This is a genomic window from Vibrio sp. 1078-1 (genome assembly GCF_033340475.1).
The window spans coordinates 57,672-115,342 of the sequence record NZ_JAWOWM010000009.1; the positions used below are offsets into that span (position 1 = coordinate 57,672).

Consider the following 57,671-nt stretch of genomic DNA (forward strand, 5'->3'; position numbering starts at 1 on the left):
CGACTTCATGACTGCTCATTGGGCACACCTACCATATGACTTCCTAGGTAAGGTTTCTAACCGTATTATCAACGAAGTTGATGGCATTTCTCGTGTTGTTTACGACATTTCAGGTAAGCCACCAGCGACAATCGAGTGGGAATAATTTTCCTCTAGACAGTTGAGTTTATAAGAACCAGCCTTCGGGCTGGTTTTTTTGTACTTCAAGTTTGTGAAGAGGTGACTCAACTTTTTTGTGAGAGATATATACATGCGGTTAAATTAAATATATATTCACTTTGATTGTTTAATTATTATAACTGGTATTGCTATGGAACAGGCTGACGTTACCTCTCTCATTCCCATCCTTATTACTCTTTTCCTCGCGCTGACCACAAGAAATGTCGTTGTTGGTTTATTCGCGGGTGTGGTGAGTGGTGTCGCTATGCTCGAAGGGACATTTGTCGAAAAAGGGCCACTAGACTCGTTTAGTGCATTGATGAAAAGCTATCTACTGCCGCAATTAACTGACAGCTACAATGCGGGCGTCATTTTGCTCTTGGTCTTTATTGGTGGCTTTGTTGCCTTGATGGAGAAATCTGGCGGTGGTGTGGCGTTTGCTAAAAAGGTTACTCAATGGGTTGCGAGTAAATGCCAAGCTCAACTGTCCGCATGGTTCGGTGGTGTGGTTATTTTCTTCTCAGACCTTGGTACACCACTGATTGTTGGCCCTGTTTTTCGCCCTTTATTTGATAAGTTAAAAGTATCACGCCAAAAATTAGCTTTTATTATCGATTCGACTTCCTCTCCCGTCGCAATCTTGCTCCCTTTTATCGGATGGGGCGTTTACATCATGGGATTGATTCAAAAAGAGTTTACTGCCCTGAATGTCAGTATGAGTGATTGGGATGCTTTCATTGGTGCGATCCCGTATCAGTTTTACGCCTTTCTTGCGATCGCGATTGTGCCGATTGTCTCTTTCTTCAAATTAGATTTCGGACCGATGGCGAAGGCTGAACAACTAGCAGAGCAGGGCTCCGACTTTGGGAAAGTGCAGGAGTCTATGAATGTGTTTACGCATAAAAATGCAAAATCTAGTTTTGTATGGGCACCTTTGCTCGTTATGCTGGTGGTTCTATGTACCATCCTCGTGCCACACGGTTTTCCATTTCAAAAAGTGGCAGGATCAACGTTTAGGGCTGCACTTTCTTCTGCATATTTCTTCGCGGCCTTCACTTTAATTGCGCTGATGGCGTTTTATGGCGTAAGAAAGCTTTCGGATGGTATTCAGGTTTATCTGAAAGGGATGTCAAACATGATGTCAGTGGCGGTGATTCTGGTATTGGCTTGGGCGCTTAGCTCGGTTGGGAAAGAATTAGGTGCAGCTGCATACATTGCTGAACAAGCTCAAGCCGGTTTCCCTTACTGGTTATTGCCAGCGGTTGCGTTTTTACTGGCCGGTATTATCTCGTTCGCTACGGGATCATCTTGGGGGACGTTTGCCATCATGATGCCATTAGTGATCCCAACTGCCGTCGCGATTGATGCACCACTGTTGGTTTGTATTGGTGCGGTATTATCTGGTGGCTTGTTTGGCGATCACTGTTCTCCCATCTCTGAAACTACGATTTTGTCGTCGACAGGAGCGGGGTGTGAACAGTATGAGCACTTCCGTACACAATTACCTTACGCATTACTCAATGGAATGATCGCATTGGGGTGTTTTCTTTTAGCTGGAATCAACGCCTCACCAGTGATTGTGCTTGCCGCAATTATTTCTCAGTGTGTGGTTTATTTTGTGCTGTCTAAACAAAAGTCAACCGCGAAGCTAGAGGTGGTTTCGGCAGAACAATAAAGAGAGAAACATCACAAAGCGGAGGCTCACAGGGTCTCCGCTTTTCTTTTGAGTCAAGGTAACATTTTTCTTGTGACAAAATGTGTGTGAGGACCTATTTATTCATTTTGTCTCGCAGAATCAACGTACTTGGCTCGGTGTTTCGTATATATGATCCACTATGTGTCTAGTTATTCCTCGTATATTGTATTGTTGAAATCCGGAGACTAGACATGTTTGCACTCAAACATCTTCCTCTTGCATTGAGTTGTGTCTTAGCAGCACAAGTGAATGCGAGTATGAATATTCAGCCCGATCCGCAAAATCCGAATGGTTATGTTATTGCTCGTGGTGACGTTCAAGCCGTAGAGCAAAGCAAAACTTCTGATCCTATGTATGCCATTTGGTCACAAGCATTAGAGACACGCCCGAACTCAGTAGTTGAAGCGATTGTTCCAGGGGCGACAACCAACCCAGAAAACGTGAAGCGTGTAGAGCGTGTATTCCCCGAAAGTGAGTGGGACTTCCTGACTCAAATGGCGGCACCTGAATACACTTACACGCGTTTCCTACGTGCAATTGGTAAGTTCCCTGCATTCTGTGGTGAGTACACAGACGGTCGTGATTCGGATGCAATTTGTAAAAAATCGATCGTGACAGCGTTTGCTCACTTTGCACAAGAAACCGGTGGCCATATTTCGATCGATAACGTATCGGATAATCCGCTAGGGTTGGAAGAGTGGCAGCAAGCTTTGGTTCATGTGCGAGAAATGGGATGGTCTGAAGGGCAAGAAGGTTACACAACAGGTTGTGGTCAAAATGACTGGCAAAACAAACGCTGGCCATGTGAACCTGGACAAGGTTACTTTGGACGTGGTGCAAAACAGCTTTCTTACCATTTTAACTATGGCGCGTTCTCTGAAGTGATGTTTGATGGTGATGCATCTGTATTGCTAAAAAATCCAGGCTTGGTTGCGGATTCGTGGCTGAACTTAGCATCGGCTATCTGGTTCTTCCTAACCCCACAAGCACCGAAACCTGCAATGCTACATGTGATTGACCGTACTTGGGTGCCTTCACAGCGTGAGCTTGATGCTGGCATTGGTTACGGCTTTGGTACCACCATCAACGTGATCAATGGTGGTATTGAGTGTGGTGAGCAAAACAAGGATAAAGGTCAACCTGTTAACCGTATTCGCTATTGGGAAGGACTTGCCGCTCATTATCAAATTCCAATTGAAGCCGATGAGACCAATACCTGTTGGCAGCAGACGCCTTACGGCAGCTTAAATCTAAATGGTGCGACAGACGTGCTTTACACCAACTGGGATGGTAACTGGAAATACTACTCAGATCGTCCTGGAGGTCACTCATTTGAATGTGAGCTTGTTGGTTTCCAAACGGCTTACTCTGCGCTAGTTGCGGGTGATTATGAGAAATGTGTAACTAACTTCTACCAATCTCATGCGGGTTGGCCAGAAGTTCGTGTAGTTGACAAGTTAGACCCAGTGGATCCGGTTGAGCCGCCTGTAGGTGGTGTGGCAGCTTGGGATTCTGGCAAAGTATATAACACGGGTGATCAAGTTTCTTACCAAGGTGCTGTTTACGAAGCGAAATGGTGGTCACAAGGTAATGAGCCAACGAAAGGAGACCCGTGGAAGCTGGTTTCAGGCACTCCTACGGAGCCGCCTACAACGGAACCTGAACCACCGGTGACTGAGCCAGAGCCGCCCGTCACAGAACCTGAGCCGCCAGTAACCGAGCCAGAACCACCAGTGACAGGCAATTTTATTCAGTGGGAGCCGGGTGTAACGCAAGTCGCTAACGGCGATAAAGTGACGTACCAAAACAAATGTTTTGTTGCGAAAAATGGCCCAGGAGTGTGGGAAAGCCCAACGCAAAGCAACTGGTTCTGGGACGAGATTTCTTGTCAGTGATCGAGTAAAAAACAACCTAACCATCTATAAAGACTCTGCTTTTTTGCAGGGTCTTTTTTTATATATGTAGTGGTTTATTTATGGAATCTAAGTTTTCAATAACAGCTTTTCTCTTTTGTTCTGCAGCCCATTAAAATTCGCGCGCATTTTTTATCAACATTTTTGAAAAAAGGTATTTGTACATGTCGACAAAACTGGCTAACCCAGCACCGCTAGGTCTAATGGGTTTCGGTATGACCACTATTCTGCTCAATATTCATAATGCAGGATTTTTCCCAATTGACTCTATGATTCTAGCGATGGGCATCTTTTACGGTGGCCTTAGCCAAGTAATCGTTGGCATCATGTGCTTTAAACGCGGTGATACATTCGGCACAACTGCGTTTACTTCTTACGGTCTATTTTGGCTAACATTGGTTGGTCTAATCGTAATGCCTCACATGGGTCTTCCTGCAAGCCCTGCAAGCTTTATGGGTTGGTACCTAGCGCTTTGGGGCATCTTCACTGGTTTCATGTTCATTGGTTCTCTATGTTACCCAACAGCGAAGCAAGTGGTATTTGGTTCTCTAACTATCCTGTTCTTCTTGCTTGCTGCTCGTGATTTCACTGGTAGCGAAGTGATCGGTGCTATCGCTGGTTTCGAGGGTATCTTCTGTGGCGCAAGTGCAATTTACTTCGCAATGGCACAAGTACTGAACAACGAATTTGGTCGTGAAGTGTTACCTGTAGGTAAAGCAAAAATCGCTCGTAAAGTTGAAGCGGTTATCGCCTAAGCTGCTACTCATAATGAAGAAAGGGGGATTAACCATTGGTTAATCCCCCTTTTTTATGTCCTCAATCGGACCACTGCTTTTTCTTATTTATGTGATAACGCTATGTTGATGGTTGCTCAACAGTTTCTGCGCTATTGCTGTCTGCCGTTGGTGCTTTACCCGTTTTACGTCGGTACTTATCTTCCCAGTAATCTGCGCCTTTAATGCCCAGTGCAACAGGGTTAAATGTAAAATCGGTCACACCACGTTTTTGTTGCTCTTCGTAGTCGTTCAGTGCTTTGAGTGCAGGCTTCGACATAAAGAAGATGATCAAAATACCGATGATGTTTAGCCACGCCATCAGTCCTACGCCTACATCACCCATCGCCCATGCTAAGTTGGCGGTTTTCACGGTTCCGTAGAACACGGATGAAATAATGATGACTTTCAGAATAAACATCAGTCCATTTACTTTGAACGTACGACGAATGTAAGCAATGTTCGTTTCTGCAATGTAGTAGTAAGCCAGAATGGTCGTAAACGCGAAGAAGAATAGAGCGATTGCGATGAATGGTTTACCCACGCCAGGTAGTGCGCTTTCGATCGCCATCTGTGTAAACACTGGACCATTTGCACCAATATCCGCTGGTAGGTTTTGAACCAGGAATGTACCTTCAATCGCACCATTTACGTTGTACGCGCCAGTGATAAGAATCATGAACGCGGTTGCTGAACACACAAGTAGTGTATCGATGTAAATAGAGAAAGATTGAACAAGACCTTGCTGAGCAGGGTGATCAACACTCGCTGCTGCTGCTGCGTGAGGACCAGTACCTTGACCTGCTTCGTTGGAGTAGACACCACGTTTTACACCCCAGCCGATTGCTGCACCAACGCCTGCCATTGGTGTGAACGCGTCACCAATGATCATGCCGAAAATGCGTGGAACCTCACCAATGTTTAGAAGGATGATGACAAACGCAGTAATGATGTAAGCTAACGCCATAAATGGCACAACGACTTGGGTAAAGTTCGCGATACGCTTTACGCCACCAAAAATGATGAAAGCCAAAATGACACAAACAACCGTACCAGTGAAAATTTTAGCAAAACTGAAGGTACCAATAGCGGTTTCAATCATGTCACCTGAGCCAAATGCGGCTTCTACTGCGTTACCGATACTGTTCGATTGAACGCCAGGAAGTAGAACACCACAAGCAAAGATGGTCGCGATAGCAAAGATCCAAGCGTACCATTTTTGTCCCATTGCTTTCTCAATATAGTAAGCAGGGCCACCACGGAACTCGCCTTCGTCTTCTTCTTTATAAATTTGTGCAAGTGTTGATTCTGCGTATGCGGTTGCAGCGCCAAAGAAGGCAACGACCCACATCCAGAATACGGCACCTGGGCCACCGAAACCGATAGCAGCAGCAACACCAGCAATGTTACCTGTACCTACACGGCCAGATAGTGAAACGGCAAGTGCCTGAAATGATGATATCCCTTTTGTTGAACTCTTCCCTGAAAGTAATAAGCGCCACATCTCAAAGAAGTGACGAATTTGTACAAAACGCGTCATGATTGAATAGAACAAACCTGCGCCAAGGCACAAATAGATCAGTACCGGGCTCCAAATAATTCCATTCAGAAAATCAACTAATGACTGCATGAGTATTTTCCCTGTTAGTTGTGTTTGTGGTTGTTTTTCACACAATACATTACCCTTTATGTAATGCAATTGTTAACTTTTTTAGCTACAAATCCTTTGTAGCGTGATGATGAACACAGAATGGAGAGTAGTTGTTAAAATTTGGTTCTTGTTGCTTATTTGCTCCTTTTAGGTAGAAGATTTGCCTGATGATTAATTATGCAGCACATTGTCATTTAAATGTACTGCGATTTTGATGAGTTAAAAATGCCAATGGTTATGCATTTTGTGGAGTAAGTGTCTGTCTGTTTTTTGTTCAGTCATGTGCTCAGGCGTAACGACAAAGGTTAAGTTCCGCATTATCCATCACTTTTGCTTTTTCACCTTTCATTACGCTTGCTAGCAATTGACCTGAACCACAAGCCATCGTCCAGCCCAGAGTTCCGTGTCCGGTGTTAGTAAAAAGGTTATCGTATTTAGTCGCGCCGATAATTGGTGTGCCATCAGGCGTCATTGGCCTAAAGCCGCTCCAAAACTCAGCTTGGCTGAAGTCACCACAACGAGGAAAAAGATCACGGATGACCATTTCGATAGTGTTTTTGCGCTTTTGTGGAAGGGAAGCATCAAACCCTGCTAATTCTGCGGTGCCAGCTACGCGAATTCTGTCATCAAATCGAGTCATAGCGACTTTATAGGTTTCATCCATCACAGTAGATCGAGGAGAGAAGTGTTCATCTTCCATCGGGATGGTGAGTGAATAGCCTTTGACAGGGTAGACCGGAATATCAATATCGAGTTGCTTGAGTAGCGCTGTAGAGTAGCTTCCAGAGGCCACCACATATTGGTCTGCTTTAAATTGTCCTCGGTTCGTTTGGACACCTATGATCTTTTTGCCTACTGTAACCCAATTGCTTACTTCAGTATCGAATTCAAATCGGACACCGTGTGCCTTAGCAAGCTCCGTTAGTTGTTGGCAAAATTGATGGCAATCGCCCGTTTCGTCATCAGGTAGATGCAAGCCACCAACCAGTTTGTCTTTCACAAGTGCAAGCCCTGGCTCTTGTTCAATACATTGTTCGACGTCCATTAGCTTAAATCGGGTTCCGCTTTGTTCAAGGAGCTGCATGTCCTTTTCAATGGCTTGCAGCTGTTGATGTGTTCGGAATACTTGCAAGGTCCCAAACTGACGTCCTTGATACTCAATGGCGTGTTCTTGGCGTAACTGTTCTAAGCAAACACGGCTGTGGTTAGCGATCGAAAGCATGCGAGCCTTGTTAACTTGATAGCGAGGTAGGGTGCAGTTCGCGACCATTTTACTCGCCCAGCGGATCATGTCGGCATTCAGAGTGGGTTTGATTTTAAGTGGAGCATGCTCCTCCATTAACCACTTAATGGCTTTAACAGGAACACCAGGCGCAGCCCAAGGCGAAGAATAGCCATATGAAATCTGCCCGGCATTGGCGAAGCTCGTTTCCATGGCACTGCTTGGTTGGCGGTCAATGACGGTAACTTGATAGCCTGCTTGAGATAAATACCAAGCAGAGGTTAAGCCGATAACGCCGCTGCCTAATACGATGACTTCCATTGATGCACTCCACACATTTATCAGAGTGCTCAGTTTCTTTTCTTTACCTTTTGTTAACAATCGATATAAATTACACACTGCGTTTAGAAAAACTATAGGCTCAAGGATGAAAAGTAATCTGATAAGTGGTTTGTGCCTATTTAGCCAAGTCGCGGAGTACAGCAGCTTTACTGGTGCTGCAAGACATTTACACCTCACCACTGGTGCCATAAGCCAACAAATTATTCATTTGGAAGCGTTATTAGGTTTTACTTTATTTGAACGCCACTCTCGCGGTATTCGTTTAACCGTAAAAGGCACTCAGTTACACCAAGCGACGCAGTTTCACTTTTCGGAACTGAGCAAATTGCTTGATGAGCTCAAAGTAGAAAAGCAAACCAATGAAATTCGTTTGAAGTTGACGCCTTCTTTTGCTTTCAAATGGTTAGTCCCAAAGCTCGAAAGCTTCCATCATGATAATCCGGATATCCAAGTACAAATCTTTGCGGAAGGTGCGCTGGTAAATAGTGAGATAAAAGACTATGACGTCGCAATTGACTATGGTCTTCATCCTTATAGAAATGCTAACGCGGAGCTGATTTTGGATGAGCATCTGCTACCGGTGATGAGTCCAAAATACCTTGAGGATCATGGCTGGCTAAAAACGTTGTTTGGTGAGCAAAAAAACTCAATGCCAGTGAAGCAATGGCAAGAGGCGACGCTACTACACGATGCGATGCCATGGGAAAAAGCGACGCGTGACTATGAGTGGCTATATTGGGCGTCAGCGATGGGGTTGGATTTTAAAACCGATATCGGACACTTTTTTAATCGAACGGATATGGCAATGTCTGCAGCCGAAGCTGGCGTTGGGATTGCGATGGCACGAATGGCACTGATTGAGGATGAATTGACGACAGAGCGTTTGGTTTCTCCATTCAAACCGATTTCTGCCAATGCAGGGTATTACTTGATCATGAACACACGTACGAATGCGACAGAAACGTTTCGTCACTGGTTACTTGGACAGTTGAATTAGCGTTTTATCTCTGTGATTCATCCCTACGTTATTTGTTGAAAAGTTGGGCAATATAAGTTTTATAAGCAAGGTAAGTGCTTTGCTTGCCGCTATTTGAGTGATGAAAGACAGGGAAGAACATGAAAGACGAAACGCTATCCATCCATTTTGGTTACGAAACTGACCCTACCACTAAATCTGTCGCGACGCCGATTTATCAAACAGTCGCGTACGAGTTTGATAACGCGCAGCACGGCGCTGATCTGTTTAACTTGGAAGTGCCGGGTAATATCTACACTCGCATCATGAATCCGACTAACGATGTTCTGGAAAAACGCATGGCGGCGTTAGAAGGCGGCATTGCCGGGTTGGTCGTGAGTGCGGGGAGTGCAGCGATTAACTATGCGATTCTGACGTTAGCGCAAGCGGGCGATAACATCGTTTCTACGCCGCAACTTTATGGCGGTACTTACACCTTGTTTGCGCACATGCTGCCAAATCAAGGTATTCAAGTGAAGTTTGCCAAAGATGACAAGCCAGAAAGTTTGGCCGAGTTAATTGATGAAAATACCAAAGCGGTTTACTGCGAGAGCATTGGGAACCCTGCGGGTAATATCATCGATTTAGAACGTGTGGCGGAGCTTGCTCATGCACAAGGCGTACCTGTGATTGTGGATAACACCGTTGCGACGCCAGTGCTTTGCAAACCCATCGAATTTGGTGCGGATATCGTAGTTCACTCTCTCACTAAATACGTTGGTGGACATGGCACCACATTAGGTGGCGTGATTGTGGATTCCGGTAAATTCCCTTGGGCACAGCACAAAGACCGCTTTCCTGTTTTCAACCAACCAGAGCCTTCTTACCACGGCGTGGTGTATACCGAAGCGTTTGGTGAGGCGGCATTTATCGGGCGTGCGCGTACCGTACCACTGCGTAATACCGGAGCAGCATTATCACCGATGAATGCATTTATGCTTATGCAAGGGTTAGAAACGTTACCGCTGCGTATGGAGCGCCATACCGAGAACACACTCAAAGTGGCTGAATTCTTGGAACAGAATGACAAAGTCAGTTGGGTAAGTTATGCCGGATTGCCAAGTTCTGAACACTTCCATCTCGCCGAAAAATACATGAAAGGTAAGCCTTCTGCGATTTTGTCGTTTGGTTTAAAAGATGGTTATGACTCTGGTGTGCGTTTTTATGATGCTTTGAAAATCTTTAAGCGTTTGGTGAACATTGGCGATGCAAAATCATTGGCTTGCCATCCTGCATCGACGACTCATCGTCAATTGAGCGAAGCAGAACAAAAACAAGCTGGTGTGTCTCCAGAGATGATTCGTTTATCGGTGGGTATTGAACATATTGACGATATTCTAGCCGATTTAGAACAGGCACTAAACGCGTAAAACGATTCTGTTTTTAGCTTTGGGTTACCCATAGGCCAGCCTTTAAAAAAGCTGGCCTATTTTTATTTTATTGTTTAAATATCAAGGGTTTTGGTGTTTTTGGTTTGTGGTATTCCAAAAGCTCATAGAGGGTGAGATTTATTCTCTTGTCACGTTTGGGTTTGTTCCTGATGATGTGTGCAAGTATTACACATTGGAAGGGACTCAAATGTCTTACGTATTTCACCGTCATTGCCATGCCACGCTACCAATCATCGATAGAGGTGAAGGTGTTTATCTATTCGATAAGCATGGAAAGCAGTATCTCGATGCTTGTGGTGGTGCTGCGGTATCAAACCTTGGCCACAGTCATCACGCCGTTAAAAAAGCCATGTTGGAACAGATCGAGCGAGTGCCATTTGCTCATACTGGATTTTTTACTAGCGACAACAGTGAGCGCCTAGCAGAATTGATTTGTCAGCACATGCCTGAACAGTTCAACCATGTGTATTTAGTCAGTGGAGGATCAGAAGCGGTGGAGTCGGCACTAAAAATGGCGCGGCAGTATTTCGTGGAATCAGGTAAGCCAGAGAAAAAGCAATTCATCGCGCGTCAGCAAAGTTATCACGGCAATACCTTGGGGGCTCTGGCGGTCGGTGGCAATGAATGGCGACGTGAACCGTTCAAACCCATCTTGCATCCGAGCCATCACATTGCCCCTTGCTATGCTTATCGGTATCAGCAGACTCATGAGTCGGAATTGGATTACTCATTACGAGCGGCGAATGAACTAGAGGCAAAAATTCTTGAGCTGGGGGCTGAGAATGTCATGGCTTTTGTCGCCGAGCCTATTGTGGGAGCCACAGCTGGAGCTGTGCCTGCGACTCAAGGTTACTTCAAACGTATTAGCGAAATATGCGACCAATACGATGTGTTATTGATCTTGGATGAAGTCATGTGTGGCGTTGGGCGAAGTGGCAGTTTTTTTGCGTTTGAGCAAGAAGAGGCAGAGCCTGATCTGGTTTGTATGGCTAAAGGGCTTGGTGCGGGTTATCAACCTATTGGCGCGGTGGTTGCGAATGATCGAGTCTATCAAGCTATTGCTGATGGAAGCGGTTTTTTACAACACGGTCATACTTTTATGGCGCACCCTGTGGCGTGCGCTGCCGCCGTGGCAACCATTGAAACCATCTTCCAAGATGATTTATTAACGGCGGTGAATCGGCAAAGTGCTTTGCTGCGTAATGAGCTTACTTCTGCATTGGCCCATTTACCGTATATTGGCGACATTCGTGGTAAAGGCTTGTTTTTTGGCATTGAGCTGGTGGCGGATCAAGAAAGCAAGGCGCCTATGAGTAAAACCACATTGGCAGACAAACGCATCAAACAGCAAGCAATGGAAAATGGCTTAATGTGCTACCCAATGGGCGGAACGATTGATGGCGTTAATGGGCACCATATCTTGCTTGCACCGCCATTCATTATTCAGTCTCATCATATTGATGAACTAGTCGGTAAACTCTCACTGACGTTAAAAGAGGTGGCGGAGACATGGAAGTAGCAAACCAATATTTGCGAGAACCTATCGCTATTATCGTGGCTCCAAACGGCGCAAGAAAAACCAAGCACGATCACGTCAACTTACCCATGACAACAGACGAACTGGTTGCAGAGGCTATCGCTTGTCAAACAGCAGGGGCTGCCATGATCCATTTGCATGCTAGGGACGCTAACGGACGTCATTCACTAGACATCGACGACAACATGGCAATTTACCATGCCGTGAAAGAAGCGGTGGGAGAAAACATGATGGTACAGCTCACCACAGAGGCGGTGGGCTTGTATTCTCCGCCACAACAGATGGCGTTAGTTAAAGCTGTGAAACCAGAAGCGGCTTCTTTCGCATTGAGGGAGTTAATCCCTGATCGAGCAAGTGAGAAAGAAGGGCATACCTTTTTCCATTGGGTGGCAGAAAACAACATCGTGAGCCAAATTATTCTCTACGATGCAACCGACATTGAACGCTATTTCCAACTGCGTGATACGGGCGTGTTACCTAAAACGCATCAGCATGCATTAGTGGTGTTAGGGCGTTATCACCAAGCTCAGCAGTCTTCACCATGGGATTTACGAGATTTGAATTTGGCGCGTTTTGTCGAGGAAGAAATTCGATGTGCCATTTGTGCCTTTGGCGCGCGAGAGCAAGATTGTTTAGCGAGTGCGATGTTACTTGGATTCGATGTGAGAGTTGGGTTTGAGAATAACCACGTCGATGTGGCAGGCGAATTAGCAATCAGTAACGCGGCTCAGGTGGAAGCTCTACGCGATGTGGCGCATCGCTTTGCGGTTCCTTTACACAGTGCGCAAAGTTTGCGTTCAGCTTTGAAGTAAATCTGCTCGCGGAAAAGAAAAAAAGAAGAAAGGAAAGTAAAAAGGCTCCATCGGAGCCTTTTCGGTATTTGTCGTTAGTTCTCAGTTTGCGCTACAGGTTGACGAGCGGGATGTTTGATAAACACCGCGACAACAGCCGCTATCGCTAATGCAAAACAGTAGTAAGAATTGGCAACTACTTCAAGTGGCGATAGGTTGAATACGGAACCTAGCAGCAGTACTTGAGCACCGTAAGGCAACACGCCTTGCACCACGCATGAGAAAATGTCTAACAAGCTTGCTGAGCGGCGAGGAGAGACATTATTCTCTTCCGCCAGTTGGCGAGCAACGCTGCCCGATACAATGATGGCTACGGTGTTGTTTGCCGTACAGCCATTGACCATTGATACCAAACCTGCAATACCTAGCTCGCTTGCACGACTGTTCGCATGCTTAGAGTGACTAGAGCCAAACGCGTGGATAAGGCTACTAACGAAATTTGTTAGAAAAGCAAGACCACCTTGGCGACGCATCAGTTCACTCAAACCACCAATCAGCATGGATAACAAGAAGATCTCTTGCATGTTACCAAAGCCTTTGTATACGTCTTGGGCTAGATTAGTTAGTCCGTAATTGTCAATCGATGCCAAGCTCACGCCGCCAGCCAAAAGAATGCCAATCGACAGAACCACAAACACATTCACACCAGATACCGCTAGGATCAAAATAGTGATGTACGGCAAGACTTTTAGCCACTCAATATCGCCAGTTGCAGGCACTTGAGTCGCAGTACTGTTGAAAGCGAACACTGCAATCGCGATCAACGCCGCAGGTAAAGCAATACGAATGTTCTCTTTAAACTTGTCTTTCATCTCACAACCTTGAGAGCGTGTCGCCGCGATGGTGGTGTCAGAGATGATAGAAAGGTTATCACCAAACATAGCGCCGCTCAGTACAACGCCTGCGGTTAACGGTAAGCTCATTCCTGCTGATTCAGCAATACCCAACGCTACGGGGGCAACGGCTGCGATGGTACCCATCGAAGTCCCCATTGCTGTTGCGATAAAAGCAGAAATCAGAAAAATGCCCGGTAAAATCATGCTGGTTGGAATAGCGGATAAACCAAGGTTCACTGTTGCATCAACACCGCCAGAGGCTTTTGCTACCGCAGCAAAGGCACCTGCAAGCAGATAGATCATACACATTGCGATGATGTCTGGGTGGCCAACACCACGCATGAAGTGTTCGATTGAGCGGTTAAGTTTCTCTTTACTTAAAAGAAACGCAATGATGATGGCTGGTAATACCGCGATGGGTGCAGGCAGCTGGTAGAAGGCAAATTCCACGCCTTGCAAAGATAAGTAAGTGCCTACGCCAATAAATAGCGCAAGGAATACAATTAATGGGATCAGTGCGACCGCAGACGGTGCAACTGTTTTAGTAGTTTGTTGGGAACCGGACATGTAAACGACAATGTTAATGATAAGAGAGAAGAGCAGACTAATATCACATTTCTACATTGTCAACGTCTAGACGTCTAAATGGCTGTTTAAATTTTACACGTAAAGAAAAAGATAAAAGCTCGTGTTGCGTATCTCACTGATACCACGAGCTTTAGTTATGCGCTAATGAAGAGACTGTCGTTATTGCATTGATTTGGCTTTTTTGCGTTTAACAATACCTAAAACCATCCACGTAAATAAGACAGCAGCAAATGCCCATACCAGATATTTGTATTCGGTGTACAGGTTGCTCAACACGCTTAAATGTTCAAATGCAAAGTGAGTTAACAAGCTGAATACCAATACCCAAACCGTCGCCGCGAGGGCGTTACCGAGCAAAAACTCTCTACGTGGCATTTTCGCGATACCGCATGCAAGAGGCATAAATTGCTTCATTCCTTCAATAAAGCGGCTGACCACCAAGCACGTAGGGCCGTATTTCTGGATAGTCAATTGAAGCGTTTGCATCTTCGGGCCGGAAATGTAGCCTTTTTTATCTAACCACCCCTCAAAGTAATAACCGATTAAGTAGCCACAGGTATTACCAAAAAAGCAGCTCAGCCACGATACCATCATTACCATACTTAGGTTCATGACTTGTTCTGACGAGAGCAAAGATGCCGCGATCATCAGTGATTGACCAGGCATCGGGATACCTATCCCTTCTAGAAATATACTGACAATCAGCGCAACGTAGCCGTATTGCTCAAGCAAAGGCTTCATTGACATGAGAAGTTCGTTAATATGTTCCAAAAGCTTTCCCCTAATAAAAGCGGAACGAAGTTGGAGTGATACTCCGAATGTCCTATTGGGTCAATTCTTGTTTCTCACCATTGAGAAAAACTGACATGCCTCTGATAATTGCGCAGAATCAACCTGCAGCAGGCTTTATTCGCCGCCACGCTCTTTGGTAGCGGCGAATTAGGGAGATCCTTATGACTCTTTGGCTTTGGTGAATGCACCATACAAATCAAGGCGGCGATGACGTAAGTTGGTGACAGAGCCTTCGGTATTAAGCTGTTTCAACTTAGTCAAATCAACATCAGCGAAGATTATCATTTCGGTGTTGGCGCTTGCTTCTGTCAAGGTCGCATCGTGTGGAAAATAGATATCCGACGGTGAAAATACGGCAGATTGTGCGTACTGGATATCGACATTATCAACACGAGGTAAGTTGCCGACACTGCCCCCAATTGCAACGTAGCATTCGTTTTCGATGGCTCGTGATTGGGAACAGATTCGTACTCGTTGGTAGCCATTTTTTGTGTCTGTCCAGAAAGGAACGAACACAATTTGTGCGCCTTGCTCGGCGAGCATTCTTCCCAACTCTGGGAACTCGCTGTCATAACAAATCAGTATGCCGACTTTGCCTGCATCGGTTTCGAACACTTGAACATTGTCACCACCGTCGATCACCCAGTCTTTTTGCTCATGGGGCGTGATGTGGATCTTATATTGAGCGTTTATTTCACCATCTCGTTGCAGCAAGTAGGCCACATTATACAACTTGCCATCCTCGATGACGGGCATACTGCCTGCAATAATGTTGATGTTGTAGGTGACTGCCATCTGCGAGAAGCGGTTTTTGATCTCTTCTGTAAAGCTAGCCAAAAAGCGAATTGCTTCGACGGAATTTTGGTCGTTTTGCAATCCCATCAGCGGCGCGTTAAAGAATTCAGGGAATAGGGCGAAATCGGCTTTGTAGTTCGCAAGAGAAGAGATGAAGAACTCAGCCTGATCGAGCAAGTCCTCTAAGTCATTCATAGCACGCATTTGCCACTGCACAACACCAATACGAATCAGCGTTTTTTCTACATCATGTACGGATTGAATATCCTCTTCGTAGAAGAAGTTATCCCACTCCAGCAGAGTTGCGTAGCCTTTAGAAGCACTATCCTCTGGCAAGTAACCACGCATAATACGTTTGACATCGAAGTCGTTTGCAAGCTGAAAAGACAAAATAGGATCGTGAAGCTCACGGCGTTTTATCTTGTCGATGTATTCAGCCACGCTCAGTTCGTCAGCATATTTGTGGTAATTCGGGATGCGACCACCGGCTAAAATTGCTTTGAAATTCTTACTCCGGCAAAGTTCTTTACGCGCATCATACAGACGGCGACCTAAACGCAGCCCACGGTAGTCCGGGTGAACAAATACATCGAGACCATACATGGCGTCACCGGTCACTTGGTTTTGGATGACGTTGTTCTCGGTGATGATGTCGGTGTACAGGTGAGGAAGTGAAAATCGGTTGTAGTCCACTTTGATTGTTAGCGCTGCGCCGACAATTTTTCCGTTATCCTCAATACAGATTTGTCCATCAGGAAACTGATGAATAAGATCCATGATGGTCAGGCGTGGCCATGAGCCACCAACATCAGGAAAAACAAGGTCCATTAATTCCGCGAGCTCTGGGTAATCGGTCGGCTCAATGGTGCGTAAAGAGAGTCTTGGCGTGTTGCTGTCCATATCGTACTATCCATTTATCCTTTTTAAATAGTATGGATGAGAATGCCATAAATTTGAGCAGACAGATACCGAAGTCTTTGAGTTGTTTTGGTTTACCTAAACGAGTTTAAAGAAACAACATTAACTTAGCTTGCTCTTCAGCCATTCGTGAAATGCCACTACTTTTTTAGCTGAAAGTCGATAATTTGGAATCATCACGTAATAACCATAACCGCTCTGTAAAGTTAGGTTGAGAACATGCTGAATGTCCCCTCTTAAAATCGAATACTGCGCCATAAAATCAGGAAGCAAGGCGAGCCCTTTTCCCATTCTGACAGCTTCGCAAGCTAGGTAAAAATGTTCGACGCCTACAGGTTGATAGGTAACGGGAGATTCTACAGTGTAGACAGTTTTAAATTGCTCCCATAGCTGAGGGCGAGTGATTTGAGGTATAAACGGATAATTACTAACAGCGTGCACACTCTCAATTGCAGGAGCATTTGTGCAACCGACTAATAACAATGTTTCTTCGCACAGTAAGTGGCTGTATTCATAATGTGTGGATAATGGAAGGCAGCGAATATGTAAGTCACTTTCGTTGCTCGAATCTTTGACGTTCCCATCCCCGGTACAGACTCTTACTCGGATGTTAGGATGTTGCTGGTGGAAGTCATCAATATTAGGTATCAACCAAAGGCTGGCAAAAGAAGGGGTTACGTCCACGGTGAGTAATTCTTGCTTTGAATCTGACTGGATTAAGTTGGCAGTTGCATGCTGAATAAGCTCCAAAGCTTCTGTGACTTGCGGCAGATAACGCTTGCCTTCTTCGGTTAACTCAATACCACTCGCCCTTCTTTGTATTAAAGGTAAACCCACCAATTGCTCCAGCGATGCGATTTGTTTGCTTACTGCGCTTTGCGTAATACATAGGGCATCCGCTGCTTTAGAGAAACTGAGGTAATTAGAGACCGCGACAAACGTCCTTAATGCTCGAATAGAAGGGTATTCACTGCCTTTTAACATACTTCAGTTCCATTAAACTCTGCTTAGGCAAAGAGTAGAGTATTCACGGCTTGAAGCAAAGTAAGATGCAACGTATGTGTGATTAGCTTCCTTTCTTATAAAAACTAGCTAAGCGTTTTTTGACTGATTAATCTACAAGAGTATTTTAGATGTTTATTTAATTTCTTTGAAAAATCTACAAATTAACAAGAATCTTTTTCACATCATCGATTAACCTCAATTTAGTATTGTTTATATAAAGTAAACAGACAGATCTTTTTTTCTGTTTTTGTTCGGCGTTCTTTAGAGGATTGTCAGTATTCTATAAAATTAAATATATTTTTCATTAATTTAAAGTTGGCATTGCATTTGCTCTTTACTATTCGAACCTTCAATGGAACTTATATTAGGAGAACGAAATGAAAAGCAATGTTGTTACTTTGATTAGCCTTTTTTCTTTAGCAACGTTTAGTACTTTATCACATGCTGCGGACTCCAACGATCATGGTGTATATGTTGGCGCCAACTACGGTTACTTAAAAGTTGATGGACAAGATGACTTTGATGATGACAGCGATGTTATTCAAGGTTTAGTTGGTTACCGTTTTAATCCTTACTTAGCGTTGGAAGGTGGTTACATTGATTTCGGTAGCTATGGTAATAACCTAGCAAATGCCGAAACGGACGGTTACACCGCAGCACTAAAAGTTACAGCCCCTATTGCTGATCGTGTCGACCTTTACGCAAAAGGCGGTCAAATGTGGTACTCGACGGATTACGACGTTGCGGGCTTCCAAGGCAACAAAGATGATGAAGGTGTATTCGCTGGTGCCGGTGTGGGTTTTAAAGTTACTGATAACTTCTTAGTTAACGCAGAATATATGTGGTACGACGTAGAACTCAATGCGGAGAATGTCGCGAACGGTGCAAACACGGAAACAGACTTTAACCAAGCATCACTAGGTGTGGAATATAGATTTTAATATTGTTAACAACTCTAAGCCCTAATAAAAAGCGAAGCCTAAATAGCTTCGCTTTTTCTGAACTCAATCTAGTTGAGGATAATAGAGCGTTTTTTAGAATAATTGTTCGTGCCTTTTACTGTCACTCTACTATATTTAGAGCATTTCTAACATGACTATCTAACCTTCTTACTAGTCTCGAAAAACAAAGTTTTATCACTCTATAAGTAATACTCGATAGGTCGATCGCTGCGCTACCTGACATTACATTCATGTGACCTAAAATACCGCGAACGTGTTCTGTATACTCGTTTTTTAGTTTTGAGATGTACGCCATAGCTTTAGCTAGTTGATCCCAAGCAGTAAGGCCTACAGTTGCTATTTGTTGTATTATATGACCCAGACCTGAAATTCTTAATAAGGTCAAAATTGAAGAGACTATTTTACTTACCCAACCATCAGTCATCCGAGCATTATATCTATTGTTGAAGTCAAGAAATACGTTGCGTTCTAGGTAAGCTTGAGATTTGGGTTGTAGTGCCGACCACTCATTACTTGTAGCGGTATTGACATAACCCGGAACAGATTTTTTTCCTAGTCCATGAGCGCAGAAGTAGATGCCAGAACTTCCATCTAGCCGATACTCAATACCACCGTGAGTAAATGGCCAAAGAGGAGACATAGGAACTGGAGTTGCATCATGAGTGCATTATTTAATTTCCATACAAGTCAGAGTCTATATAACCAAATAAGTTACATTGACTGTTCACGTAGTAGTCATCGTTTTCTTCATCATCAATTGAAAAAGCAAAGTACTTAAGAGGGTTCTCAGTGTCACAAGAAAGGTTAGCCATGTTATTTTTTACGTAATCCTCTATTTTATAACCATCAAAGCTTCCTTCCCAAATAATAGTACTTTCATCATTACTGAGTTCTGCGACTAAAACAATAGTTACATAGTGCTCAATAAGAGGAGTGCTTATGATGTTTTTATTTTCATAGACTGGAGAAAATTCAAAGCGACCAGTACTGTCTGTGAATGTTGATAAGTCTATTGATTTCCCTGAGGTGCTTAAACCAATACTAAGGCTAACCTTCAGGCTACTAAGTGGTTTTCCTTTCTTTGTTAACACACCATTGATTTTCGGTGTGTATTGATTAACGTGTTCGTCATTCAATTTACTTTCTTCAAAATTCATTACAATGCTCACTAATATGACGGTAATAATTCCAGCAACTTAATTTTTCACAACAATACTTTCATTTTGAAATTTAAAAATCTATATATGTTGTGTTTCTATTCAATATCTAAGGTTAATTTTGTAATTAGAGTTACATTATTTTTTGTAACTACTATTTGTAGTCATTACATCGATAGAGTTGTAATGAAACAAGCGAGTAGGGACTAACAATGAATGCATCAATCAATTCATCGAGGGAGATGAGTATAGGCTTTAGACTTAGATCTAGTTATCTCTTAGAAAGGATAGGTAAGCAGAAAACTTTTAAGTTGCAGGGCTTTTAGTACCATGCTCTCTGCCTTTTTGATTAGTACTTATGAACTTCTTGTTTACTGATTAATACTCAACGAGTTTGTAAACCTACATGGGCCAAAGGTATGCGGTAATCTATGTAGTAAGATTTCAGAAAGCATGAATGTTTGAAAAAAGAGACTATTTTAGTTGATACAAAAAAGGCCACCCGAAGGTGGCCTTTTCCAAACGTTTGGTGGAGCTGGCGGGAGTTGAACCCCTCGCGTTTTTCAAGTCATTGATTCTATTGGTTTAGGTTGTTTGTGTTTTTCAATGAAATTCAATTAGTACCGCATCTTAGTACCATTTTTTCATGGCTTCAAGGTTGGTTTCGGTTCAGCTCCTCGCTTGGGAGTTGAACTGGCATCCAATCATGTTCTAGTTATTTAATTGATCTTTGATGACTTTAACTCTATCTAACTGCGATGTGCTGGGTGAGTACAGCCTCAATTGTTCATAGTTTTTTACCAACCTGTTCTGTTGGCGCCGAGCTTGTCTTTCATTATGCTCTTCTTTGGCTTTTAACCACTTATCGAATTGACTTTGCATCTTCTCAATTAGCTTTTCAATTTCTAGAGCTTCAGTAGCTCTCTGATGTTGGTATTGCCAAGTGGAGAGTCGACGTCCTTTCTCTTTTTCTGTGGGGACATAGGTGCGGTAGTCAACACCAATATGTTTGAGAACTGATTGATTAAAAGCTAGTTTGATAATTTTGGTTGCTTGCTTTTGTTGTAGTTCTTTAAGAACTTTACCGCCAACAACCTTACCAATGATAAGGTGCACATGATCGCCACTACCTTTGTTGTCATCCTGAGCTTGCTGGTGCAATACAGCCCGAATTTGCTGTCTGTATTGTGCAAACTCTGATTTATTCAGTTTGCAAAGCCTTGCGAGTGCTAGACAGCAATCTTTGACAATGGATTGCCACTGCTCAGCGGTGGGCCTGTAGCCTTTTGGTAACGTAAGACAATATTCCATGGCGTAGCTAGAGAGCGGCCGCCCGCCTTTGCGTTTGAGTTGTTGTTCAAGCCTAAATTTTTCGCCTGCTAGAGCAATTCGGTGGGATGTTTCTCCGCAACCAAAGATCGAAATGAGTGCTTCGGTGCATTTGTGGTTGGCGTGTTTGGCGTTTAGCAGGTAACGTTCGCGCATCATTATGCCGTCAGAAGCGAGGCGAACGGGTTGTGTTGTTACAGTCCAGTTTTTAAGCATGAATCTCTATTTTTTATAAACATAGAAATTTATTTTTGTATTTGCAAATAACCTTTGAGTTATTTTTGTTATTTATGGCAGGTTCCAGATAGGACAACGGCTTCGCAATGTTATCCACTGGCAAGAATGGGGAACTCCCCCCTCTTAACTCCCCCCTAAAAAATTCCGGTACAAATTTGTAATAGAGATAAATACTTTTTACTATTTTAATAAACAGTATGGATAATCTTCCTTCGTCCGACTTGATCGGCTATATCATCGAATTGGAGAAATTCGAGTCTACAACTCTTTTAGACCAAGTCATTGAAAGAGCGAAACTAGCAGGTTTCGTGAGTGACAGTAATAGTGTTGAAAACCTGTCTAAACTGAATTGGATCAAGAAGGTTACGCAGCTTGCTGAAAGCTCGTTCAACCTTCAAGCCACAGTTGATGGCGAGCTTGTTGAGCTGAATATGTCGACGTTTAAGCAGCTTAGGCAAGAACGCGAAAAGCGAGTAAATGATATTTTGGAGTTGTTAGCTAGGTATATAATTGATGCAGCTCCGCCTTACAAAGGCTAAGAACTAGCGTTGTTTAAAATATGATCTCTCATTTAAAGTACCTGTAATAGGTGCTTTTTTGTTGTATGTCGCTGCGACTTGGAGAGTGGTGAGGTACAATCAGCACAATTTTTTCATATTCAATGTGCTGATTATAATGACTAACAACAATTTCTCTTCAACAGCAGCGTTTTTATGGTCGGTGGCTGACCTTCTACGTGGTGACTTCAAGCAATCGCAATACGGACGCATCATTCTCCCATTCACACTGCTAAGACGCTTAGAGTGTGTGCTTGAAGCGACAAAACCAGATGTACTGGCAAAATACGAAACAGTAAAAGCAATGCCGATAGAGGCGCAAGATAAACTGCTCACCCACGCAGCGCAGTTAAGCTTTTACAACACCTCAAAAATGGATTTAAACCGCCTTGGTGAAACAGGCGTAGCGAGTAACCTAGAGAGCTACATTCAGTCGTTCAGCCCTAATGCGCGTGAGATTTTCGAGCATTTTGATTTTTTCAACACCATTGACAAACTCGAAGAAGCGGATCTGCTTTACAAAGTTGCAAAACGCTTTGCGACCACCGACCTTCACCCGAATACCATCAGTAACTATGGTATGGGTTTAGTGTTTGAAGAGTTGATCAGACGCTTCGCGGAGTCCAGTAATGAAACCGCTGGGGAACATTTTACCCCAAGAGACATTGTTGAGCTGACCACCTCATTGCTCTTCACCAATGAAGAAGAGCTAACCAGTTCTGGCTTAGTGCGTTCAATTTATGACCCTACCGCTGGGACAGGTGGATTTTTATCGTCTGGTATGGAGTATGTTCATAAGCTGAATGAAAAAGCCTCTTTGTCTGCATTTGGTCAAGAGCTAAACCCTGAGTCCTACGCTATCTGTAAAGCGGATATGCTGATCAAAGGGCAGAAGGTCGATAACATCAAGCTGGGGAATACATTATCGAATGACCAACTCCGCAACGAAAGGTTTGACTATATGCTGTCAAACCCTCCGTTTGGTGTGGATTGGAAAAAGATCCAAAAACAAATCAATGATGAGCACACTCAAAAAGGTTTTGAAGGTCGATTTGGGGCTGGCTTACCACGAGTGTCTGACGGTTCATTGCTGTTTTTGCTGCACCTGATCAGCAAAATGCGTCCTCAAAGCGAAGGCGGTTCACGTATTGGCATTATTTTGAATGGTTCGCCACTCTTTACAGGCGGCGCTGGTAGCGGTGAAAGTGAAATTAGACGCTACATTCTGGAAAATGACCTACTTGAAGCAATTGTGGCTCTTCCTACCGATATGTTCTACAACACAGGCATTGCGACTTATGTGTGGGTTTTATCTTCTCACAAGCCAGCTAACCGCAAAGGTAAGGTTCAACTTATCAACGCTTCAAAAGAGCGAGCTAAAACTGGCGGTCGTGGTCGCAGTGGTGGCGGTGAAGTTGAAGGAAATGATGAAAATGTATTCTATGCAGCAATGCGTAAATCCCTAGGCAGTAAACGTAAAGAACTCACACCTGAGGCGATTGATGCCATCGTTCAAACCTACGGTCAGTTTGCTGAAAACTCGTTTAGTAAAATCTTTGACTACAAAGAATTTGGCTACCGTAGAATTACCGTTGAGCGTCCTCTTCAATTAGCGATTTACCCGAAAGACGAACTACGCCTTGAAGCCCTGCAAGCCGACAAAGCTTGGGCGAAAATGGATGAAACCACACAACAAGCCATCCTTGATGCGCTCGTTTCCTTTGAGCAAGAGAAATACTTGTCTCGTGATAAGTTCCTCAAGCAATTAAAAGCCAAACTGACAGCAGTCAAACTCAGCGCAGTTCAACTAAAACTTATCGTGAAACATATTAGTGAGCACGATGACGAAGCCGAAGTATGTAAAGCAAAAGGCCAGATTGAAGCCAACCCAGACTTACGTGATAACGAAAACGTACCATTAACTGAAACAGTTGCCGATTACTTTGCTCGTGAAGTTCTGCCGCACGTCCCTGAAGCGTGGATTGATGAAAGCAAGACCGACCCTAAAGATGGTGAGGTTGGTATTGTCGGTTATGAAATCCCATTCAACCGCCATTTCTATGTGTATGAACCACCGAGAGCATTAGAAGAGATTGATGCGGATTTAGATGCGGTATCGGCTGAGATTATGCAGTTGCTGCAAGAGGTGCACTCGTGAAATTTGCAAAATACAGCTCATATAAAGATTCAGGATTCAATTGGATTGGAGAGATACCAACAAATTGGGGGATTAAGCGAGTAGGTCATCATATTGACTTTATTACTGGTTTTGCATTCAAAAGTGAGCATTTTTCCTTTGATAGTGGCATCAAACTTGTCAGAGGCGATAATGTCACTGAAGGCATGTTGCGTTGGGGAGACAAAACCCGATATTGGCCCGTAATCTCCAATGATATTAAGCAATACTTATTGTGTGAGAAAGACATTCTAATAGGTATGGATGGCTCAAAAGTTGGCAAAAACCATACATTAGTACAAAGAGATGATTTACCGTTGCTTTTAGTCCAACGTGTAGCCAGATTACGTACTGATGAACAACTAAATTATAAGTACCTCTATCACCTTATAAGTAGCAACCTTTTCAAAGTGTGGGTAGCTCTTGTTAAAACTGATCCTGCAATTCCACATATCTCACCAGCGGATATTAAAGGATTTCCTTTACCTTTTCCGTCAATAGATGAACAACAAAAAATAGCCAACTTCCTCGATCACGAAACCGCCAATATCGACACTTTAATCGACAAACAAGAAAAGCTGATTGAGCTGTTAAAAGAAAAGCGCCAAGCGGTGATTTCTCACGCGGTGACTAAAGGGCTTAACCCAGATGCACCAATGAAATATTCTGGCGTGGAGTGGTTGGGTGAAGTGCCTGAGCACTGGACAGTAGGTCGAGTAAAAAACTTAGCTAAATTAATATCAAAAGGTACAACTCCGAGCACAATTGGAGGAGATTTTATTGATGAAGGAATTCGTTTTTTGAAAGGAGAGAACATTGGTAAATCGCTGTTTGTTAATCCATCTCCGACCTTCTATATATCTGAAGAGGTAGATGCCCAACTATCAAGAAGTAGATTACAAGAAAATGATGTTTTAGTAATTATTGCGGGAGCAACAACTGGTAAAGCATCAATTTTGACCAAAGATCTATTACCTGCAAATACAAATCAAGCGGTAAGCTTCATTCGTCCTAAAAAAGCAATATATTCAAAGTTAATTACTCTTTGGCTTTCAACTGAATTTGCTCAACGCATCATTTGGATGGGAGCAGTTCAAGCTGCTCAACCAAATTTATCAATGGAAAATCTAGGTAATTTACCAATTGTGTTACCTGATGAAGACGAAATAGCCTCCTTACTAAACGAAATTGATAAAAAGGTAGAACAATTTGATGCGCTAATTATAAAAGCAAACTCCGCTATTGAACTTATGAAAGAACGCAAAATAGCCCTGATTTCAGCAGCAGTAACAGGCAAGATTGACGTGCGTGATTGGGAGTTAAAGTAGTGGCGGTAAAAAACATCAAATCTCTGGCGCACTTTATCGCAGCTTGCTCGGAAATACAGGTAAAAGATGACCACACACTATTTTATCGTGGTCACGCTTCTGATGCTTTTACACCTTTGCCCACTATTTTCAGATACCAAAATGATGACTCAAAGAAAAGTCGTTATGTTGAAAACGAAGCTGAGTTATTCCATAACTTGGTGACGCAGTGTCCTGAAGAGTTTAAAGATTGTGTATCAACCTTCGATTTTTTGGTGAAAATGCAACACTATGGCTTACCTACAAGATTGCTTGATATCACAAGCAATCCTTTGGTCGCACTCTATTTTGCATGTTGCACACTAATCCCTGAGACATCTAGGGACACAAATGCAAAAAATGGACAGGTGCTAATTTACCAAGTACCCAATGATGAAATTAAGTATTTCAACAGTGATACTGTGTCAGTTGTAAGTAACTTAGCTAGGGCAGAAGCAAACTTTGATTTTTCAAATCCTGAGGAGCAAGGGCGCTTTCTTCACTCGATTCAAGCGGAAAAGCCTTACTTCAAACCTCACATTAAAGAAGAACATCTTCACTCTGTGATTTGTGTAAAACCAAAGCTAGATAACCGAAGAATAGTCAAGCAGAGCGGTGCATTCTTTTTGTTTGGTATGGGCAATAGAAAAACAGATTCCACCCGCATACCAGAGCATTTCCGTCCTGATGTTAAGCATATAGCGATCCCCAAAGGGTCTAAAGAGAGTCTGTTAAAAGAACTTGCTACTCTATCTATCTCGGAAGCAAGCCTATTTCCTGAAATTGACAATGTTGCTAGTTTCTTAAAGAAAAACATTAAGATAAAAGTGCAACCACAGGATGATGATTCAATCAATTTTGATGAGATAATTCCACCACTTTACCACACTGTTATTGTTGATCGCTTGATGGCAAATGAAGACCTTCTAGAGCAAATAAAAAACAACCCTGAAGAGCGAGCGAAACAGGGACTCTACCCCGACCTACTGGAAAAGGCGATTATCGAAAGTCAGGATGCTCATAACGAAATTGCTTTGAAATTACTTGTTGAAGATGATGCTGCAGAGCAGTTTTCAACTAACATTTTCAATCAGTTAAAGCAAAGAACTGTGGATATGGTATAAAAGGACTAAACAATGTCAGATGCGGCACAAGAAAAAATATTCCAAAACGACATCCTTGACCAAATGCAGTCTCACGGTTGGTTGCTGGGCGAGTCGAACAAGTACAACAAAGAGTTGGCACTTTACCCTGAAGATGTGATTGCTTTTGTGAAAGCAACACAGCCTGAGCAATGGGATAAGCTGGCGCAGCACTTTCCTGACACTGACCGTAACCCAAACGCAACGGCTGATGCTCTACTCAAGTCATTAGAACAAGAGCTAAAAAATGAAGGCACGCTGTGGGTTTTGCGGAACAAACTCAATAACCGTGGTGCGAAGTTTGACCTTTGCAGTTTCAAGCCTGATCACGACTTAAACTCAACGGCAACCGCTCGTTATGAGCAAAATATTCTGCGAGTCGTGCCAGAGCTGGTTTACTCACCCAACGGCTATGATGGGCGTTTAGATTTAACCCTATTTGTCAATGGTATCCCTGTTGCTACCTGCGAGCTTAAATCTGAGTTTAAACAGTCGATTGATAACGCTAAAGTCCAGTATATGAAGGACAGGCAGCCGAAAGATCCAAAAACTCGTAAACCAGAGCCGTTATTAACCTTTAGGCGTGGTGCATTGGTTCACTTTGCCGTGAGCCAATACAATGTCGCAATGACCACTCGCTTAGATGGCAAGAAAACCTTTTTCCTACCGTTTGATCAAGGCACAAGTGAAGGTGGTAAAGGTAATGATGTTCCTGAAGATGGTGGTTACGCAACGTCTTACCTTTGGAATGAGATTTTCCAAAAAGATAACCTGCTGCTAATCCTAAGCCGTTATATTCATCTTGAAGTGAAAGACGTTGAACACCTAGACGGTTCAATCACGTCAAAAGAAACGATGATTTTCCCTCGTTATCACCAGTGGGCGGTCGTCTCTAAGCTTCTTAAAACGGTGGATAGTGAAGGCACAGGGCATAAATACCTTATTCAGCATAGTGCAGGTTCAGGTAAATCAAACTCGATTGCGTGGCTATCTCACCAATTGGCTTCTAAGCATTACTACACCGATCATCCTGAGCTAAACAAACAAGCTGGGGATAAGGTTTTCGATTCCGTCATTGTCATCACTGACCGAACGGTACTGGATAGCCAGTTGCAAGACACGATTTATCAGTTTGACCATAACGAAGGAATGATTGCTCGTGTTAACCGAGAAGAGGCACAAGGCTCTAAATCTAGCCAATTAGCAGGAGAGCTAAAGGCAAGTACCTCAATCATTATCGTGACAATTCAAACCTTCCCACACGTTTTAGAGGCGATCCGTAAAGACTCAACCCTCGCAGGCCGAAGCTATGCTGTAATTGCCGATGAAGCACACTCCAGCCAGACAGGAACAACCGCTCGCAAACTGCGTGAAGTGCTCATGGCGGAGCAACTGGACGGTGATGAAGAGCTGGACAGTGAAGATATGCTGCGTTTATCTCTGGAAGCTCGTAAAGGCTCAAACAAACTCAGCTACTTTGCTTTTACCGCTACACCCAAGGCGAAAACATTAGAGCTGTTTGGTCGCAGACCAAATACCGATGAGCCAGCGAGCGACACCAATAAGCCGTTACCATTCCACGTTTATTCAATGCGCCAAGCAATTGAAGAAGGGTTTATTCTGGATGTTCTGCAAAACTACACCAGTTACCGAGTTGCTTACCAATTAGCGCACAACAACCCAGATTTAGATCACGAGGTGGACAGTAAAAAAGCAGCTTCGAAAATGGCGAAATGGGTTCGCTTGCACCCGTACAACATTGCTCAAAAAGTGGAAGCCATCATTGAGCACTTTAACGAGAAAGTGAAACATCTGCTGGGCGGTGAAGCAAAAGCAATGGTTGTTACCAGTAGCCGATTAGAAGCAGTGCGATACAAACTCGCTTTTGAAAAATACGTGCAGGACAAAGGTTACACCAACGTCAATGCCATGGTGGCCTTTTCAGGTGAAGTAAATGATCCTGATTTATCTGATCACCCTTTCACTGAAAATAATATGAACCCTAATCTGCGTGGTCGTGATATGCGTAAAGCATTTGATACCACAGATTATCAGGTGATGTTGGTTGCGAATAAATTCCAGACTGGTTTCGACCAACCGAAATTAGTAGCGATGTATGTCGATAAACCATTAAAAGGCGTTGAGTGTATACAGACCCTTTCAAGGCTAAACCGTACCTACAAAGGCAAGGACAAAACCTTTGTGCTCGATTTTGTGAATGATCCTGAAGAAATTTTGGCAGAGTTTAAGGTTTACTTCCAAACCGCAGAGTTGGCAGGTGTATCCGATCCAAACATCGTTTATGAGCTGATGAAGAAGTTGGATAAGGTTGGCATTTACCAGTGGCGAGAGGTTGAGGCATTTGTTGAGGCGTATAACAACAAGCAAGCGAGCCAAGCTAAATTAGCCAATGTGTGCAAACCTGCCGTTGATCGTTTCTCTGTTCGCTATAAAGAAGCGACACAAGTGCTTCAATCCGCACAAGCGGAACTGTCAAAAGCGAAAATTGAGCAGAACGACAAGAAAATCAAGTTTGCGGAAAACAGCGTCAAACACGCCAAAGAAGCACGAGATATTCTGGAAGTGTTCAAGAAAGATTTAATCTCTTTCTATCGCTTCTACGAGTTTACGTCTCAGATCGTCAATTTTGATGATTATGATCTGGAAAAGCTGAGTATCTTCGCTAAACATCTTTATCCACTGCTTCGCCTTGATGTGGTTGAGGATGAAATTGATTTATCCGATGTGGTAATGACACATTATCGCTTACACGAGCAGCGTGAAGCCGATCTACAGCTTGGCGTGAAAATTGGTGAAGAGCCAAAGCCTTACTTGCCAGCCGCGAAAGAAGGCACTGGTGCCGTTCCGAAAGATCCAAAAACTGAACTACTTAACGAGATTATCCAGAGAATGAACGATTTGTTTATTGAAGATGGTTTGTCTGAAAATGATATGCTCAATTATGCCAATACTATTGCAGGCAAGATCTCGGAAAATGAAGTGGTGATGGATCAGATCCGCAGCAACACCAAAGAACAAGCGATGCTTGGGCAATTCCCAGAATCGATCAACAACGCCATTATCGAGAGTATGGACGTACATAATGAGATGGCAATGAAACTTCTATCTAATGAGGCTGTTGCGAAAGGCTTTGCTGGGCTGATGTTTGATGTATTGATGAAGGGTTTGGGTAAGCCACAAGCTTAGTTTTTGAGGAAAGCCAGTGAGGAGCACTGGCTTTTATCTAGGGTATTCCGTTCTTTCAGTTTATTAAATAAACGTAATGAACGTAATAAACGAGTAAAATAGTTAGGGGGTAGTGATAAGAAAATAGATTTTTTTTCGTCCTGTTTTTCCACCTAACTTGAAATCAATTAGCTTTCCCGAAAGTTTATCAATGATTTCAATGCACTTATCACGCCCATAATTAGTCTGTTGTATTAAATGATCACGTAATTCAGTTTTATCCATCTCATTGGCACTTAGTACCTTAGTAATTAGTGAAACTGCATCGCTATACTTATTGAGGTAATTAGAGTAGTGACTTTCCTCAACTCTCAATAGCTTGTCTTTACAGTAAGTATCACTATCAATACGACAAACGGAATCTACCATTTCCGAGTAGGACATTTTTTCTGATTTTTCATAAGAGAAGGTTAACTCTAACGCATTATTTCCGCGTAACTTTTGGTTAATCAGTTTTATGTACCTAGTTTGTATACCATTTAAACTCTTTTTCTCTTCTTCTATATCCATCATATAGATACAATCGACGTCTTCAATAAGATCAGATGTGCCAGAGTAAATAAGGTTGTTGTTCATATCTCGGTTTTTATTTGTATGACCTAGCCCTATGAATGTACCCCCTTTAAGTATAAATTCACTCACCTTAATTCCAAAATTGCGCATGTTCTTCTTGTCCATCGTGTCTGCGAATTTTTTTAAAGTATCTACGATTAACACAACATTTTTTGCATCATCATCGGCAGTCAATCCACCTAATATATGTGACAGTGAATCTGTTTTAAATTTCTTATATCCGGGCACGAGAGTGTGAACCCCAATGGCAGATAGCACCTCTGTTTTTTCGATGACCCCGCTTTGAGAGTCGTCTGCATTAACATAGAAAATAGATAACCCATCAAGAAAGCCAGTAGCATAGGCTTGTTTTAGTTGATTTAACATTAATAGAGTTTTACCTGCGTTTGGTGGGGCAAAAAGGATGTTTGATTGACCTTTTAAAACTAGTCGATCAAAAATAAATATGTTTTCGTCGGCATCTTTCTTTATTTCTTCTAGGCTATTATTAATAGAATATGAATTAAGTAATGATAAAGTATTTTCTTTCATAGAATAACGTTTTGGTAAATTATGGGTGAGCGAAACCACTCACCCAAAAGTTAAGGTGAATAACCGTGATTATTTAAGTGTTTAGAAGGTTATTTAGATGTGTTTGGGAATTCTCTAAATCCATTATCTAAAATAAAGGCTGTATCAAGAGAGTTAAAAGCCCAACGAGAACCTGCCTGCCACCATTTACCTTCTGAGTTTTTGTATTCAACACAATAAATAAAGGCAAGAAAATTATCATCTTGATCGCGATACAACTGTTCTATACGATCATTAGTGCGGATATTTCTTCTAGAGTTATAGGTATAACCATCAGGTTCACGGTTTGTGTCATTGTTCATTAAATCACCCCTTGATTAGTAATTTAAAAAAGAAAAATAAGGAAGTACATTCTCTGTATGAGACGTATCAATCATGTTGACTGCTGGAGCCAGAATTTTTGGACTATATTGATAACTATAGGTATCGAATGACTCTGAATTGTGCGGTAGTCCAACAACACTATTAACGAGTTCATTAGATAGTGCGTTTAGCCTCTCTCCATGCTCATGCCCCGCAATGCTTTCAACAATATCTTTTGAAACTAATTTCTGCTTTAACTCATTAATAAAGCTCCTGCGGAACGAATAACCATTATATTTACTATCTATGCCTAATGCTTTTCGTCTGCGTGCAAACCACTTAGACACCATTGGTGAATAATAGCCATTAGCAAAACTTAGTTCTGGAAACAAGCGGCCACTTTCCTTAGAGTTAACAAACTCAATGAAACCTTTCTTTAATAGCTCATTGTGTATAGGTATTAGTCGAGTTTTCCCTGTTTTTACACTTTGATCTTCAAGGGCGTCACGGATTATTAGGCAGTAAATACCATCAGCAATCACAATATCAGAATATACCAACTGGCATATTTCATTCATTCTTGCCCCCGTATACCTTAATAGCATTGGAATCCAGTAATAAAATGGGTGTAGGTATTTATGTTTCGCATAGTCAGACATAGAAAAAATACTGAATAAGTGCTCTTCTGTAAAAGGAAATACCGTCTTTACCTGAGTGGACTTTTTCATAGGTAGTTTGTAAAAAACATTGTCAGATACATAACCATGAGATTTAGCCCAAGCCATGAAGGTGGACATTTTTTGGATATGACCTTTGGCGGTTTCTAGTGAAATGTATTTTTTCTTTTTACGTAGTGATTCATTTTTTGCGATTAAGTCAAAACCTTGTAAACCTTCTAGCTCAGGATACTTCTGTGGGTTCTTCGGTCTATAACAGTACGCTTTGGCAATTTTTTCGGCACCACTACGGTCGAGTTCGTTGAGATCTAAAAAGTCCATAAAATTCAGAATCATTCGGATAATGTCATGATCCTGACAAATGTTTTTTTTCTTTGATTTTCCGAGCTTTAATCGGTATTCAGTATATTCATTGAGAATGTCAAAGCATGTTTTTGGCTCTACGGTTTTTTGACTTTTGGGTACAGGGCGTTCAAACAGCAGAGGGTTAGAGCCTGTATCTGTCATGTTGTTATACTGATGAACTGCTTCATTTGTAACAATGCAAGCAGTTGCACTTGAAGATGCCATATATAATCCTTTTTATTGTTTGATTTTGTGGCCTTCAATTAATGTAAAGATGAAAGTATGTGTTCGTAAAACATTATCTTTCTTATATTAAGTTGTTGTTTTTATTTATAAAATTTCAAGTCAAGGTGATATCTTTTGTTTGTTAACATTTGGTTTTTATATTAAGTGTATGTTTTTAAAGGTATTAATTTTTATTTTCTGGGCGTGAATTCACGCCCGTTTTTTTGTGAACTATATCACTTTATTGTGGGTTAAATATCTTGACCTGATAATGTGAGCATTTTTTGTGGGGTTAGGGTCTATTAAGTTGATAACTTCCCTAAGTTGATGGGTCTCTATTCCTTTACCATATCGATCGTAAGTGATGTTGTTTTGAGCGTGACCGAGTAATTCACCAGCCACGATATGTGAAATCTGGTGCTTCTTGAATTGAGTGGCAACAGTATGTCTGAATGAGTGAAAATCATGCCCTCTACTAAACCCTAGTTTGCTTTTTAAGCGTCCAAACCACTTTGATGCAGCAGATCCAAACCCATCCCTAGACTCTTTGAGTTCAGGAAAGACTCGCTCATGCTGCACTGATTGCACAAACTCAATGAAACCATGAGAAATTAATTGATCATGGATAGGCACAATACGGCGGCTTGTCTGGTTCTTTAGTTTTTGTCCCTCAAACCTGTCATCAATGTGAATTACCCAGATGCCATCACTTTTATAAATGTCCTTTCGGTAAAGCTGGCATAGCTCGTTAAGCCGTGCGCCCGTGAAGTAAGCAAGTAGTGGTAACCAAAAATAGTAGGGGTGCTTATGTTCTTGCTTAGTGCATATGATGGCATCGAATATTTTCTCCAGATCAATCGGAGTGTAAGCATTTTTTGCTTCACTATCTCGACGAGTTTTTTTGAATCGAATCGCTTTGAATGGATTGATATCGGTGAGTTCATTCAATTGACACCATTCGAAGAACCCAGACAGCTTCTGGCAATAGTCTCTGACGGATTCATCGCTCAGTGTTGGTAGCCCCAGATCTTTATTTAGCTTAATTGCGTCATGACCTGAAAGACCTTTAAATTGTTTGTGCTTTTTGAGGTTCGCTGGATAGTTGCGTAGGAGGGACGCAGCCGATTCAGCATCAGAACGCCGAATTGTTTTCAAGTGTGGCTTACCAACAAGCCCTAGAACAATCTTACATTTGGCTTCTAACATCGTTACCGCCTTCTGTGATATATGCTCTGCTTTGTACCTACAAAAGCGTTCTAGCGCCTCATAACACGAGACTTCTTTTGTTGTTGGGGTCTTTACTTGCGAAATGATAGGTGTGGAAGGGTGTTTATCAACTGATGCCACTGGCGACAAGATAGCCTTGCGAACTTGAATTTCAAGTTCAAGAGCCATGATCGTGGCTTGGGCTTTATCTGATGTTTTAAGGGAGCGTTTTATCTCACGACGATCTCCAAAGAGATGACGATGGTGAGGTGGAACTTGGTAACGAAATTGCCAAGTCCCTGATTTTGAGATGTGTAGATAGCGCATGTTTAGTACCAACCTTTAGTACAAACAGCCTAAATCCAAGTGTCAAATATACAAAAAGGGCGACAAATCAATGACTTGTCGCCCTTTCCAAACGTTTGGTGGAGCTGGCGGGAGTTGAACCCGCGTCCGAAAACCGTTCATCATTGGTACTACATGCTTAGTCGATCTTTAATTTCGCCACCCACCTGCGAACCGACACGCTAATGAATGACTAGCCTGAATTAAAATTCGCCGTTCATCTCTCAGGCGGGAGAATCCGGGCTAGCGCGTTTGGGTTTGATCCCTCGTTGATCCCCGTCTTACGTGCGGAAGCTAGGGCGAGAGAGCTCTTAGCAGGTTATTAAGCTGCTAGTGCGTAGTTTTCGTCGTTTGCGACTATTTTTTTGCGGTTTGTTAACGAGGCCTACCGCACCTCGGCATGCACCTCAGACTTCTGAATTCCCGTCGAATCCTAAATCAGCCCCAGGTAATATTCGCATAGTAACAGAAAAGCATTGGCTGTCCAGTACTATGCGTTTAAGTGGTCAAGATTAACGCAGCGCGCTCTTCATTACGCGTGCTTTTTCTCTTGCCCAGTCTTTTTCTTTTAGATCCGTACGTTTATCGTGCAGCTTTTTACCTTTTGCTACGCCAATTTTTAGTTTCACCCAAGAGCGAGACCAGTACAGTGAGAGGGCCGTTAATGTCATACCTTCACGGTTTACACGTCCGAATAGATTATCCAGCTCACGACGACTCATTAGTAGTTTACGCACACGTGTAGGATTCGCCACAACGTGTGTCGATGCCTGATTTAAAGGAGTGATTGTCATGCCACTCACAAAGGCTTCACCGTCACGCATAAATACGTAACTTTCAGAAATATTGGCTTTACCTTGGCGAAGGGCTTTCACTTCCCAACCTTGGAGCTCCAAGCCAGCTTCGATTTCATCATCGATGAAATACTCGTGGCGAGCTTTTTTATTCAGCGCGATAGTATTGCTACCCGCTTTTTGTTTCGTTTTTTTCTTTGCCATAATAGCGTCATTATACGGGTTGGATATCGGATAGGAAATCCTTTTATTTGCGCAATCGTGGAATAAAAGTAAAATTGGCGAGTAGCTTTAAATCTGTACATGTATCGATAGGAGTATGTATGAAGCAAGTCAGCCGTTCTGCGCTTGTGTCTTTTAGCGCCGAACAGATGTTCAATCTGGTTAATGATGTTGCTAAATACCCTGAATTTCTGCCTGGTTGCTCGGGCTCTAGAATCATTGAGTCTTCGGGGAATGGTATGGTGGCTTCTGTCGATGTGGCGAAGGCTGGAATCAGCAAAACGTTTACGACTTCAAATGAGTTGATCCCCGGTCAGGCAATTATGATGAACTTGGTGGATGGCCCGTTTAAGACGTTGCGTGGTGGTTGGATTTTTACCGCGCTAGATGAACAAGCTTGCAAGGTTGAACTAAAGCTTGAGTTTGAATTCTCAAGTAAAATGATTGAGATGGCCTTCGGTAAGATTTTTAACGAGCTTACTAGTAATATGGTAAATGCATTTACTAAACGCGCAAAACAGGTCTACGAGTGTTATGAGTATTGAGTCAGATATGATTCACGTTGAGGTTGTCTATGCTCTTCCTCATGAACAGCGTGTATTTAACTTAGTGGTAAATAATCACGCAACGGTAGAAGAGATCATTCGACAATCCGGTGTATTGGAGTTGTACCCTGAAATTGATTTGTCCAAGAACAAAGTGGGTGTGTTTAGTCGTAACGTGAAGTTGGATGCGACCGTTCGAGATCGAGACCGAATAGAGATTTATCGTCCGTTACTCGCCGATCCGAAAGAGATTCGCCGTAAAAGGGCGGAGCAGGCTAAAGCCGAGGGAAGTGCAGACCCAGTCACCGGTGGCAAGCCTAGTACTGTACGTAAAAATAAGCAGGATTAATATAAACCCAATAGCTCATGTGAGTTACTCAAAGTTTGACTAACGTGATTTCTATATAATAAAAAACCTCCCAAACGGGAGGTTTTTTTGCAAAAGTCAGTTTACTGAATTTGCTCGTAAAATGCGTCACTTTTTGGAAAGTCACCACTGATGTCTGCGAGTGTGCCTTGGTCATTAAAGTTTACAATCAGATCTTTCTGTACTGGTTCGCCATGGCCAGGAGTATGATGATAGATGTAATACCAAGTGTTTGGATAGCCGTTTTCAATAAGCATTGGCGACCCTAATACGAAGCGAACCTGTGCTTTAGTCATCCCAAACTTTAATTTATCAACCGCACTTTGTTCTACATAGTTGCCTTGGTTGATATCAATACGATAAACCAGTCTTTCCAATACCGAACATCCTGTCAGCAATGTCATTGCTAATGGTACGGCAACTAACCACTTCTTTAATTGCATAATAATTTCTTAGTAACCTTTAAAATACTGCGCTGATAATAAACAAGCTCGACGCAGATGTAAAAAGCTATGCGTCGTATGGTAGACAATCTGACAACGAATTTTGAGTTGAGTTGCATTTATTCACCGATATTAGGCGGTAAATGTCACCACATGACGTATTAGTTAGGTGACGAAGAGCAAATTTCAATCGGAAGTAGGGTGATGGACGCTTTCAGCGGTGAGCAAAGCCTAGTGACTCGTTAGTCGGTTTTGGCGAATTCGCGTAATGCATCACCTGAAAAACGATAATACTCTTTTTCATGAATTAGTGTTGCACCAATTGAGCGGTAAAACTGACCTGCGGTAGGGTTACTACTTTCAGCTGTCCAGTCCAACCTTTGGCATCTACACTTGATCGCCAAAGATGCCAGATACTTCATTAACTTGAGACCAACCCCTTTTCCTCGAACCTTCGAAGATACGAACAGATCTTTTAAGTACATCTGCCCTGAGAGTTTTGGGGCAGGGAACATGACGGTATAAGATGCAAAGCCTACGACGTCATCATTATCGTAAACCGCAATGATATTAACACCAGAATGTTCAGAGAAGACTTGGCTCTTTAGATAATGGACCAGATCGTGTTTTGATGAAGCTTTTTCTTTGAAGTAGTAATGTTCTAACTCAATAAAAATAGGGATGAGATCTAAGCAGTTGGTTTTGTGTATTGCTCTGATATCCATATCTCATCCCTTGTCGATTTATTAAGCGGCGATAAGCAGTTCTTTTGCGTTTGCCAACGTTGAGTCGGTTATTTGACTACCACCAAGTAAGCGAGCTAATTCTGCCACACGTTGTTGTTCATCTAATGCGTGCATTTGGGTTTCGGTTTGGCCTGCTTTGGTTTGCTTAGCAACAAACATTTGTTGATGGCCGCATCCGGCAACTTGAGGGAGGTGAGTGACACACAATACTTGAGTAGATTCGCCAAGCTTGCGTAGCATTTTGCCCACTACGGCAGCTGTTGGGCCACTAATACCTACGTCCACTTCATCGAAGATTAAACTTGGTGTATCTACTTTCTGAGCGGTGATCACTTGGATAGCTAGAGAGATACGTGATAGCTCACCGCCTGACGCAACTTTTGCTATAGGTTGCAATGGTTGTCCCAGGTTGGTCGATACTAAGAAGCACACGCTGTCCATGCCAAGCGGCGATGGGTGCGTGTTGTCATTGCTAACTTCGATACTGAATACTGCTTTCTCCATGCTCAATTCGTGCATGCTTTGTGTGATCAGTTTGTTCAGTTCTTTTGCGTACCGGCTGCGTGATTTGTGCAGTTTTTCTGCTTGTGTTAGAAAGCTTTGGTACTTGTGTTCTACTTCTTGAGCAAGTTCATCTAAACGTTCATCGGAGCAATCTAACGCTTCTACTTGGGCCAGAAGATCTTGATGATGCTGGTAGAGTTCTTCTGGCATTACGTTGTGTTTACGAGCTACAGACATCACTTTAGAAAAACGTTCTTCTACATAAGCCATACGAGCTGGATCAACATCGATGCCATCTAAGTAGCTGCGTAATTCATTCTTCGTTTCTTCAAGTTGAATCATCGCTTCTGACAGCATGTTAGGTAGCTCAGATAGCTTTTCATCTAATTCGGCTAATTGAATTAGGGAGTGATTGGCCGATTGCAAAATACCAAGCGCATTGACTTCTTCACCTTCGTAAATAAGTTCGATGGCTTGCTGACAGGTAGTGGCGAGTTCACCACTGTTGGATAGTCGTTTATGCTCTTGCTCGAGCTCTGCAAATTCTTCTTCACCTAGCGATAACTCATTCAGTTCTTTGATTTGGTATTCAAGCAACTGTTTTTGCGCCTGGTTTTGCTGGCTATTTTCTTTTAGCTGCTTGAGGTTATTATCCGCCTGACGCCAATGCTGGTAAGCACTTCGTGTGCTTTTTAGTAGGTTTAAATGCCCAGCATATTGGTCGAGCATGGCCATTTGGTGCTCACTTTTCATCAATTGATGATGAGCGTGCTGCCCATGGATATTGATAAGTAGCTGCCCTAGAGATTTGAGTTGTGATAGTGGAACAGGGCTGCCATTAATGAAGGCTCTTGAGCGGCCTTCTTTTGTGATAATACGACGCAAAATACACTCACTGCCATCTAGCAGATCGTTATCTTCTAACCAACGTGTTGCATGTAAGTTGTTGTCCAATAAAAAAGCGGCGCTAACTTCGGTTTTCTCTTCACCTTGTCGCACCATGCCGGCATCGGCTCGTCCGCCTAAGCAGAGCCCTAAAGCATCGATAGCAATGGATTTACCCGCGCCTGTTTCACCTGTAATGGTGGTCATGCCCTTAGAAAGCTCGAGTTGTAAAGACTTAACAATCGCAAAATTATTAACACTTAGATGAGCCAGCATTTTATTTACCTGTATAACTGAACAATACTGTATAAGAGAACAGTATATACTGTTTCTTTATACAGTAAAGTCAGGTGAGGAAAATTTTCTTTGTAGGCTGTTTTTTTGTGATGAAGTGGGAAAAATGAGCCGATGTGATTACAACGACTCATTAAAATTGAACAGGTTACGGACGAGTTGGGTTAATCGTTAGTGGTTCTAGTGTGACGACTGCATTCACACCTGCACCTGGGTGATCTACGTATGAAGTATCTTGCATTAGAGTGTAGTAAACGTCGACGAAGTCATCATCATTCGTGAGTACACCATCGGGGATAGTGTCGATGATCTTGTTCGTGATTTGCGGAATAATCGCGTAAGCCTGAACTTCTGGATCTGGAATCGCTTTCAATACTTCTTCGGCAACTTGAACAAGGAGTTTTGCCAATTGTTTATAGTCTGTGCCGTCATCCTGCTCCATGAGCACAATGTCTGCCGCACCCCAGCGGTAACGAGACCAGTGAATAATGATCTGATTTGGATAGTAATCTTGGTTATCGTAGTCTAAGTATGGAAGCTCCACCAAATCGAGAGTAGGTTCATCACGACTTGGATTGACGCCCGTTACGATAGCGTAGATTTCTGCCTTGCCAGAGATCCAAGGTTCTTTGTCATCGGCTAGACGGATCTTTTTCAACTGCGTAGTTTGAATTGGAGCCGCTTCGCCCACTGCGCTACTTGACAATAACGGTGTATTTTGGCGTTGTTCATCAGCAATATATGGTTGAACTAAAGCTGGTTGACCGAGTTTTTTCATCTCAGCTTGCATAGCTTGCAAGCCTGCTTTTAGCTCTGCAGAGCTATTGTTATCAACGACAAGTACAGGTACCTCAGGGAGCTGGTAAACATCGAGTTGATGGATGTTGCCATAAACATCAAATGCTTCGATGTATTGCCAATTCTCATCATCACCACTTGGTTCAAACGCAAATAATGGCTCGACCTCGCCACTTTGCCATGCTGTTATCATGGCTTCATTTGCCAAGCGAACTTCTAACAACTGATCTGAGTATTCAGAAATACCTTTCCAGCTACGAATTTGAGTGTCAGCTTGTACAAGCTGGCGGCTGAACTCTGAGTTAGGGTTTTGCTTAACAAATGCTGATACAGACACGTTAGTCTGTTGCGGAGTAATATCTCTTCTCAACATGGGTTCAATGGCAGCATAGTTCTCACTCAATTGTTGAGCTAGGGCACGCTTCGTCTTAGTGATATCTTCCGCTTTTGCGTTGGATACACTGTTGACTTGCGTTTCCTCTGATTGGCAGCCAACAAGTGCTAATGTACTGAGAACAGACAGAATGATGGTTTTCTTCATAATATGTCCTTTATTGATTGTATGAATAGAGTTAATACTCTATTCATGGTGAGAATATCACCGGACATAGATCATTGAATTTGCTTTTCTATCTTTTGTGTAAAGTTTGCCCACAGGATCAAAATTTATAAGCTTCTCTTTAATGATGACAAATATCGTGTCGCCTCACTACTTTGTGTCTATTTCTTGTCTAAGAAAGCCAAAAGCCAGTAGCAATTGAGCTGCTGGCTTTTTTATTGAAGTTATTACCCTGAGTAACAAGTGTTAGAACAATTTACTAGACCAGCCAAGCTTATTCCGTAAGACGTGATAGTAGCTGTAGTCTTTTGGATGGATGAGCTTTAGTACATTTGGACTTTGATAGATGTGAATTTCGTCGCCAGGGGTAACTGGAAGTGAGACTTGTCCATCACAGCTAACTTCTTGTGTTCCACGGTTTTCTGGTGATACCACCAATTTAATTCGACGTTTTCCATCAACCACCAAAGGTCGACTCGACAATGTATGAGGGAACATTGGCACGAGTGAAATGGCATTCAAGCTAGGAGAAAGAATTGGGCCGCCGCCAGAAAGTGAATATGCCGTCGAGCCAGTCGGAGTGGAGACAATCAAACCGTCGGCCCGTAAAGAGAAGGCGAAGCTTTCATCAATATACACTTCAAATTCAATCATATGAGCAATTTGCCCTGGGTGAAGTACGGCTTCGTTTAGCGCAGCGTTATGGCTCTTTATTTGTCCGTGGCGGTGTACTTCCGCCTCTAAAAGAAAACGTTCCTCTTCAATATACTCACCGTCGAGTACCGCTTGCAGAGACGCTTGGAAGTCGTCTGGGTTCAAGTCAGTTAAGAAGCCCAAATTTCCACGGTTCACGCCTATAACTGGCACATCAAATCGGGATAAAATTCTTGCCGCACCTAACATGTTGCCATCGCCACCAACCACAATGGCTAGATCGGCATTTTTTCCTAGTTCAACTAAGCTAGCAAACTGACTCTGTGGGATATCATCCAGTATTGCGGCAAGGCGATCGTCAATGAATACTTTATAGCCCTCAGAGGTCAACCATTGGTACAACTCTTTATGAGTTTGAATTGCTTGTTGATCTCTTGGTTTTCCGATAATCGCGATCACGTTACATGGATTTTTCATAGCATTTCCGCATTAAAGAGGCTTGAATCAGGAATCTTCATCCCCATAATAATGGCAAGTCACCTAAATATGCGAATTTTTATGTGGTTAAAGCCCGCAAAAACGCGCATGGCTTTAAGGGCATTATGTTGAATTCTGGAGATATCATGAGCAACGAAGAAAACAAAGTTACAGAAGAAGAGCTTGATCAAATCATCGAAGAGGCTGAAAAAGTAGAAGCTGAAGCACAAGAAGTTGAAGCTGAGCTTGAAGAGTTTGGTGATGAGACAGACGCTAAGATTGCTCAACTAGAAGCGGCACTATTGTCTAGCGAGGCAAAAGTAAAAGAGCAACAAGATGCGGTGTTGCGTTCTAAAGCTGAAGTAGAAAACATGCGTCGTCGCACTGAGCAAGAGATCGATAAAGCACGTAAGTTTGCGTTGAACAAGTTTGCAGAAGAGCTGCTTCCTGTTATTGATAACCTAGAGCGTGCAATTCAAGCGGCAGATACAGAGAATGAAACTGTGAAGCCGTTCCTAGAAGGCGTTGAACTAACACATAAAACGTTTGTAGACGTTGTAGCGAAATTTGGCTTGAAAGCAATCAACCCTGAAGGTGAAGCATTCAATCCAGAGTTTCATCAAGCGATGTCGATTCAGGAGAGCCCTGATCATGAATCAAACACTGTTATGTTTGTTATGCAAAAAGGTTACGAACTAAACGGCCGTGTGATTCGTCCGGCAATGGTAATGGTTGCTAAGTAACTTTAACTACCTGTTTTTTAAATATAAAAGCGCCCATCATTTTTGATGGGCGCTTTTTTGTTTTAAACATAAATGACTGCATCGAACTTCGTTGTATATCGATAAATGAAAATTTGATCCCCTTCATATTTTTTCCTATTGGTTAATTATTTTCCTATAGGAGATTTTCTCTCATCTCGCTGCGTGTTTATTAACGGAAAGGGCTATAAGTGATTGTAATCATTCGTTGTGTGAATATTTGTTCTGCATAGGAATGTAAATATAGTCATTTTTTCTAAAACAATGTCGTTAACAAAAATGTAAATTATCACTTTATTTTGTAACTTCGGTGTGTATGATTTGCGACTAATGCTTTAAAAGTAAGCATATATAACTACAAAAATGTAAATAGTAAACACAACATATCGGAGATTTATAATGGATAAATCGCTTTCTAGTAAGATTTTTATAGGCTTGTTTGCCGGCCTTGTGCTGGGGACAGCAATTCAGTACTTATTTAGCGGCATTGCGATTTTTGATACATACCTACTTGGAGCAGCAGAAGGTGTTGGCGGCATGTTCGTCTCACTGATCAAATTGCTTGTTGTTCCTTTAGTTTACATTTCAATCGTATGCGGCATTGTTGACTTGAAAGACATCAGTGCATTTGGTCGTCTTGGTGGAAAAACTTTTACCCTTTACATTCTTAACACCATCATTGCGATTACGGCGGCTTTGACTGTCGGCTTGATCTTCCAGCCAGGAGCGGGCGCCAATCTAGCAGGAACGGTATCTGAGGCTGTACAGCTGACAACGACAGAGACGCCGGACATTTTCTCTTTAGTTGTTAACATTGTTCCTAGCAACCCTGTACAAGCGTTTGCTAGCGGCGACATGCTGCAAATCATCTTTATGGCAATTTTGACGGGGCTTGCAATTCAAGCTTTGGATTCTCGTGGTGGCCCAGCTATTCGCACATTCAAAATGGCAAATGAAATCATGATGAAATTGGTTGGATTAGTGATGAGTCTTGCACCATATGGTGTGTTCGCACTAATGATTCAACTAGGTGCAACGCTAAACGCCAATACATTAATGTCCGTTGCCGGTTACGTGGCTTTGGTGGTTGCGATGTTGGTGTTCTGGATCTTCTTCTTCTACCCAATGGCAGTGAGTATTGCGACAGGAACCTCTCCAAAGACTTTCCTACGTGCAACTCGTGAGCAGATTCTTTTCTCTCTATCTACCGCGAGCTCAAATGCGACTATCCCGGTAACGATGCGCACACTGACAGAAAAGCTTCAGGTCTCTAAATCGGTTGCTGGCTTCGGTGTACCACTGGGCGCAACGATGAATATGTCTGGTGTGTCTATCTATATTGCTCTCGCAACGATGTTTGTTGCGAACGCTTTTGGCCAGCCAATTAACACCGCAGACATCTTTACACTTGGCTTAACTATTCTTCTGTTATCTATTGGTGCTGGCGGCGTTCCTGGGGGCGGCGTGGTAATGGTAGGCGTTTTGCTTCACCAACTAGGTTTACCACCTGAAGGTTTAGCAATCATTGCAGCGGTCGACCGTATAAATGATATGTTCTGTACATCATCTAACGTTGTCGGCGACACGGCAGTGAACACCATTGTTGCAAAAACAGAAGGTGAGATAGGTAAAGAAGAAGGTGTTGATGCTGAGCCTGCTCAAGCGAACGCCTAATACCTTGAATAATTTATTTTAACCCTAATATTGAAGCGAGCTCTTATGAGCTCGTTTTTTATTTAGGAAGAGTCGGACATAAATAAATTTATCTGGGAAATGACGTTTTGTTGCGCTACAGCAGTGTGACGAGTTCCCAACTAATCAGAAAGAAACACATAAATTTCGAAAAAAGACGCTTTTTTTTAATTCTGCCCTTGAAAAGCATTTTGCCGCCCTTATCTATGTGGCATAGAGAAGCAAACATTGATTATTTTTGTTTGTGAGCAAGGGTTGAAACCCGATTCTCCTCCCCCCACATTGGGGTTATAACCAAACGAAAATAGAATTTATTCGGAGATAGCCAGATGGGTAAAATCATTGGTATTGACTTAGGTACTACTAACTCATGTGTTGCTGTATTAGACGGCGACAAACCACGTGTAATTGAAAACGCAGAGGGCGAACGTACTACTGCATCGGTTATTGCTTACACTGACGGTGAGACGCTAGTAGGTCAACCAGCGAAACGTCAAGCAGTAACTAACCCAGAAAACACGCTATTTGCAATTAAGCGTCTAATCGGTCGTCGTTTTGAAGACGAAGAAGTTCAGCGTGACATCGAAATCATGCCTTACAAAATCGTTAAGGCTGACAACGGTGATGCTTGGGTAGAAGCGAAAGGCCAAAAAATGGCAGCTCCTCAGGTTTCTGCTGAAGTTCTTAAGAAAATGAAGAAAACTGCTGAAGACTTCCTTGGTGAGGAAGTAACTGGCGCAGTTATCACAGTACCTGCTTACTTTAACGATGCTCAGCGTCAAGCGACAAAAGATGCTGGCCGTATCGCAGGTCTAGAAGTTAAACGTATCATCAACGAACCAACGGCAGCTGCACTAGCTTACGGTCTAGATAAGAAAGGCGGCGATCGCACTATCGCGGTATACGACCTTGGTGGTGGTACATTCGATATTTCAATCATCGAAATTGATGAAGTTGAAGGCGAGAAAACATTCGAAGTTCTAGCAACTAACGGTGATACTCACCTAGGTGGTGAAGACTTTGATAACCGTCTAATCAACTACTTGGTTGATGAGTTCAACAAAGAGCAAGGCATCAACCTTAAGAACGACCCACTAGCAATGCAGCGTGTTAAAGAAGCAGCAGAGAAAGCGAAAATCGAGCTTTCTTCTACTTCTCAAACAGACGTAAACCTACCTTACGTTACTGCAGATGCAACTGGTCCTAAGCACATGAACATTAAAGTGACTCGTGCAAAACTAGAATCTCTAGTTGAAGACCTAGTACAACGCTCTCTTGAGCCATTAAAAGTAGCTTTAGCTGATGCTGACCTATCAGTAAACGACATCACTGACGTAATCCTAGTTGGTGGTCAGACTCGTATGCCAATGGTTCAAGCGAAAGTTGCTGAGTTCTTTGGTAAAGAAGCGCGCCGTGACGTAAACCCTGACGAAGCAGTAGCAATGGGTGCTGCAGTTCAAGGTGGTGTACTTGCTGGTGACGTTAAAGACGTACTACTACTAGACGTAACTCCACTGTCTCTAGGTATCGAGACAATGGGTGGCGTGATGACTAAGTTAGTTGAGAAGAACACAACTATCCCAACTAAAGCGAACCAAGTTTTCTCTACAGCGGAAGACAACCAGAGCGCGGTAACTATCCACGTTCTACAAGGTGAGCGTAAGCAAGCGATGTACAACAAGTCTCTAGGCCAATTTAACCTAGAAGGCATCCAGCCTGCACCACGTGGTATGCCACAAATCGAGGTTACGTTTGACCTTGATGCGGATGGTATCCTACACGTGTCTGCGAAAGACAAGCAGACTGGTAAAGAGCAGAAGATCACTATCCAAGCTTCTGGCGGTCTAAGCGATGAAGACATCGAGAAAATGGTTCAAGAAGCAGAAGCTAACAAAGAAGCGGACAAGAAGTTCGAAGAGCTAGCGACTGCACGTAACCAAGCTGACCAAATGATTCACGGTACTCGTAAGCAAGTAGAAGAAGCTGGTGAAGCGCTACCTGCAGAAGAGAAAGAGAAGATTGAAGCAGCAATTTCTGAGCTAGAAACAGCACGTAAAGGCGAAGACAAAGAAGCTATCGATGCTAAAGTTCAAGCACTAATGACTGCTTCTCAAAAGCTGATGGAAATCGCTCAACAACAAGCTCAAGCGCAGCAAGCACAAGGTGCTGACGCAGGTGCACAGTCTAAAGAAGACGACGTTGTAGATGCTGAGTTCGAAGAAGTTAAAGACGACAAGAAATAATATTTCTTAACCAGATGGCTGCATAGCCATCTGGGGTCGATAAGACTTCGTGTGCGGGCGTTTGGGGCAACTCTTACGCCCGTCTGTTTGTAAACGCTGTCTTTCTAGTTAAGTATGTTGCAGACAAGTGCACTTACCTAGAACGATACAAACACCAAGCGGTGAATCGATGCCGTTTGTAGTAATTAACTGGTGACGAAGAACATGTCAAAACGTGATTTTTACGAAGTATTAGGCGTAAGCCGTGATGCCTCAGAGCGCGATATCAAAAAGGCGTATAAGCGTCTAGCGATGAAATTCCACCCAGACCGAAACCAGGGTGATGATTCTGCGGCGGACAAGTTTAAAGAAGTAAAAGAAGCGTACGAAGTTCTGACCGACCCTCAAAAGAAAGCGGCGTACGACCAATACGGTCATGCAGCTTTTGAACAAGGCGGCGGTGGTTTCGGTGGCGGCGGCTTTGGCGGCGGCGGTGCTGATTTCGGCGACATCTTTGGCGATGTATTCGGTGACATCTTTGGTGGTGGTCGTCGTGGCGGTGGTGGCCACCGTGCCCAGCGAGGTGCTGACCTACGTTACAACATGGAATTGACGCTAGAAGAAGCGGTTCGTGGTGTAACGAAAGAGATCGAAGTACCGACACTAGTACACTGTGATACCTGTGATGGTAGTGGCGCGAAGAAAGGTTCATCTGCTGAAACATGTGGTACCTGTCATGGTCATGGTCAAGTACAGATGCGCCAGGGCTTCTTCGCAGTGCAACAAACCTGTCCTACCTGTCACGGCAAAGGTAAAATCATTAAAGACCCTTGTAATGAGTGTCATGGTCAAGGTCGTAAGCAGAAAACAAAAACACTTAACGTTAAGATCCCGGCAGGTGTTGATACTGGCGATCGTATTCGCCTATCTGGCGAAGGTGAAGCGGGAGAAATGGGGGCGCCTGCTGGCGACTTGTATGTACAAGTGCACGTGAAAGAGCACCATATCTTCGAGCGTGATGGCAACAACCTATACTGTGAAGTGCCAGTAAGCTTTGCGATGGCAGCTCTAGGTGGTGAAGTTGAAGTACCAACTCTAGATGGTCGCGTAAGCCTAAAAGTACCTTCAGAAACGCAAACAGGTCGTATGTTCCGCATGCGTGGTAAAGGTGTGAAAGGCGTTCGCGGTGGCGGTGTTGGTGATCTTATTGTGAAGTTGGTTGTCGAAACACCAGTAAATCTAAGCTCACGCCAAAAAGAACTGCTCAAAGAGTTTGAAGAGTCTTGTGGTGGTGAAGCGGCGACAAAGCACAAGCCTAAATCAGAAGGCTTTTTCAACGGTGTGAAAAAGTTCTTTGACGATTTAACCAGCTAAGACGTTAGTGAAAAGCACAAATACAAAGGCCTGCTAAAATGCAGGCCTTTTTGCATCTCGGTGTTCTTGCTAGTTCCAGCAATCACTAGGTTCTTCGACATTTGTTGACGTTAAAGTAATCGTTTTAGAACCAGTCAAGCACTCGTCGTCGTCTTGTCCCAGAGCCGATTTTGCTGTTGCTGTAATGGTATAGGCCGTACTTGCAGAGCTCGCAATATTGAAAGAAAATCTATCTGTGTCTGAATCGCATAGAGTGCATATGCCTCCAGAGATAATATGACTCCAGTCGTACCCACCATCATAAGATGTCTCTAGCTCTAGCTGAATTCGACTAAGATCGCTCAAGGCAACCGTCCTATGAGACTTGAGCACATGATTGGTGTAAGAAGGGTAGGCGACAGCCGCAATGATCCCGACAATCACTACAGCTACCAGTAATTCGATCAATGTCATCCCTCTCAATCCTTTTTTGTAGCCGTTACAACGAGAAATTCGAATCATCACGAGTAGTTTCCTTTTCACTTTTCCGCCTATTTTTGGCAGGTGATAGCATCTGTGCAAGATGAATTACGGCCCTTTTGCCGTTTACATAGGAATTTGGGAAATGCCTCGCGGGTTTACGTTGTTGGAGCTTCTTATTACTGTTGCTGTACTGAGTATTATATTGGCGTTTGCAGCACCATCTTTCCAAAATGTTTTTGAAACCAACAAAATGCAGCGCTTAGCTAATGAATTGCATGGCTTTGTTATTGAAGGCAAGTCTGAAGCAGTATTACGGCGTGAAAGACTTTGGGCTCACATCATCATGTCTGGGAGTTCATCCAGTGACGGAAACTGGCGTATTGATTTGACAGATAACGGAGCTGAGGGGGCTGGGACTGTGTTGTTCTCTTTATCAGGTAAGCCGTATGACGGTATTGTCGTTACACCTAACTACGATTCAGACCAAATCAGTTTTGACGACGTTTATGGCCGACCATCATCAGGAAACTTGAAGTTTCATCCTGTTGGTGAATCATCAAAAGTCTTAAAACTTATTTCCCACACTTTATCTGCTCGCGTGCGAGTGTGTAGTGATAGCAACAGTACAGAATATTACGGTTATTCAACTTGCTCTTAAAAGGATGATTATGTTTAAACAAAAAGGGGCAAGCCTTGTTGAGTTTATGATCGCATCTGCACTTGGGCTTATTTCTCTTGCGACAGTGGGGGCAATTTATGTGAGTGGTCAAAGGGTGATAATGGAACGGTCGAAAGAGCTAATGTTGTTACAGAACTCTGAAAGTGTCGTGCAAATGCTCAAGAGTGACATTCAGCGTGCTGGTTTTGATGGTAACGATGACCATTCTTTAAAAATATCTGGCGCATCGAACACGATTTACACTCTCGATGATGTTGATAGCGGGGTGATTGCTTATGCCTATTACATAGGTGTTTCTGGCGCTTTTCCTTTATATAAAAACGTAGCTTATGAGCAACGAGTTAGCACGCCAGAGTCGCTATTTGTTTGTGAAAAAAAGCAAATAACGATATGGGATGTTGATGACGTGATTAACCTTGCAGGCACTGGCTCATGTAAAAATCTTTTTGATAAGAAAGTTATTCACGTTAATCGTTTTGACCTTACTAGTGAACGGTTAGAAAGCACTGATGCAAAAAGTGCACTGGTGACCGTTACATTGGAAACCGAATTGAAAGATGCGACTGATATTCGCACTCTGCAGTCGTTTACTGCAATGCAAAGGAACTGGCAGTAATGAAGAAACAACAAGGTGCAGCTGCGTTATTAGTTGTGGGTGTATTGCTAGTTGCGGCATTAATGATGTCGCTTGGTAGCTACAAGTCTCTTTTTTATCAGATCAAGCGTGCCAACAATCAAATTGAAGCACGACAAGAACATTGGCTTGCAGAAGGGGGATTGGAGTGTTTCTATTCTTTAGTTCAAAGTACCGGTGATGTTTCTTCTGCAACTTCACTAATTTCAAGCCGATGTGAAACGCCTTTAGGTTTATATCAATTAGCATTGGAACCCGACAATAAGCTGTTAAGCAAACCAGTTCCAAACACCAGCCGGACCGTTGAAAAACAACTTGTCCTTTCAAGAGGAAGAGCGTCCGGAGCATTAAAAAGTAGTACAGATTTATACGTTAATGGTAGCTCCGCATTTTCAACACCAGATCCTGGCGAATTTGTAGGAAGTGGGTGGGAGTGTGTTGCTATTCGCTATAAGAATACATTTCACTCACGTGCTGGAGCGACAAACCAAGGGGTTATACATGGTTCTGCCCCTTATGCTGATTTTGTTCACAACAATATAGATTGTAAATCGGAACATATGAGTGTGACCTCTTCTGACTCAGATTACGGAGAGGACTTTATTCAAGATGCAGACCTAGAGCCATTTTACGACATTTTTAGAGAGCAACGCAGTGACTGGAACTCGGTGAAATCAGGCTGGGGGTTTACTACGATTGATTACGACGACTCAACTAACCAAGTCGTTACTGATTGTGGAAAGAAAGTTGGGGAGCAAATTTCAGCAGGGAAAACTCATATTTGGGTTACGGGGTCCTGTGAGTTTACTTCCTCTAAAAAGAATAGCTCTGGAGAGTATGAGAATGATTCTGATGGGATACTAATCAAAGGAGGCATTGATTATCTTAATGAAGCTTTTGCCGCTACTGGAGAAGCTCCAATATTACTTGTGGTTCAAGATGGTATTTTTGCTGTACATGGTTCAATGACATTCCCTGGTATGCTCTATCAACTTACGACTAATTCACTTACAGATTTAGATACACATTGGAAATTGTTCGAGGCCAAAGATCATTTTGGGGATGCGGCTAACTTTCCCACGCTTGCTCTAGATAAAGTCGTTTACCTGCAGCGTGGCTCATTTAGTTTTTCGGGGGGACAAGTCTTAGATAGTCCAGGCTACAGTGCTTATTTTGTTAACTCTCTAAATTTTGCTTACAACCGAGATAACATCGATGAGGTCGTTGATCCGATTATTAATTTCCGCTGGAAGAAGGGCTCCTGGAATGATCTCTAAACAAAAAGGTTTTAACCTTCTTGAAGTTCTAATTTCTTTTCTACTTATCGGTGTTGGGGCACTAGGTTTAACTAAGCTAAACGTGTATTTAGAACGCGAATCCGAATATGCCATAAAAAGTATTGAAGCACTTCGTCTAGCAGAAAACCAGCTCGAATGGTTCCGGACGCGTGGTGCTTCTGCGGCGATGTCTACCATCACACCTGCAAATTTTGCTTCTATTGCAACAGGCTCTTCTGTTACTGGATCTTATGTCGTCGAGTGGGAAGTTCCAGCTGCCACGGTTTCAGGAACACTGAAAACTATCACCATTACCTCTAGCTGGAAGGATAGAATCGGCGAGACACGATCAGTTCAGCTTAAAACGATGATCTCACAATACAGTGAATTCGAAAACTAAGTTCAATTGTATACATGGGCTGAGACAAATGCGGATGTAACTCCTGTTTGATACCGGATTTGTTACGGTTAATAAATGGTTTTTGAACTGTTAATTGAGTTGATGTTCTACTGTTTTTATTATGTTTAATTGAAGTGGTGTTTTTGCAAAATATGTCTCCAATTATGAAAAAAAATCTAGAACCTTGTGCTTTCTCCATTAGTGTTTACTAGAATACTCGTTGGATAGTAGGTCGTTATAATTATTCAAATAGGCCTTGGCACCAACATCATTCACTATGGAGTTACCATGAGTAACCAAGCTGTAAATAAAGCACCATCATCGAAGCCGAGCGGGATGGAGCGCTTTTTAAACTTTATCGAGAGGACAGGTAACAAAATCCCTGATCCTGCGATTTTGTTCTTCTGGGCATTGATCATTACTTGGGCGGCGTCAGCACTTTTGTCGAATGTATCATTCGATCTTCCAAACCCTCGAACGGGCGAAGCTCTTACTATCACCAACTTACTTACGGGCGAAGCGCTAGCAAGTTTCCTTGCTAATATGGTGACGACGTTTACTGGCTTTGCGCCACTGGGTATCGTACTTGTCGCAATGCTAGGTGTGGGTGTTGCAGATTCTTCGGGTTTTATTACGACGGGTCTTAAGAAGATGCTGAACTTCACGCCAGCTAAGCTTCTTACTCCAATGCTTATTTTGGTTGCCATTGTATCGCATACTGCGGCAGATGCAGGCTATGTTCTGGTTATTCCTCTTGGAGGTATTATCTTCCATGCGGCAGGTCGTCACCCTTTAGCGGGTATTGCGGCAGCATTTGCAGGTGTATCTGGTGGCTTCTCTGCAAACTTTATCCCTTCAGGTATCGATCCACTACTAGCAGGCTTTACGCAAACTGCGGCGCAGGTTCTTGATCCTGAGTATGTGGTTAACCCATTAGCGAACATCTTCTTCACTGGCCTATCTTCCATCATTATTGTGGGGATTGGTTGGTACGTGACAGAGAAAATCATCGAGCCTCGTTTATCAAAAATGCCAATTGATGACGATGCGGAAACCGCGCCAAACCTAGGTTCATTTACTGAACTGGAATCAAAAGCTTTCCGTTATGCAGGTTGGGCAATGATGGCGGGTATTGCTTTACTTGTTGCAGCGTTAATTCCAGAAACATCAGCACTTCGCTCGCCTGAAGGTGAAATTACTGCCTTCTCAGCACCGATAATGAAGTCTATCGTGCCGTTGATCTTTATTCTGTTTATCATTCCTGGTTACGTTTACGGTAAAGTGTCTGGGACGTTCAAGACCAGCAACGACATTATCAAAGCGATGGCTGATACTATGTCGACCATGGGCGCATACATTGTTATGTCGTTCTTTTGTGCTCAGTTCCTATCTGCATTTGCTCAGTCAAACATCGGTACGATGCTAGCGTTGTATGGCGCAGAAGGCTTAAAAGCGATGAACCTACCAGGTGAAGTGACCATCATCGGTATGATCCTTCTAACCGCGTCTGTAAACCTACTTATTGGTTCGGCATCGGCAAAATGGGCTTTAATTGGTCCAATCTTAGTGCCAATGCTAATGGCGGTTGGTATCTCGCCTGAGCTTTCTCAGGCGGCTTACCGTGTGGGCGACTCTGTATCGAACATCATTTCGCCTCTAATGGTATTTTTCCCTCTTGTAGTGGTTTACTGTCAGCGTTATGTGAAGTCGGCTGGTATCGGTACGCTTGCGTCACTAATGATGCCATTCTCGATCGCAATGCTGATCGGTTGGTCTATCTTCCTAGTTGCTTATTGGATGGTAGGTATCCCGCTAGGCATTCAAGCTCCTTACACTTACACAATGTAAAAACGTGTAGGGTGTGAAAGCCGCTAATTGGCAGCCAAAAAGCGCAGGTCTTCGAGCTGCGCTTTTTTGTTCTCGTAAAACGAACATCGATAGGTCTTGTAACTAGTTTTTTGGAGTTGCAGACTTTGTCCCGTGATGTGTTGCTGTAGTGAAACCGAAGTTGGTGATAAAATTCCTGACTTCAATCGTTTTTTGTTTCTTTGGAGCCTCCTTTGTCTAACCATCCGTTTTCCCCTCAAGATGAATTGTTTATGCGCAGAGCGATGGAGCTTGCTGAGCAAGCAGAAGCTGAGGGGGAAGTACCTGTCGGCGCAGTGCTTGTCAAAGATGGTGAAATTATCGCTGAGGGGTGGAACCGCTCTATTGGCACCCATGACGCTACCGCACATGCTGAGATTCAAACACTGCGTAAAGCAGGCCAAAAGCTAGAAAATTACCGCCTTCTGGATACGACTTTGTATGTAACACTTGAGCCATGCCCAATGTGTGCGGGAGCCTTATTGCATAGCCGCGTTAAGCGGGTCGTTTTTGGAGCGCCAGATTTAAAAGCTGGAGCAGCAGGAACAGTGCTTAATTTGTTTGAAAGTCAAGCCGCTTACCATTACGCCTTAGTTGAAAAGGGGCTGCTAGAAGATGAGTGCCGTACTCAGCTACAAGCGTTTTTTAAGCGCCGCCGAAAGGAAATTAAAGCGAAGAAGCAAGCACAAAAAGCATTAGAAAATGGAGAGAGCGAACAAGGTAGTAGGAGTAGTGAGGGCTAGCAAACACCTACAACGTGGTAGATGTTTGCTTGGACGCACTAGTGATTGACTAAATGTACAAAAACACGATTACGTGAACTTACTTTCTTTTTCATACATGTCAGTTTACGTTTACGTCGGATAGCAGCTACTGTGTTATTTAAACGCTTTGACTGCACTCTACGTCTTCTCATATTCAAAACCTCCTGCAGACAAGACTTATACCAGTAAAGCGCGGCTTATCGATGCTTGGCAATAGGCTCGATAATCGCACTAAACATTGTATGGTTTAAACGTTCTTCATTTGACTTCTGCATTGCACAGAGCCAGCAAACAATTTCAATACGATGCTTAATAATAGGAGTGACGTTATTTCGGCAGAGTGTAGCCGAAGGCGCCGCTTCATCAAGTGAGCTAAACCATGTGGTTGCAAAACAATCTGTTACAAAGCAATCAGTTTTACTAACGATGAAGAAAAGGCGACCAACCAAAGGAATGGTTGAGTGTGGTTGGTGTCACTCAGAGTCTTGGATTCTAGATAAGTTTTCGTTAGGACTCAATAAAAATGACGAGCTCATGGGCTCGTCATTTTTTAGTTTACCGCGGGTTTATTCTTCAATGCTTTCTTGTTCGGTGTCTTCTTCAACCGTGACGTCAGAAGCGCCAGAGACTTGTTCTACGACGGTCTCTACTGCGCCCGATATCAAAATGTCGGGGGTGAGCGGCGGAATCACTTGTAAGTCATCGCTATTCTCATCAATCGCTGGCTGTTGGCTGACATGACCAATGATGGATTGGTAGTAACGTCGAATATTTTCTACGTAATTACGCGCTTCATCGCCTCTGGCGTACCCATAGCGAGTTTGGCTGTAATAGCGCTTCTGACGAAGTAAAGGCAGCCTGTCTTTTACATCGGCCCAAGCGTTCGGATCGCCACCTTGTGCTTTGGTGAGTCGTCGTGCGTCCATCATGTGGCCGTAACCAATATTGTATGAAGCTAACGCAAACCATATTTTTTCATGCTCGTTAATGCTATCAGGCACGCGACTTACAATACGACGTAAGTACTCGACACCACCACGAACAGATTGCTCAGGGTCTAAACGGTTTGTTACCCCGACGCTTTTCGCTGTTGGCAGAGTCAGCATCATCATCCCCCTAACACCTGTTGGCGATTTTGCGGTTGGTTTCCAGTGTGACTCTTGATAAGCCAATGCTGCAATTAAGCGCCAGTCGAACTCTTCGCTGTATTTTTGGAATAAAGGTGCCCATTTAGGCAATTTGTCATCCAGAGCTCGAATGAATGCGCGAGTATCAACGTAATCAAATGCTTCAATATGACCAATGTACTTTTCTTCGAGGGTGGACAGTTCTCCTGATTGTTTGATGTTACCGAAAAACTCTATCAGCATCGCATACAAACTTTCGTCTTCAGAACGTCGAGTAAACCAAGATACTGGTTGATCTTCTGTAAGTTCAAACGCGAGCGCAAGATCGGGGTAAAGGCGTTGAGCTAAGGAAAGTTCCACCGAATCAGTCACAGTAAAACGTAACTCACCCGTCGATACGTATTTGAGTAAGTCTCTCGTGTCAGCATCACCAACAATTTCAAACTGAAGTTCTGGATACTGCTTCTTTAACGCTGTTAGGGTCGGAACATATTGCGATTGTTCAACGATCTTTAATGTTTGAGCGCCTGCATTTGTATCTTCGTCGGACTCGTCGTCTTTCGAGGCTTGGTATTCAATGAGTTGTTCGATATCACGTGGTCGAAGTTGCCCTTTTTTATATACCACTTGTTGGCTTACATAATAATAGGCAGGGCCTGGTCTAAATCGTTTGACTGCTTGTGACGTTTGATTTAAACCCGTAGCGATGATATCGATATCTCCTTTCTTAAGAGCAGGAAAAAGCTCAGCCTGGCGAAAGGCTGGTTTAATCTCGAGTTTGACGCCGAGCTGCTCCGCAAACTGACGCGCCAATTCGTAATCCAACCCTGCGGGACCATCGGGACCTATGTAGTAGGAAAGCTGATTGTTTAGCGTGCCAACACGAAGCACACCACGTTCTTGAATTTTTTCAAATTCACTTTTGGGCTCCGACTCAATCTGGCAAGCAGAGAGTAAAAGAACAGAAACTAAAATTAGAGCACTGCGCTTGAGCCGGTTGAAGTGACTTATTTGCATTAATAGGTACATCTTGGAAAATTTCTATTTGCCTTTATATCAAAGCGAGCTCATGGGGCAAAGTGAATCACACACTTATAACGTGACATTGTGTGTTTTATCGACATTTTAGTTGTAATTCAAATTTGACAAAAAAAATGACGCAAACGGTTGCTTTTGGTGTTACATCACAAAAACAATTACTATATAATGCGCTCGCAATGACGAGGTGGAATCGGCATAGGTTCGACAGGGCTTATTTTAAGTGTCTGAATTTATTCCAATATCACCTTAATCAATTGCATAAGAGACCTAAGCACATGAGAATTTTGCGTGGCTCCCCAGCTCTTTCTGAGTTTCGTGTTAATAAACTACTGGAACTTTGTCGTGAACAAGATCTGCCTGTAACTAGCATTTATGCCGAGTTTATGCACTTTGCCGATCTAAAGTCAGACCTTGATGACCAAGAGTTAGAAAAACTTGAAAAGTTACTAACTTACGGCCCAACCATCGAAGAGCATGAGCCTGAAGGTCTTCTACTTCTTGTCACGCCTCGTCCTGGCACTATCTCGCCTTGGTCTTCTAAATCTACCGATATCGCTGTTAACTGTGGTCTGGATAAAGTGAAACGTCTAGAGCGTGGTACGGCTTATTATGTCGAGTCTTCAGTTGTTCTATCAGAAGCTCAAGCTGACGCTGTTAAAGCGTTAATTCACGACCGCATGATGGAAACAGTATTCACAGAATTTGAAGCCGCATCAGCATTATTTACTGTTGCAGAGCCTAAGCCTGTCGCACATGTTGATATCTTAGCTGGCGGTCGTCTTGCGCTTGAAGAGGCAAACGTTTCCCTTGGCTTGGCACTCGCAGAAGATGAAATTGATTACTTGGTAGAGAACTTTACTAAGCTTGGGCGTAACCCAAACGACATTGAATTGATGATGTTTGCTCAGGCGAACTCAGAGCATTGTCGCCACAAAATTTTTAACGCAGATTGGACTATCGACGGGGTAGATCAACCTAAGTCTTTGTTCAAAATGATCAAAAACACTTTTGAAACGACACCTGACTATGTGCTGTCTGCATACAAAGACAACGCAGCCGTTATGACAGGCTCTAAAGCGGGTCGTTTCTTCCCAGACCCTAAATCTCGTCAATACACGTACCACCATGAAGATACGCACATCTTGATGAAGGTAGAAACGCACAACCACCCAACGGCAATCTCTCCATGGCCGGGCGCATCGACTGGCTCAGGCGGTGAAATCCGTGACGAAGGCGCGACGGGTATCGGCGGTAAGCCAAAAGCGGGTCTGGTTGGTTTTACAACCTCTAACTTACGTATTCCTGGTTTTGAACAGCCATGGGAAACCGACTTCGGCAAGCCGGGTCGTATTGTAAATGCGTTAGACATCATGCTTGAAGGCCCTCTAGGAGGCGCGGCATTCAACAACGAATTTGGTCGTCCAAATCTATTGGGTTACTTCCGTACTTACGAAGAAAAAGTCACTTCTCATGCGGGTGAAGAAATTCGTGGTTACCACAAACCAATCATGATTGCTGGTGGTATGGGTAACATCCGCGATGAACACGTACAGAAGAAAGAGATCCCTGTGGGTGCGAGCCTAATCGTACTTGGTGGTCCGGCAATGAACATCGGTCTTGGTGGTGGCGCGGCGTCCTCAATGGCATCTGGTCAGTCAGCAGAAGATCTGGACTTTGCTTCAGTACAGCGTGAAAACCCAGAGATGGAACGTCGCTGTCAGGAAGTGATCGACCGTTGTTGGCAGTTAGGCGACGACAACCCAATCGCATTTATCCACGATGTGGGTGCAGGCGGTATCTCTAACGCATTGCCTGAACTTGTCGACGACGGTGAGCGTGGCGGTAAGTTCCAATTACGCGATGTACCAAACGATGAGCCAGGCATGAGCCCACTGGAAATCTGGTGTAACGAATCACAGGAACGTTACGTTCTAGCGGTAGCGCCAGAAAACATGGAAGCATTCGACGCAATCTGTAAGCGTGAACGCGCACCGTATGCAGTGGTGGGTGTAGCAACAGAAGAGCGTCATCTAACGCTAGAAGATTCTCACTTTGACAATACGCCGATCGATATGCCGATGGATATCCTGCTTGGTAAGCCACCGAAGATGCACCGTGACGCAACCACACTAAAAGTGGAAAGCCCTGCCATTGTTCGTGATGGTATTGAGCTTAATGAAGCGGTGGATCGCGTACTTCGTCTT

The 57,671-nt window shown here is 43.2% G+C and carries 47 protein-coding genes and 1 other RNA gene (2 of these 48 cut by a window edge); 27 read left to right on the forward strand and 21 right to left on the reverse strand.

Annotation, left to right across the window (positions count from 1 at the left end; translation table 11 throughout):
• The 4 genes from guaA to R7190_RS16715 all read left to right on the forward strand — a co-directional run.
• On the forward strand, positions 1 to 145 hold the final stretch of the coding sequence (gene guaA, locus R7190_RS16700) for a glutamine-hydrolyzing GMP synthase (RefSeq protein ID WP_005383721.1). The gene continues 1,409 nt to the left of window position 1, outside the view; 145 of the gene's 1,554 nt are visible here — the last part of the coding sequence; the start codon falls outside the window, past its left edge; its stop codon occupies positions 143 to 145.
• A 165-nt stretch (positions 146 to 310) separates the two neighbouring features.
• Positions 311 to 1,834, forward strand: a complete 1,524-nt coding sequence (locus R7190_RS16705) for a Na+/H+ antiporter NhaC family protein (RefSeq protein ID WP_186584450.1) — start codon at positions 311 to 313, stop codon at positions 1,832 to 1,834.
• 212 nt (positions 1,835 to 2,046) lie between these two features.
• Entirely contained in the window at positions 2,047 to 3,750 is a 1,704-nt protein-coding gene (locus R7190_RS16710) for a chitinase (protein WP_151514544.1), read from the forward strand.
• 182 nt (positions 3,751 to 3,932) lie between these two features.
• On the forward strand, positions 3,933 to 4,523 hold the full coding sequence (locus R7190_RS16715) for an acetate uptake transporter (protein WP_005381682.1): 591 nt from the start codon (positions 3,933 to 3,935) through the stop codon (positions 4,521 to 4,523).
• A 100-nt stretch (positions 4,524 to 4,623) separates the two neighbouring features.
• Here the strand turns inward: R7190_RS16715 and R7190_RS16720 are convergent, their stop codons facing one another.
• Positions 4,624 to 6,171, reverse strand: a complete 1,548-nt coding sequence (locus R7190_RS16720; RefSeq protein ID WP_005381681.1) for an alanine/glycine:cation symporter family protein — start codon at positions 6,169 to 6,171, stop codon at positions 4,624 to 4,626.
• Positions 6,172 to 6,478: 307 nt separating this feature from the next.
• Positions 6,479 to 7,735, reverse strand: a complete 1,257-nt coding sequence (locus R7190_RS16725) for a D-amino acid dehydrogenase (protein ID WP_167415037.1) — start codon at positions 7,733 to 7,735, stop codon at positions 6,479 to 6,481.
• A 106-nt stretch (positions 7,736 to 7,841) separates the two neighbouring features.
• Between R7190_RS16725 and R7190_RS16730 the strand changes: the two genes are divergently transcribed.
• The 4 genes from R7190_RS16730 to R7190_RS16745 all read left to right on the forward strand — a co-directional run bounded on the left by R7190_RS16730 (position 7,842) and on the right by R7190_RS16745 (position 12,511).
• Complete coding sequence (locus R7190_RS16730; RefSeq protein ID WP_167415038.1) at positions 7,842 to 8,753, forward strand: LysR substrate-binding domain-containing protein; 912 nt, start codon at positions 7,842 to 7,844, stop codon at positions 8,751 to 8,753.
• A 119-nt stretch (positions 8,754 to 8,872) separates the two neighbouring features.
• Positions 8,873 to 10,141, forward strand: a complete 1,269-nt coding sequence (locus tag R7190_RS16735; RefSeq protein ID WP_167415039.1) for an O-acetylhomoserine aminocarboxypropyltransferase/cysteine synthase family protein — start codon at positions 8,873 to 8,875, stop codon at positions 10,139 to 10,141.
• Positions 10,142 to 10,349: 208 nt separating this feature from the next.
• Entirely contained in the window at positions 10,350 to 11,681 is a 1,332-nt protein-coding gene (locus R7190_RS16740; protein ID WP_167415040.1) for an aspartate aminotransferase family protein, read from the forward strand.
• Positions 11,672 to 12,511, forward strand: coding sequence for a 3-keto-5-aminohexanoate cleavage protein (locus R7190_RS16745; protein WP_167415041.1), 840 nt, complete (start codon positions 11,672 to 11,674; stop codon positions 12,509 to 12,511). Before R7190_RS16740 ends, R7190_RS16745 begins: the two co-directional genes overlap by 10 nt.
• A 74-nt stretch (positions 12,512 to 12,585) precedes the next feature.
• Here R7190_RS16745 and R7190_RS16750 read toward each other — a convergent pair whose 3' ends face one another.
• From R7190_RS16750 to R7190_RS16765, 4 genes are all read right to left on the reverse strand, one after another.
• Positions 12,586 to 13,953 (reverse strand): Na+/H+ antiporter NhaC family protein, encoded by a 1,368-nt coding sequence (locus R7190_RS16750; RefSeq protein ID WP_005381672.1) that lies wholly within the window; start codon positions 13,951 to 13,953, stop codon positions 12,586 to 12,588.
• A gap of 180 nt (positions 13,954 to 14,133) precedes the next feature.
• Positions 14,134 to 14,721 carry a DedA family protein gene (locus R7190_RS16755; protein ID WP_005383738.1) on the reverse strand — a complete coding sequence of 196 codons (588 nt, stop codon included), beginning with the start codon at positions 14,719 to 14,721 and terminating at the stop codon, positions 14,134 to 14,136.
• A gap of 204 nt (positions 14,722 to 14,925) precedes the next feature.
• Positions 14,926 to 16,461, reverse strand: a complete 1,536-nt coding sequence (locus R7190_RS16760; RefSeq protein WP_005381670.1) for a bifunctional GNAT family N-acetyltransferase/carbon-nitrogen hydrolase family protein — start codon at positions 16,459 to 16,461, stop codon at positions 14,926 to 14,928.
• A 120-nt stretch (positions 16,462 to 16,581) separates the two neighbouring features.
• Entirely contained in the window at positions 16,582 to 17,463 is an 882-nt protein-coding gene (locus tag R7190_RS16765) for a LysR family transcriptional regulator (protein ID WP_005383740.1), read from the reverse strand.
• A 398-nt stretch (positions 17,464 to 17,861) separates the two neighbouring features.
• Between R7190_RS16765 and R7190_RS16770 the strand changes: the two genes are divergently transcribed.
• Positions 17,862 to 18,425 (forward strand): porin family protein, encoded by a 564-nt coding sequence (locus R7190_RS16770; RefSeq protein WP_005383742.1) that lies wholly within the window; start codon positions 17,862 to 17,864, stop codon positions 18,423 to 18,425.
• A 692-nt stretch (positions 18,426 to 19,117) separates the two neighbouring features.
• Here the strand turns inward: R7190_RS16770 and R7190_RS16775 are convergent.
• Positions 19,118 to 19,603, reverse strand: a complete 486-nt coding sequence (locus tag R7190_RS16775) for a DUF6795 domain-containing protein (protein ID WP_047102125.1) — start codon at positions 19,601 to 19,603, stop codon at positions 19,118 to 19,120.
• Between the two features lie 711 nt (positions 19,604 to 20,314).
• Positions 20,315 to 21,148: a hypothetical protein gene (locus tag R7190_RS16780; protein ID WP_225452366.1), complete on the reverse strand. Its 834-nt coding sequence runs from the start codon at positions 21,146 to 21,148 to the stop codon at positions 20,315 to 20,317.
• Between the two features lie 218 nt (positions 21,149 to 21,366).
• On the opposite strand from R7190_RS16780, the gene R7190_RS16785 reads away from it, so the two are divergent.
• The 5 genes from R7190_RS16785 to R7190_RS16805 all read left to right on the forward strand — a co-directional run bounded on the left by R7190_RS16785 (position 21,367) and on the right by R7190_RS16805 (position 29,597).
• Entirely contained in the window at positions 21,367 to 21,708 is a 342-nt protein-coding gene (locus R7190_RS16785; protein ID WP_029837365.1) for a hypothetical protein, read from the forward strand.
• 136 nt (positions 21,709 to 21,844) lie between these two features.
• Complete coding sequence (locus tag R7190_RS16790) at positions 21,845 to 23,884, forward strand: class I SAM-dependent DNA methyltransferase (RefSeq protein WP_225452367.1); 2,040 nt, start codon at positions 21,845 to 21,847, stop codon at positions 23,882 to 23,884.
• Positions 23,881 to 25,230 carry a restriction endonuclease subunit S gene (locus R7190_RS16795; protein WP_225452368.1) on the forward strand — a complete coding sequence of 450 codons (1,350 nt, stop codon included), beginning with the start codon at positions 23,881 to 23,883 and terminating at the stop codon, positions 25,228 to 25,230. The genes R7190_RS16790 and R7190_RS16795 overlap by 4 nt, the downstream gene beginning before the upstream one ends.
• Entirely contained in the window at positions 25,230 to 26,372 is a 1,143-nt protein-coding gene (locus R7190_RS16800) for an FRG domain-containing protein (RefSeq protein ID WP_249054357.1), read from the forward strand. Before R7190_RS16795 ends, R7190_RS16800 begins: the two co-directional genes overlap by 1 nt.
• Positions 26,373 to 26,384: 12 nt before the next feature.
• A complete protein-coding gene (locus R7190_RS16805; RefSeq protein WP_225452461.1) occupies positions 26,385 to 29,597 on the forward strand; it encodes a type I restriction endonuclease subunit R in 3,213 nt (1,070 codons plus the stop codon).
• A gap of 102 nt (positions 29,598 to 29,699) precedes the next feature.
• On the opposite strand, the gene R7190_RS16810 is transcribed toward R7190_RS16805, so the two are convergent.
• From R7190_RS16810 to smpB, 6 genes are all read right to left on the reverse strand, one after another.
• Positions 29,700 to 30,740: a helicase RepA family protein gene (locus R7190_RS16810; RefSeq protein WP_225452462.1), complete on the reverse strand. Its 1,041-nt coding sequence runs from the start codon at positions 30,738 to 30,740 to the stop codon at positions 29,700 to 29,702.
• An 89-nt stretch (positions 30,741 to 30,829) separates the two neighbouring features.
• Complete coding sequence (locus R7190_RS16815) at positions 30,830 to 31,081, reverse strand: hypothetical protein (RefSeq protein WP_193235870.1); 252 nt, start codon at positions 31,079 to 31,081, stop codon at positions 30,830 to 30,832.
• Positions 31,082 to 31,096: 15 nt separating this feature from the next.
• Positions 31,097 to 32,329, reverse strand: coding sequence for a site-specific integrase (locus R7190_RS16820; protein WP_193235871.1), 1,233 nt, complete (start codon positions 32,327 to 32,329; stop codon positions 31,097 to 31,099).
• A gap of 231 nt (positions 32,330 to 32,560) precedes the next feature.
• Positions 32,561 to 33,862, reverse strand: coding sequence for a site-specific integrase (locus R7190_RS16825; protein WP_225452463.1), 1,302 nt, complete (start codon positions 33,860 to 33,862; stop codon positions 32,561 to 32,563).
• A gap of 96 nt (positions 33,863 to 33,958) precedes the next feature.
• Positions 33,959 to 34,326: a transfer-messenger RNA gene (gene ssrA, locus R7190_RS16830) on the reverse strand.
• A 66-nt stretch (positions 34,327 to 34,392) separates the two neighbouring features.
• Positions 34,393 to 34,878 (reverse strand): SsrA-binding protein SmpB, encoded by a 486-nt coding sequence (gene smpB / locus R7190_RS16835; RefSeq protein WP_005381642.1) that lies wholly within the window; start codon positions 34,876 to 34,878, stop codon positions 34,393 to 34,395.
• A 119-nt stretch (positions 34,879 to 34,997) separates the two neighbouring features.
• Between smpB and R7190_RS16840 the strand changes: the two genes are divergently transcribed.
• Both R7190_RS16840 and R7190_RS16845 read left to right on the forward strand, forming a co-directional pair.
• A complete protein-coding gene (locus R7190_RS16840; RefSeq protein WP_005381641.1) occupies positions 34,998 to 35,441 on the forward strand; it encodes an SRPBCC family protein in 444 nt (147 codons plus the stop codon).
• Complete coding sequence (locus tag R7190_RS16845) at positions 35,431 to 35,790, forward strand: RnfH family protein (protein WP_064376794.1); 360 nt, start codon at positions 35,431 to 35,433, stop codon at positions 35,788 to 35,790. Before R7190_RS16840 ends, R7190_RS16845 begins: the two co-directional genes overlap by 11 nt.
• 101 nt (positions 35,791 to 35,891) lie before the next feature.
• Here the strand turns inward: R7190_RS16845 and bamE are convergent, their stop codons facing one another.
• The 5 genes from bamE to nadK all read right to left on the reverse strand — a co-directional run bounded on the left by bamE (position 35,892) and on the right by nadK (position 41,168).
• The gene (gene bamE, locus R7190_RS16850) at positions 35,892 to 36,251 is read right to left on the reverse strand and encodes an outer membrane protein assembly factor BamE (protein WP_017820585.1); all 360 of its coding nucleotides are present in this window, start codon (positions 36,249 to 36,251) and stop codon (positions 35,892 to 35,894) included.
• 242 nt (positions 36,252 to 36,493) lie between these two features.
• On the reverse strand, positions 36,494 to 36,976 hold the full coding sequence (locus R7190_RS16855; RefSeq protein ID WP_064376795.1) for a GNAT family N-acetyltransferase: 483 nt from the start codon (positions 36,974 to 36,976) through the stop codon (positions 36,494 to 36,496).
• Positions 36,977 to 36,997: 21 nt separating this feature from the next.
• A complete protein-coding gene (gene recN / locus R7190_RS16860; protein WP_167415045.1) occupies positions 36,998 to 38,662 on the reverse strand; it encodes a DNA repair protein RecN in 1,665 nt (554 codons plus the stop codon).
• A gap of 166 nt (positions 38,663 to 38,828) precedes the next feature.
• Complete coding sequence (locus tag R7190_RS16865) at positions 38,829 to 40,019, reverse strand: DUF3103 domain-containing protein (protein ID WP_167415046.1); 1,191 nt, start codon at positions 40,017 to 40,019, stop codon at positions 38,829 to 38,831.
• Positions 40,020 to 40,283: 264 nt separating this feature from the next.
• Positions 40,284 to 41,168 (reverse strand): NAD(+) kinase, encoded by an 885-nt coding sequence (gene nadK, locus R7190_RS16870; RefSeq protein ID WP_005381631.1) that lies wholly within the window; start codon positions 41,166 to 41,168, stop codon positions 40,284 to 40,286.
• A gap of 146 nt (positions 41,169 to 41,314) precedes the next feature.
• Between nadK and grpE the strand changes: the two genes are divergently transcribed.
• The 4 genes from grpE to dnaJ all read left to right on the forward strand — a co-directional run bounded on the left by grpE (position 41,315) and on the right by dnaJ (position 47,217).
• Positions 41,315 to 41,911, forward strand: coding sequence for a nucleotide exchange factor GrpE (gene grpE, locus R7190_RS16875; protein WP_186584449.1), 597 nt, complete (start codon positions 41,315 to 41,317; stop codon positions 41,909 to 41,911).
• 417 nt (positions 41,912 to 42,328) lie between these two features.
• Positions 42,329 to 43,603, forward strand: coding sequence for a dicarboxylate/amino acid:cation symporter (locus tag R7190_RS16880; protein WP_186584448.1), 1,275 nt, complete (start codon positions 42,329 to 42,331; stop codon positions 43,601 to 43,603).
• 347 nt (positions 43,604 to 43,950) lie between these two features.
• The gene (dnaK, locus tag R7190_RS16885; RefSeq protein WP_005381623.1) at positions 43,951 to 45,864 is read left to right on the forward strand and encodes a molecular chaperone DnaK; all 1,914 of its coding nucleotides are present in this window, start codon (positions 43,951 to 43,953) and stop codon (positions 45,862 to 45,864) included.
• 204 nt (positions 45,865 to 46,068) lie between these two features.
• Positions 46,069 to 47,217: a molecular chaperone DnaJ gene (gene dnaJ / locus R7190_RS16890; protein ID WP_005381620.1), complete on the forward strand. Its 1,149-nt coding sequence runs from the start codon at positions 46,069 to 46,071 to the stop codon at positions 47,215 to 47,217.
• Between the two features lie 69 nt (positions 47,218 to 47,286).
• Here the strand turns inward: dnaJ and R7190_RS16895 are convergent, their stop codons facing one another.
• Positions 47,287 to 47,718 (reverse strand): type IV pilin protein, encoded by a 432-nt coding sequence (locus R7190_RS16895; protein WP_186585052.1) that lies wholly within the window; start codon positions 47,716 to 47,718, stop codon positions 47,287 to 47,289.
• Between the two features lie 103 nt (positions 47,719 to 47,821).
• Between R7190_RS16895 and R7190_RS16900 the strand changes: the two genes are divergently transcribed.
• The 6 genes from R7190_RS16900 (at position 47,822) to tadA (ending at position 53,278) form a co-directional block, all read left to right on the forward strand.
• Positions 47,822 to 48,337 (forward strand): GspH/FimT family pseudopilin, encoded by a 516-nt coding sequence (locus R7190_RS16900; protein WP_186584447.1) that lies wholly within the window; start codon positions 47,822 to 47,824, stop codon positions 48,335 to 48,337.
• A 10-nt stretch (positions 48,338 to 48,347) separates the two neighbouring features.
• Positions 48,348 to 48,974, forward strand: coding sequence for a PilW family protein (locus tag R7190_RS16905; protein WP_186584446.1), 627 nt, complete (start codon positions 48,348 to 48,350; stop codon positions 48,972 to 48,974).
• The gene (locus tag R7190_RS16910) at positions 48,974 to 50,269 is read left to right on the forward strand and encodes a hypothetical protein (protein WP_186584445.1); all 1,296 of its coding nucleotides are present in this window, start codon (positions 48,974 to 48,976) and stop codon (positions 50,267 to 50,269) included. Before R7190_RS16905 ends, R7190_RS16910 begins: the two co-directional genes overlap by 1 nt.
• Positions 50,259 to 50,669 (forward strand): prepilin-type N-terminal cleavage/methylation domain-containing protein, encoded by a 411-nt coding sequence (locus tag R7190_RS16915; protein ID WP_005381606.1) that lies wholly within the window; start codon positions 50,259 to 50,261, stop codon positions 50,667 to 50,669. The genes R7190_RS16910 and R7190_RS16915 overlap by 11 nt, the downstream gene beginning before the upstream one ends.
• Before the next feature lie 288 nt (positions 50,670 to 50,957).
• The gene (locus R7190_RS16920; RefSeq protein ID WP_017635695.1) at positions 50,958 to 52,517 is read left to right on the forward strand and encodes an AbgT family transporter; all 1,560 of its coding nucleotides are present in this window, start codon (positions 50,958 to 50,960) and stop codon (positions 52,515 to 52,517) included.
• Between the two features lie 212 nt (positions 52,518 to 52,729).
• Complete coding sequence (gene tadA / locus R7190_RS16925) at positions 52,730 to 53,278, forward strand: tRNA adenosine(34) deaminase TadA (protein WP_186584444.1); 549 nt, start codon at positions 52,730 to 52,732, stop codon at positions 53,276 to 53,278.
• Between the two features lie 587 nt (positions 53,279 to 53,865).
• On the opposite strand, the gene mltF is transcribed toward tadA, so the two are convergent.
• Positions 53,866 to 55,443 carry a membrane-bound lytic murein transglycosylase MltF gene (mltF, locus tag R7190_RS16930; protein WP_170894036.1) on the reverse strand — a complete coding sequence of 526 codons (1,578 nt, stop codon included), beginning with the start codon at positions 55,441 to 55,443 and terminating at the stop codon, positions 53,866 to 53,868.
• Between the two features lie 299 nt (positions 55,444 to 55,742).
• On the opposite strand from mltF, the gene purL reads away from it, so the two are divergent.
• Positions 55,743 to 57,671 carry the 5' portion of a phosphoribosylformylglycinamidine synthase gene (gene purL / locus R7190_RS16935; RefSeq protein WP_186584443.1) on the forward strand. 1,965 nt of this gene lie beyond the right edge of the window, so the window shows 1,929 of its 3,894 coding nt (coding positions 1-1,929); its start codon is at positions 55,743 to 55,745; its stop codon lies off the right edge, out of view.

Bases quoted from the DNA above. Each gene is read 5' to 3' on its own strand.
- mltF (WP_170894036.1), bottom strand. From the start codon at position 55,443: ATGCAAATAAGTCACTTCAACCGGCTCAAGCGCAGTGCTCTAATTTTA.
- R7190_RS16760 (WP_005381670.1), bottom strand. From the start codon at position 16,461: ATGGACAGCAACACGCCAAGACTCTCTTTACGCACCATTGAGCCGACC.
- R7190_RS16745 (WP_167415041.1), top strand. From the start codon at position 11,672: ATGGAAGTAGCAAACCAATATTTGCGAGAACCTATCGCTATTATCGTG.
- R7190_RS16815 (WP_193235870.1), bottom strand. From the start codon at position 31,081: ATGAACAATGACACAAACCGTGAACCTGATGGTTATACCTATAACTCT.
- R7190_RS16805 (WP_225452461.1), top strand. From the start codon at position 26,385: ATGTCAGATGCGGCACAAGAAAAAATATTCCAAAACGACATCCTTGAC.
- R7190_RS16735 (WP_167415039.1), top strand. From the start codon at position 8,873: ATGAAAGACGAAACGCTATCCATCCATTTTGGTTACGAAACTGACCCT.
- R7190_RS16895 (WP_186585052.1), bottom strand. From the start codon at position 47,718: ATGATTCGAATTTCTCGTTGTAACGGCTACAAAAAAGGATTGAGAGGG.
- R7190_RS16710 (WP_151514544.1), top strand. From the start codon at position 2,047: ATGTTTGCACTCAAACATCTTCCTCTTGCATTGAGTTGTGTCTTAGCA.
- R7190_RS16820 (WP_193235871.1), bottom strand. From the start codon at position 32,329: ATGGCATCTTCAAGTGCAACTGCTTGCATTGTTACAAATGAAGCAGTT.
- R7190_RS16825 (WP_225452463.1), bottom strand. From the start codon at position 33,862: ATGCGCTATCTACACATCTCAAAATCAGGGACTTGGCAATTTCGTTAC.
- R7190_RS16865 (WP_167415046.1), bottom strand. From the start codon at position 40,019: ATGAAGAAAACCATCATTCTGTCTGTTCTCAGTACATTAGCACTTGTT.
- R7190_RS16765 (WP_005383740.1), bottom strand. From the start codon at position 17,463: ATGTTAAAAGGCAGTGAATACCCTTCTATTCGAGCATTAAGGACGTTT.
- R7190_RS16810 (WP_225452462.1), bottom strand. From the start codon at position 30,740: ATGAAAGAAAATACTTTATCATTACTTAATTCATATTCTATTAATAAT.
- R7190_RS16775 (WP_047102125.1), bottom strand. From the start codon at position 19,603: ATGAATTTTGAAGAAAGTAAATTGAATGACGAACACGTTAATCAATAC.
- R7190_RS16905 (WP_186584446.1), top strand. From the start codon at position 48,348: ATGTTTAAACAAAAAGGGGCAAGCCTTGTTGAGTTTATGATCGCATCT.
- grpE (WP_186584449.1), top strand. From the start codon at position 41,315: ATGAGCAACGAAGAAAACAAAGTTACAGAAGAAGAGCTTGATCAAATC.
- R7190_RS16720 (WP_005381681.1), bottom strand. From the start codon at position 6,171: ATGCAGTCATTAGTTGATTTTCTGAATGGAATTATTTGGAGCCCGGTA.
- R7190_RS16730 (WP_167415038.1), top strand. From the start codon at position 7,842: ATGAAAAGTAATCTGATAAGTGGTTTGTGCCTATTTAGCCAAGTCGCG.
- R7190_RS16790 (WP_225452367.1), top strand. From the start codon at position 21,845: ATGACTAACAACAATTTCTCTTCAACAGCAGCGTTTTTATGGTCGGTG.
- R7190_RS16915 (WP_005381606.1), top strand. From the start codon at position 50,259: ATGATCTCTAAACAAAAAGGTTTTAACCTTCTTGAAGTTCTAATTTCT.
- dnaJ (WP_005381620.1), top strand. From the start codon at position 46,069: ATGTCAAAACGTGATTTTTACGAAGTATTAGGCGTAAGCCGTGATGCC.
- R7190_RS16900 (WP_186584447.1), top strand. From the start codon at position 47,822: ATGCCTCGCGGGTTTACGTTGTTGGAGCTTCTTATTACTGTTGCTGTA.
- R7190_RS16725 (WP_167415037.1), bottom strand. From the start codon at position 7,735: ATGGAAGTCATCGTATTAGGCAGCGGCGTTATCGGCTTAACCTCTGCT.
- R7190_RS16705 (WP_186584450.1), top strand. From the start codon at position 311: ATGGAACAGGCTGACGTTACCTCTCTCATTCCCATCCTTATTACTCTT.
- R7190_RS16910 (WP_186584445.1), top strand. From the start codon at position 48,974: ATGAAGAAACAACAAGGTGCAGCTGCGTTATTAGTTGTGGGTGTATTG.
- R7190_RS16750 (WP_005381672.1), bottom strand. From the start codon at position 13,953: ATGTCCGGTTCCCAACAAACTACTAAAACAGTTGCACCGTCTGCGGTC.
- R7190_RS16845 (WP_064376794.1), top strand. From the start codon at position 35,431: ATGAGTATTGAGTCAGATATGATTCACGTTGAGGTTGTCTATGCTCTT.
- R7190_RS16780 (WP_225452366.1), bottom strand. From the start codon at position 21,148: ATGCTTAAAAACTGGACTGTAACAACACAACCCGTTCGCCTCGCTTCT.
- R7190_RS16855 (WP_064376795.1), bottom strand. From the start codon at position 36,976: ATGGATATCAGAGCAATACACAAAACCAACTGCTTAGATCTCATCCCT.
- recN (WP_167415045.1), bottom strand. From the start codon at position 38,662: ATGCTGGCTCATCTAAGTGTTAATAATTTTGCGATTGTTAAGTCTTTA.
- R7190_RS16840 (WP_005381641.1), top strand. From the start codon at position 34,998: ATGAAGCAAGTCAGCCGTTCTGCGCTTGTGTCTTTTAGCGCCGAACAG.
- dnaK (WP_005381623.1), top strand. From the start codon at position 43,951: ATGGGTAAAATCATTGGTATTGACTTAGGTACTACTAACTCATGTGTT.
- R7190_RS16785 (WP_029837365.1), top strand. From the start codon at position 21,367: ATGGATAATCTTCCTTCGTCCGACTTGATCGGCTATATCATCGAATTG.
- smpB (WP_005381642.1), bottom strand. From the start codon at position 34,878: ATGGCAAAGAAAAAAACGAAACAAAAAGCGGGTAGCAATACTATCGCG.
- nadK (WP_005381631.1), bottom strand. From the start codon at position 41,168: ATGAAAAATCCATGTAACGTGATCGCGATTATCGGAAAACCAAGAGAT.
- bamE (WP_017820585.1), bottom strand. From the start codon at position 36,251: ATGCAATTAAAGAAGTGGTTAGTTGCCGTACCATTAGCAATGACATTG.
- R7190_RS16880 (WP_186584448.1), top strand. From the start codon at position 42,329: ATGGATAAATCGCTTTCTAGTAAGATTTTTATAGGCTTGTTTGCCGGC.
- R7190_RS16755 (WP_005383738.1), bottom strand. From the start codon at position 14,721: ATGTCAATGAAGCCTTTGCTTGAGCAATACGGCTACGTTGCGCTGATT.
- R7190_RS16770 (WP_005383742.1), top strand. From the start codon at position 17,862: ATGAAAAGCAATGTTGTTACTTTGATTAGCCTTTTTTCTTTAGCAACG.
- R7190_RS16715 (WP_005381682.1), top strand. From the start codon at position 3,933: ATGTCGACAAAACTGGCTAACCCAGCACCGCTAGGTCTAATGGGTTTC.
- R7190_RS16740 (WP_167415040.1), top strand. From the start codon at position 10,350: ATGTCTTACGTATTTCACCGTCATTGCCATGCCACGCTACCAATCATC.
- R7190_RS16920 (WP_017635695.1), top strand. From the start codon at position 50,958: ATGAGTAACCAAGCTGTAAATAAAGCACCATCATCGAAGCCGAGCGGG.